This is a genomic window from Aquamicrobium sp. LC103, assembly GCF_001014615.2.
In the GTDB taxonomy this organism is placed as follows: domain Bacteria; phylum Pseudomonadota; class Alphaproteobacteria; order Rhizobiales; family Rhizobiaceae; genus LBCQ02.
In genome coordinates, this window is record NZ_LBCQ02000014.1 from 1 (window position 1) to 57,671 (window position 57,671).

Annotated in this window: 48 protein-coding genes and 1 tRNA gene (1 of these 49 running past the window's edge); 27 read left to right on the forward strand and 22 right to left on the reverse strand. The window is 65.6% G+C overall.

What is annotated here, in order from left to right:
* The first annotated feature begins 60 nt into the window (after nt 1–60).
* Both XW59_RS24160 and XW59_RS24165 read left to right on the forward strand, forming a co-directional pair.
* The gene (locus XW59_RS24160) at nt 61–732 is read left to right on the forward strand and encodes a lactate utilization protein (RefSeq protein ID WP_047148599.1); all 672 of its coding nucleotides are present in this window, start codon (nt 61–63) and stop codon (nt 730–732) included.
* Between the two features lies 1 nt (nt 733).
* Nucleotides 734–1,477: a metallophosphoesterase family protein gene (locus XW59_RS24165; protein ID WP_047148598.1), complete on the forward strand. Its 744-nt coding sequence runs from the start codon at nt 734–736 to the stop codon at nt 1,475–1,477.
* Between the two features lie 7 nt (nt 1,478–1,484).
* Here the strand turns inward: XW59_RS24165 and XW59_RS29835 are convergent, their stop codons facing one another.
* Nucleotides 1,485–1,616 (reverse strand): hypothetical protein, encoded by a 132-nt coding sequence (locus XW59_RS29835; RefSeq protein WP_281406251.1) that lies wholly within the window; start codon nt 1,614–1,616, stop codon nt 1,485–1,487.
* Between the two features lie 291 nt (nt 1,617–1,907).
* Complete coding sequence (locus tag XW59_RS24170; RefSeq protein WP_047148597.1) at nt 1,908–2,615, reverse strand: type 1 glutamine amidotransferase; 708 nt, start codon at nt 2,613–2,615, stop codon at nt 1,908–1,910.
* Between the two features lie 80 nt (nt 2,616–2,695).
* Between XW59_RS24170 and XW59_RS24175 the strand changes: the two genes are divergently transcribed.
* Entirely contained in the window at nt 2,696–3,340 is a 645-nt protein-coding gene (locus tag XW59_RS24175) for a hypothetical protein (protein WP_137327087.1), read from the forward strand.
* A gap of 7 nt (nt 3,341–3,347) precedes the next feature.
* Here the strand turns inward: XW59_RS24175 and XW59_RS24180 are convergent, their stop codons facing one another.
* A complete protein-coding gene (locus tag XW59_RS24180) occupies nt 3,348–3,914 on the reverse strand; it encodes a hypothetical protein (protein ID WP_047148596.1) in 567 nt (188 codons plus the stop codon).
* Between the two features lie 124 nt (nt 3,915–4,038).
* Here XW59_RS24180 and XW59_RS24185 point away from each other — a divergent pair, with 124 nt between their 5' ends.
* The 3 genes from XW59_RS24185 (at nt 4,039) to XW59_RS24195 (ending at nt 7,353) form a co-directional block, all read left to right on the forward strand.
* Nucleotides 4,039–4,773 carry a 16S rRNA (uracil(1498)-N(3))-methyltransferase gene (locus XW59_RS24185; protein ID WP_047148595.1) on the forward strand — a complete coding sequence of 245 codons (735 nt, stop codon included), beginning with the start codon at nt 4,039–4,041 and terminating at the stop codon, nt 4,771–4,773.
* 116 nt (nt 4,774–4,889) lie between these two features.
* Nucleotides 4,890–6,263 (forward strand): glutamate--cysteine ligase, encoded by a 1,374-nt coding sequence (locus XW59_RS24190; protein WP_047148594.1) that lies wholly within the window; start codon nt 4,890–4,892, stop codon nt 6,261–6,263.
* Nucleotides 6,264–6,450: 187 nt separating this feature from the next.
* Nucleotides 6,451–7,353 carry a DUF937 domain-containing protein gene (locus XW59_RS24195; RefSeq protein WP_047148592.1) on the forward strand — a complete coding sequence of 301 codons (903 nt, stop codon included), beginning with the start codon at nt 6,451–6,453 and terminating at the stop codon, nt 7,351–7,353.
* 125 nt (nt 7,354–7,478) lie between these two features.
* On the opposite strand, the gene XW59_RS24200 is transcribed toward XW59_RS24195, so the two are convergent.
* Complete coding sequence (locus XW59_RS24200) at nt 7,479–7,769, reverse strand: DUF1127 domain-containing protein (RefSeq protein WP_047148591.1); 291 nt, start codon at nt 7,767–7,769, stop codon at nt 7,479–7,481.
* Nucleotides 7,770–7,954: 185 nt separating this feature from the next.
* Here XW59_RS24200 and XW59_RS24205 point away from each other — a divergent pair, with 185 nt between their 5' ends.
* The 4 genes from XW59_RS24205 to XW59_RS24220 all read left to right on the forward strand — a co-directional run bounded on the left by XW59_RS24205 (nt 7,955) and on the right by XW59_RS24220 (nt 12,929).
* A complete protein-coding gene (locus XW59_RS24205; RefSeq protein WP_047148590.1) occupies nt 7,955–8,911 on the forward strand; it encodes a LysR substrate-binding domain-containing protein in 957 nt (318 codons plus the stop codon).
* 2 nt (nt 8,912–8,913) lie between these two features.
* Nucleotides 8,914–9,738, forward strand: coding sequence for a hypothetical protein (locus XW59_RS24210; RefSeq protein ID WP_047148589.1), 825 nt, complete (start codon nt 8,914–8,916; stop codon nt 9,736–9,738).
* Between the two features lie 105 nt (nt 9,739–9,843).
* On the forward strand, nt 9,844–11,403 hold the full coding sequence (xseA, locus tag XW59_RS24215) for an exodeoxyribonuclease VII large subunit (RefSeq protein ID WP_047148588.1): 1,560 nt from the start codon (nt 9,844–9,846) through the stop codon (nt 11,401–11,403).
* 305 nt (nt 11,404–11,708) lie between these two features.
* Nucleotides 11,709–12,929, forward strand: a complete 1,221-nt coding sequence (locus XW59_RS24220) for an alanine racemase (RefSeq protein ID WP_047148642.1) — start codon at nt 11,709–11,711, stop codon at nt 12,927–12,929.
* 61 nt (nt 12,930–12,990) lie between these two features.
* Here the strand turns inward: XW59_RS24220 and XW59_RS24225 are convergent, their stop codons facing one another.
* Both XW59_RS24225 and XW59_RS24230 read right to left on the reverse strand, forming a co-directional pair.
* Nucleotides 12,991–14,163 (reverse strand): lytic murein transglycosylase, encoded by a 1,173-nt coding sequence (locus tag XW59_RS24225; RefSeq protein ID WP_047148587.1) that lies wholly within the window; start codon nt 14,161–14,163, stop codon nt 12,991–12,993.
* 80 nt (nt 14,164–14,243) lie between these two features.
* A complete protein-coding gene (locus XW59_RS24230; protein ID WP_047148586.1) occupies nt 14,244–15,059 on the reverse strand; it encodes a GH25 family lysozyme in 816 nt (271 codons plus the stop codon).
* A gap of 193 nt (nt 15,060–15,252) precedes the next feature.
* On the opposite strand from XW59_RS24230, the gene XW59_RS24235 reads away from it, so the two are divergent.
* Nucleotides 15,253–16,638, forward strand: a complete 1,386-nt coding sequence (locus XW59_RS24235; protein ID WP_047148585.1) for a serine hydrolase — start codon at nt 15,253–15,255, stop codon at nt 16,636–16,638.
* Between the two features lie 259 nt (nt 16,639–16,897).
* Here XW59_RS24235 and XW59_RS24240 read toward each other — a convergent pair.
* Both XW59_RS24240 and XW59_RS24245 read right to left on the reverse strand, forming a co-directional pair.
* Nucleotides 16,898–16,974 (reverse strand) — tRNA-His (locus XW59_RS24240).
* A gap of 258 nt (nt 16,975–17,232) precedes the next feature.
* Entirely contained in the window at nt 17,233–17,688 is a 456-nt protein-coding gene (locus XW59_RS24245; protein ID WP_047148584.1) for a phasin, read from the reverse strand.
* 251 nt (nt 17,689–17,939) lie between these two features.
* Here XW59_RS24245 and XW59_RS24250 point away from each other — a divergent pair, with 251 nt between their 5' ends.
* From XW59_RS24250 to XW59_RS24260, 3 genes are all read left to right on the forward strand, one after another.
* Nucleotides 17,940–21,374: a PAS domain S-box protein gene (locus XW59_RS24250; protein ID WP_047148583.1), complete on the forward strand. Its 3,435-nt coding sequence runs from the start codon at nt 17,940–17,942 to the stop codon at nt 21,372–21,374.
* A 197-nt stretch (nt 21,375–21,571) separates the two neighbouring features.
* Nucleotides 21,572–22,630, forward strand: coding sequence for a Fe(3+) ABC transporter substrate-binding protein (locus tag XW59_RS24255; RefSeq protein ID WP_082137816.1), 1,059 nt, complete (start codon nt 21,572–21,574; stop codon nt 22,628–22,630).
* A 76-nt stretch (nt 22,631–22,706) separates the two neighbouring features.
* On the forward strand, nt 22,707–24,422 hold the full coding sequence (locus XW59_RS24260; protein WP_246666198.1) for an iron ABC transporter permease: 1,716 nt from the start codon (nt 22,707–22,709) through the stop codon (nt 24,420–24,422).
* A 221-nt stretch (nt 24,423–24,643) separates the two neighbouring features.
* Here XW59_RS24260 and XW59_RS24265 read toward each other — a convergent pair whose 3' ends face one another.
* Nucleotides 24,644–26,602: an acetoacetate--CoA ligase gene (locus XW59_RS24265; RefSeq protein WP_047148582.1), complete on the reverse strand. Its 1,959-nt coding sequence runs from the start codon at nt 26,600–26,602 to the stop codon at nt 24,644–24,646.
* Nucleotides 26,603–26,840: 238 nt separating this feature from the next.
* On the opposite strand from XW59_RS24265, the gene XW59_RS24270 reads away from it, so the two are divergent.
* Complete coding sequence (locus tag XW59_RS24270) at nt 26,841–28,679, forward strand: AsmA-like C-terminal region-containing protein (protein WP_246666199.1); 1,839 nt, start codon at nt 26,841–26,843, stop codon at nt 28,677–28,679.
* An 8-nt stretch (nt 28,680–28,687) separates the two neighbouring features.
* Here the strand turns inward: XW59_RS24270 and XW59_RS24275 are convergent, their stop codons facing one another.
* From XW59_RS24275 to XW59_RS24300, 6 genes are all read right to left on the reverse strand, one after another.
* Nucleotides 28,688–29,509 carry an ABC transporter permease subunit gene (locus XW59_RS24275; protein WP_047148580.1) on the reverse strand — a complete coding sequence of 274 codons (822 nt, stop codon included), beginning with the start codon at nt 29,507–29,509 and terminating at the stop codon, nt 28,688–28,690.
* A gap of 1 nt (nt 29,510) precedes the next feature.
* A complete protein-coding gene (locus XW59_RS24280; protein WP_047148639.1) occupies nt 29,511–30,449 on the reverse strand; it encodes an ABC transporter permease subunit in 939 nt (312 codons plus the stop codon).
* 40 nt (nt 30,450–30,489) lie between these two features.
* Entirely contained in the window at nt 30,490–31,632 is a 1,143-nt protein-coding gene (locus XW59_RS24285) for an ABC transporter ATP-binding protein (RefSeq protein WP_047148579.1), read from the reverse strand.
* Between the two features lie 81 nt (nt 31,633–31,713).
* Nucleotides 31,714–32,805: a polyamine ABC transporter substrate-binding protein gene (locus tag XW59_RS24290; protein WP_047148578.1), complete on the reverse strand. Its 1,092-nt coding sequence runs from the start codon at nt 32,803–32,805 to the stop codon at nt 31,714–31,716.
* 137 nt (nt 32,806–32,942) lie between these two features.
* On the reverse strand, nt 32,943–34,397 hold the full coding sequence (locus XW59_RS24295) for a glutamine synthetase family protein (protein WP_082137814.1): 1,455 nt from the start codon (nt 34,395–34,397) through the stop codon (nt 32,943–32,945).
* Between the two features lie 65 nt (nt 34,398–34,462).
* Nucleotides 34,463–35,422 carry a DMT family transporter gene (locus XW59_RS24300; protein WP_137327088.1) on the reverse strand — a complete coding sequence of 320 codons (960 nt, stop codon included), beginning with the start codon at nt 35,420–35,422 and terminating at the stop codon, nt 34,463–34,465.
* Between the two features lie 205 nt (nt 35,423–35,627).
* On the opposite strand from XW59_RS24300, the gene XW59_RS24305 reads away from it, so the two are divergent.
* On the forward strand, nt 35,628–36,605 hold the full coding sequence (locus XW59_RS24305) for an NADPH:quinone reductase (protein ID WP_047148576.1): 978 nt from the start codon (nt 35,628–35,630) through the stop codon (nt 36,603–36,605).
* 72 nt (nt 36,606–36,677) lie between these two features.
* On the opposite strand, the gene XW59_RS24310 is transcribed toward XW59_RS24305, so the two are convergent.
* A complete protein-coding gene (locus XW59_RS24310; protein WP_047148575.1) occupies nt 36,678–38,120 on the reverse strand; it encodes a helix-turn-helix domain-containing protein in 1,443 nt (480 codons plus the stop codon).
* A 277-nt stretch (nt 38,121–38,397) separates the two neighbouring features.
* On the opposite strand from XW59_RS24310, the gene aceA reads away from it, so the two are divergent.
* The 6 genes from aceA (at nt 38,398) to XW59_RS24340 (ending at nt 44,198) form a co-directional block, all read left to right on the forward strand.
* Nucleotides 38,398–39,687: an isocitrate lyase gene (aceA, locus tag XW59_RS24315; protein WP_047148637.1), complete on the forward strand. Its 1,290-nt coding sequence runs from the start codon at nt 38,398–38,400 to the stop codon at nt 39,685–39,687.
* A 46-nt stretch (nt 39,688–39,733) separates the two neighbouring features.
* Nucleotides 39,734–39,979, forward strand: coding sequence for a hypothetical protein (locus XW59_RS24320; protein WP_047148574.1), 246 nt, complete (start codon nt 39,734–39,736; stop codon nt 39,977–39,979).
* 193 nt (nt 39,980–40,172) lie between these two features.
* Nucleotides 40,173–40,619 (forward strand): response regulator, encoded by a 447-nt coding sequence (locus tag XW59_RS24325; RefSeq protein ID WP_246666200.1) that lies wholly within the window; start codon nt 40,173–40,175, stop codon nt 40,617–40,619.
* 96 nt (nt 40,620–40,715) lie between these two features.
* Complete coding sequence (locus tag XW59_RS24330; RefSeq protein WP_047148573.1) at nt 40,716–42,149, forward strand: glutamine synthetase family protein; 1,434 nt, start codon at nt 40,716–40,718, stop codon at nt 42,147–42,149.
* 102 nt (nt 42,150–42,251) lie between these two features.
* The gene (locus XW59_RS24335) at nt 42,252–43,538 is read left to right on the forward strand and encodes an FAD-binding oxidoreductase (RefSeq protein WP_047148572.1); all 1,287 of its coding nucleotides are present in this window, start codon (nt 42,252–42,254) and stop codon (nt 43,536–43,538) included.
* 150 nt (nt 43,539–43,688) lie between these two features.
* A complete protein-coding gene (locus tag XW59_RS24340; RefSeq protein WP_047148571.1) occupies nt 43,689–44,198 on the forward strand; it encodes a helix-turn-helix domain-containing protein in 510 nt (169 codons plus the stop codon).
* A gap of 64 nt (nt 44,199–44,262) precedes the next feature.
* On the opposite strand, the gene XW59_RS24345 is transcribed toward XW59_RS24340, so the two are convergent.
* Together XW59_RS24345 and XW59_RS24350 are read right to left on the reverse strand one after the other, a co-directional pair.
* Entirely contained in the window at nt 44,263–45,012 is a 750-nt protein-coding gene (locus XW59_RS24345) for an SDR family oxidoreductase (protein ID WP_047148570.1), read from the reverse strand.
* 465 nt (nt 45,013–45,477) lie between these two features.
* Entirely contained in the window at nt 45,478–46,953 is a 1,476-nt protein-coding gene (locus tag XW59_RS24350; RefSeq protein ID WP_047148569.1) for an aldehyde dehydrogenase family protein, read from the reverse strand.
* Nucleotides 46,954–47,144: 191 nt separating this feature from the next.
* Between XW59_RS24350 and zwf the strand changes: the two genes are divergently transcribed.
* The 3 genes from zwf to edd are packed head-to-tail and all read left to right on the forward strand — an operon-like array spanning nt 47,145 to nt 51,157.
* Entirely contained in the window at nt 47,145–48,617 is a 1,473-nt protein-coding gene (gene zwf / locus XW59_RS24355; protein ID WP_047148568.1) for a glucose-6-phosphate dehydrogenase, read from the forward strand.
* A 5-nt stretch (nt 48,618–48,622) separates the two neighbouring features.
* Nucleotides 48,623–49,321 (forward strand): 6-phosphogluconolactonase, encoded by a 699-nt coding sequence (gene pgl, locus XW59_RS24360; protein ID WP_047148567.1) that lies wholly within the window; start codon nt 48,623–48,625, stop codon nt 49,319–49,321.
* A 12-nt stretch (nt 49,322–49,333) separates the two neighbouring features.
* Entirely contained in the window at nt 49,334–51,157 is a 1,824-nt protein-coding gene (gene edd, locus XW59_RS24365) for a phosphogluconate dehydratase (protein ID WP_047148566.1), read from the forward strand.
* 10 nt (nt 51,158–51,167) lie between these two features.
* Here edd and XW59_RS24370 read toward each other — a convergent pair whose 3' ends face one another.
* Nucleotides 51,168–51,644, reverse strand: coding sequence for a MarR family winged helix-turn-helix transcriptional regulator (locus XW59_RS24370; protein WP_082137818.1), 477 nt, complete (start codon nt 51,642–51,644; stop codon nt 51,168–51,170).
* A 132-nt stretch (nt 51,645–51,776) separates the two neighbouring features.
* Between XW59_RS24370 and XW59_RS24375 the strand changes: the two genes are divergently transcribed.
* Nucleotides 51,777–52,529, forward strand: coding sequence for a glucose 1-dehydrogenase (locus XW59_RS24375; protein ID WP_082137813.1), 753 nt, complete (start codon nt 51,777–51,779; stop codon nt 52,527–52,529).
* A gap of 4 nt (nt 52,530–52,533) precedes the next feature.
* On the opposite strand, the gene XW59_RS24380 is transcribed toward XW59_RS24375, so the two are convergent.
* The 3 genes from XW59_RS24380 to XW59_RS24390 form a co-directional block, all read right to left on the reverse strand.
* On the reverse strand, nt 52,534–53,496 hold the full coding sequence (locus XW59_RS24380) for a GlxA family transcriptional regulator (RefSeq protein WP_047148564.1): 963 nt from the start codon (nt 53,494–53,496) through the stop codon (nt 52,534–52,536).
* 115 nt (nt 53,497–53,611) lie between these two features.
* Complete coding sequence (locus tag XW59_RS24385; protein WP_047148563.1) at nt 53,612–54,511, reverse strand: bifunctional methylenetetrahydrofolate dehydrogenase/methenyltetrahydrofolate cyclohydrolase; 900 nt, start codon at nt 54,509–54,511, stop codon at nt 53,612–53,614.
* Nucleotides 54,512–54,618: 107 nt separating this feature from the next.
* On the reverse strand, nt 54,619–56,703 hold the full coding sequence (locus XW59_RS24390; protein WP_082137812.1) for a GumC family protein: 2,085 nt from the start codon (nt 56,701–56,703) through the stop codon (nt 54,619–54,621).
* Nucleotides 56,704–56,875: 172 nt separating this feature from the next.
* Between XW59_RS24390 and proC the strand changes: the two genes are divergently transcribed.
* Nucleotides 56,876–57,671: the 5' portion of a pyrroline-5-carboxylate reductase gene (gene proC, locus XW59_RS24395; RefSeq protein WP_137327089.1), read on the forward strand. It continues 17 nt past the right edge of the window; the window shows 796 of its 813 coding nt (coding positions 1–796); it begins with the start codon at nt 56,876–56,878; the stop codon falls past the right edge of the window.

Genomic DNA, 57,671 nt, shown 5'->3' on the forward strand with positions numbered 1-57,671 from the left:
CCCCTTGTGGGCAGGGGTAATAGGTGGGGGTCGCCTCGCGCGGTATTCGGGAGCATCGGCATGAGCGGGCGCGAGGCGATCCTGGGAAAGGTGCGCAAATCGCTCGGTGCGGCAGGCGCAGGCGATGCGCGGCGCGCCATCGTCGAAGCGAGGCTGGCCACTACCCCCAAGGGCGTCATCCCGGCGCGCGGGCAGCTCGGCGCCGAAGAGCGCACCGCGCTGTTCTGCGAGATGGCGGAGAAGGTTTCGGCAAGCCTGGAGCGCGTGGCGAGCTACGCCGACGTGCCGGCCGCGGTGGCGGCCTATCTGCGCTCCAAGAACCTGCCCGCCTCGGTCCGCATGGGCGACGACCCGCGACTGGCCCTCGGCTGGCAAAAGCAGCGCGCGCTCGAGGTCAAGCGCGGCCCCTCCGACGGCAATGACGAGGTCGGCGTTAGCCATGCCTTCGGCGGCGTGGCCGAGACGTCGACCGTTCTGATGCTCTCGGGCGCCGACAATCCCACGACGGTGAATTTCCTGCCCGAGCACCATCTCGTCGTGGTCGATGCGAAGGACATCGCGGGAGATCTCGAAACCGTGCTCGCCAGGGTGCGCGAGACATACGGCAAGGGGCAGATGCCGCGCACGCTCAACATGATCACCGGGCCGTCGCGGTCCGGCGACATCGAGCAGAAGCTGCTTCTCGGCGCGCACGGCCCCCGCGCCCTGCATCTGATCGTCGTGGACGGCTGAGATGGCCGGCGGTGTTCACTTCCGTGACGCCGCCGCACCCGACGGCATGCGCCTTTACGCGATCGGCGACATACACGGGCGCTTCGACCTCCTTCGGCTGATGCACGAGTTGATCGAGACGGAGATCGCGAGGGACCGCCCATCCGACTGGCGCATCATATTTCTCGGCGACTACGAGGATCGCGGACCGGAAAGCAGACAGGTCATCGATTATCTGGCGAAGGCCACCGAACGCGATCCCCGCACCGTCACGCTCGCCGGAAACCACGACGTCATCTTCGCGGGCTTCCTCCTCGACATCTCCCATTGGGAGCAGTTCATGAGCTTCGGCGGGGCGGAGACCGCGCGCTCCTATGGGATCGAGCTCGCCACTTCCGGTCTTGCCGCCATGCGCGAGAGCTACCTCGCGCTTGTCGAGGCCGTCCCCGACGAGCACCTCGACTTCCTGCGGACGCTGGAGCTCTCGGCAAGCTTCGGCGACCTGTTCTTCTGCCATGCCGGCATCCGGCCGGGCGTTCCACTGGAAAAGCAGGACAGCATGGACCTGCTGTGGATACGCGGCGAGTTCCTGAACCACGCCGGACTGCATCCGAAGCTGATCGTCCACGGGCACACGCCGTCGGGCGGCCCGGAAGTGCTCGGCAACCGCGTCAATGTCGACACGCTCGCCTACGGCTCCGGGCGGCTCACCGCGCTGGTGGTCGAAGGGAAGGAAAAGCGGTTCCTGACCGCCGAAATTCGCTGAAGCGATATCAGTAGCGGGTCAGCGATATGCCGTAGCCGTCGGTGCCGACATGGTCGCCGGCCGCGTCCGCCGAATAGATGCCGACGCCCCACATGATGATGCCGGTGAGCATGAAGAAGGAGAGGAGGGCTGCTTTCACGGGCGTCATCTCGATTGGTGTCCCACCACTAATGCGATCAACAAGTTACCATCCGGTTTCAACCCACGATGGTCCCTGGCCCTTGAAACTCGCATCGCGAACAATAGTTCCGATGTGTTTCAAAACCATGTCATGCCGGTTGAAGGATTGTCGCGGCGAACGCCGCTCTCGGAAGGGGCAGATAATGCCGCCGATGGTTAAAATCCAGCGGATTCCGGACCGTTTCAACTGCTTTGTCCGGGTCGTGTCATAAATGCAACGCGGCGTCCGGCGTCCGCAGACCTATAGTCCTCAACGCGCCCGGACGGTGCCCATCCACGCGCGGGCGATGGCAAGTCCAGCAGCGTCGGCGGCAGGTCCGAAACGCTCCGCCTCCGCCGGCATCCGCTCCGGCCAGTCGGGCTCGCGATCCTTCAGCAACGCCGCGAAATCGGAGCTCCATTGCTCGACCAGCTCGCGATCGGCTTCGAAATGGAACTGGATGCCATAGGCGGCCCGGCGAACGCGGAACGCCTGGTTGTGCGTGTTGAGGTTGCCGGCGAGGCGCGTCGCCCCGCGCGGCAGGACGAAAGTGTCGTCGTGCCACTCGAAGATCGGGAAGGCTTCCGGCACGCCGGCGAAGATCGGGTCGGCCACGCCGTCCTCGGTGAGCAGTACCTCGCGCCAGGAAAACTCCCGCGCGCCGCCGATGATGTTCTCGGCACCGTAGGCGCGGGCGAGCAACTGGCTGCCGAGGCAGATGCCGAGCACCGAGCGGTCCGCATCGCCGAAGGCGCGCATCAGACGGCAGAGTTTCGGAAGATAGGGATACTCCTCGTCGGCCCGCGCGTTCTGTCCGCCGCCAAGCACGATCAGCGCGTCATGGCCGTCGGGCGAATCGGGCAGCGCCTCCCCCTTGTGGGCCCTCACAAATTCGACCTCGGCGTCCGCCTCGTCGAGCGCGGTCGACAATTGGCCGAGGCCGGTGCCGTCATAATTCTGGACCACGAGAACTTGCATGGAATTCCGTATGCGTGGTGATGTCGAAGGGTTCGCCGAGCGATAACATGCGTTCGGCGCCCAGCAAAGGGAGGCCGCTTGTGCCACTGCAGAACCGCGTCGACCCGTTCGGGGAAATCCGCGCCGATCCCGAGCACGGCATGTTCACCGGCAATCGCGGCGTCATCCACGATCCGGAAACCCGGACGTTGCTGCGCAGGCGCTGGACGAACAAGGCCTGGATCGTCTGCACGCTGGAGCTCGACGGACGGCGGCGCGACGTAATGGGGCGCAACCGGCCGGGCGGGCGCGCCGGTTGGACCGAGCTTTTCTTCCTCGACGAGGTGACCGCGCTCGCGGCCGGGCATCGCCCCTGCTTCTACTGCCGGCGAGCGTGTGCAAACGCATTTCTCGACTGCTTCAGGCGGGGTAACGGCGAGATCGCGAGGGCGCCCGAGATGGACGCGATCCTGCACGCCCAGCGTCGGGCCTCTGCCCGTCAGGCTCCCGTTCGCATCGATTCGTTCAACGGCATGCCGGACGGGACGATGGCAGCCGTCGATGGACAAGCCTATGCATTTCGCGGTGGACGCGCCCTGCCCTGGAGCTTCGGCGGATATCGTGGAAGCGTCGCCCTGCGCGACCTGCCGTCGGGCCCCGTCTCGCTCCTCACGCCGCCCGCCACGCTCGCCGCGCTCCGTGCGGGCTACGCGCCCGCCTGGCACAGCAGCGCAGCTGCCGGATAGGCAAGGACTATCCGGCGCGGTGCCGCCGGTGGACCGCCAGGAACCCTTCGAAATATCCGGCCGGAACGCGCACCGTCAGGCTTGCGCGCCGCCCGAGTATTTCTAGGACCAGCCCCTCGCGCGCATAGGCCTCCATCGCCGCTTCGTCGAAGGGGATGCCGACCCGCTCATAGGTGATGCAGCCGCCGCCGCAGACGCGTTCGGCGTCCAGGAACTGCGTCTTCAGCTTCTCGCCCTTCGAATAGGCCTGTTTGAGATAGACGCGCTTCGGGAAATCCCCTTCGATCAGAAGCTGGAAGGAATTGTGCAGGTCCGGATTGCGCGGATCGAGCCAACTCCTGAGCTTGTAGCGATGCGATCGCAATGGATCGTAGTTCGTGTCGTAGAAGACCACCCCCGGTCCGTCGACCTGTGTCCAGCCCGTATGCGGGTCCACGCGAGCGGTGGTCCGCGCCGCCACGCGCGACGCGTCCGAATAGATGCCGTCCATCAGGATGGAAACGCCGCTTTCGTGAGTCGAACAGCCGTTCAGAAATACCGCCAGCAGGATTGCGGCAAGCCACCTCCGTCCCATAGCCCCCTTCCCCCAAGAAACAAAACGGGAACAAACCTACCCTGGATTGAGGTCGCGTGCAACATTCGCCCGATCAGCCGTCATCCTACTTGACCGGCGCGGCGGGCTTGCGCATCAAACGCTCATGCGAGCGAACTACAAGATGCAGCGGCTTTACGTGACCGGCGACCTGCGCAAGGGCGTAGGGATCGAGGCCGACAAGGCGCAGAGCCATTACCTCGTGCACGTTCTGCGGCTTGCGCCCGGCGCCGAAATCCTCCTCTTCAACGGCCGCGACGGCGAATGGAGCGCACGGGTCGCCGCCGTCTCCAAGAAGGCCGCGACGCTTGAAGTCGGGACGCAAACCCGGCCACAGCCGCCGACCCCCGATCTCGTCTACGCATTCGCGCCGCTGAAGGCCGGACGCCTCGACTATCTCGTCCAGAAGGCCGTCGAGATGGGTGCGGGCATCATCCAGCCGGTGATCACCCAGCACACCCAGGCGTCGAAGGCGAGCCCGGAACGAATCGAGGCGAATGTGATCGAGGCGGCCGAACAATGCGGCGTGCTGGCGGTGCCCTCCGTGCGCGGCCCCGTCAAGCTCGACAGGCTGCTCGCCGACTGGGAGAAGGACCGGCGGCTGATCTTCTGTGACGAGGGTACGGAAACGAACAACCCTGTCCCGTTGCTTCGCGGCATAGAGGAGCGCAGGATCGGTCTGCTGGTCGGCCCCGAAGGCGGCTTCTCCGACGACGAGCGGCGGCAGCTCCGCGCGCTTCCCTTCGTCACGGCGATACCGCTCGGACCGCGCATCCTGCGGGCGGACACGGCGGCCGTCGCCGCCCTTGCGCTGGTGCAGGCGACGATCGGCGACTGGTAGCGATCATTTCCTGTCAACGTGCTGTCAGGATTTTTTGCTTGATCGCGGACGCGGCTTGAGGTCAACACTCGCGCGCCGTCGAGAACAACGGCAGGGAAACGCTTGGGGAACCGCACATGGCGCGCGATACGACCGACTTCCGCCCGATCGAGAAGATGGACGAACTCGTCGGCTATCTCTCCGCCGGCAACAGGCCGAAGGAAAAGTGGCGGATCGGCACCGAGCACGAAAAGTTCCCCTTCTATGTCGACGGCAACGCGCCGGTGCCCTATGGAGGCGATCGTGGCATTCGCGCGCTGCTCGAGGGCATGCAGCGCGTGCTCGGCTGGGAGCCGATCGTCGATGCCGGCCATATCATCGGCCTGGTGGAACCGACCGGCCAGGGCGCGATCAGCCTCGAGCCCGGCGGGCAGTTCGAGCTTTCCGGCGCGCCGCTCGAGACGATCCACCAGACCTGCCGCGAAGGAAACGCGCATCTGGCGCAGTTGCGCGAGATCGCCGAACCGCTCGGCATCCGCTTCCTCGGTCTCGGCGGCAGCCCGAAATGGACGCTTGCCGAAACACCGCGCATGCCGAAATCGCGCTACGACATCATGACCGCCTACATGCCGAAGGTCGGCACGAAGGGGCTCGACATGATGTACCGCACCTGCACGATCCAGGTGAATCTCGATTTCTCCTCCGAGGCCGACATGCGCCGCAAGATGCAGGTCTCGCTGAAACTCCAGCCGCTGGCGACCGCGCTCTTCGCCAACTCGCCCTTCACCGAGGGCCGCCCGAACGGACTGCAGAGCTGGCGCGGCGACATATGGCGCGACACCGACAACCAGCGCTCGGGCCTGCTGGAGTTCTGCTTCTCGCCCGAGTTCGGTTTCGCCGACTACGTCGAATGGGCGCTCGACGTGCCGATGTATTTCCTCATCCGCGAAGGCCGCTACTACGACGTCACCCACGTCACCTTCCGCCAATTCATGGACGGCGTGCTGCGCGACACGGTGCCGGACGGCCTGCCGACGATGGGCGACTGGGCAAACCACCTTTCGACGCTCTTCCCCGACGTGCGGCTGAAGCGTTTTCTTGAGATGCGCGGCGCGGATGGCGGCCCGTGGCGGCGCATCTGCGCCCTGCCCGCCTTCTGGGTCGGCCTGCTCTACGACGACGAGGCGCTGGATGCCGCCGAGGCCATGACCCGCGACTGGAGCTTCGCCGAGGTGAACGCCATGCGCGACACCGTTCCGATGGAGGGCCTCCACACGCCGTTCCGCAACCGCGTGCTTCGGGAAGTGGCGCGCGAGACGTTGGAAATCTCCCGGCTCGGCCTCGCCAATCGCGGCCGCAAGAATCGCGAGGGCTATGACGAAACCAGCTTCCTCGCGCCGCTCGACGAAGTGGTCGCGCGCGGCACGACGAGCGCCGAGGAGATGGTTCGGGCCTATAACACCCGCTGGGGAGGCTCGATCGAGCCGGTATTCCTGGAATACGCCTATTGAGGGATCCGGGGCAGGCCTGCAAACATCGCGATTGCGCAAGTGCAGCTTTCCGATAATCTCTGGATCGCCATGCGCCCGAACGGGCACATGGCGATCTGTTTCTTCATCTGGGCATCGGAATGGTCCGTGAAACCGGATGTCACCTTTCGGTCCGATGCCCTCAGGAGGCTCATCGGAGGATATAGCCATGCCCTCGCTTTTCGACATGCTTACCAATGCGCAGAACGGAAACGGCATGGAGGCCCTGTCGCGGCAATACGGCCTCTCACAGCAGCAGACGCAATCCGCGGTCGAGGCGCTCCTGCCGGCTCTAAGCCAGGGATTGAAGCGCAACGCGTCTGATCCCTATGGCGTCGGCGCCTTCCTGAGCGCGCTTTCCACCGGCCGGCACGCCAAATATTTCGACGACGCCAACCAGGCCTTCTCGCCCCAGGGCGTGCAGGAGGGCAACGGCATTCTCGGCCATCTCTTCGGCTCCAAGGAGTTGTCGCGCGCCGTCGCGAGCCAGGCCGCCCAGGCGACCGGTATTGGGGAAGCCACGCTGAAGCAGATGCTGCCGGCCCTGGCGACCATGATCATGGGCGGCCTGTTCAAGCAGACGACTGGCCAGCAGCAGGCTGCGGCGGGCTTCGGCGGCCAGGGCAATCCGCTCGGCGAGATTCTCGAGCAGATGATGCGGCAGGCCGGCGGCGGTGCGGCGGGCAATGCGCGGGCGCCCCAGCCACAAGCACCTCAGCCGGGAGCCAATCCCGCCGACAACCCGTTCGGCAAGATACTCCAGGACATGTTCGGCGGCGGGCAGCAGACGAGCCGCGCGCCGCAGGCGCCGCAATCCCCCTATGGCGACAATCCGCTCGGCAAGATCTTCGAGGAGATGACACGCGGCAGCCAGCAGCAGGCTTCGCCGCAGCCTCGCACAGCGCCCAGTCAGCAGCCGCAGGCCAATCCCAGCGGCCGCGAGCGCAATCCCTACGACGATCTGTTCGGGCAGATGTTCGAGACGGGTCGCCAGCAGCGCGACGACTACCAGAAAAACATGGAATCGGTGGTCGATCAGTTCCTGAAGGGAATGGACCGCTACAGGCGCTGAGGGCTCCGCCAGCCAAGACTTCCCGCCAAAAATGAAAAGGCCCGGTCCTTGGGAGGACCGGGCAGTGAGCAGGCATGCCGGGGGAACCGGCGGGAGTGTGGGAAGTGCCTGCGAAACTTTTCGCGTCAGCAGACGCGCCGCGCGCCCTCTTCGGTCGAAAGGCGCTCGCGCACGATCATGCTGAGATGCGCGGTCGGATCGGTGCTCATCGGCGAGCGCATCGCGACCAGAAGATCGGTACGACGCAGGCCGATATCGGCGAGCTCGTGGTCCGTCAGATCGCAAAGTCGATTGATCTGCCGGCGATTTTTCATGCGTCGAAGGAAAGCGCGAAGACCGGTTGCCACGCGCGTCACGACAGCAACCGCGCGCGTTCCTGCGGCGACGGAGTGCGTGGGGTGGTCGAGGGCGGTCATCTCTACTCTCCTTCGGGTTTTCGGCACACGGGCATGCCCCGACGGCCGCACGGGAGGATGCAGCAGCCGCGGGAAGCGGAATTTCGGGCCTTTCAGGTTGACGATGGCAAAGTCTCACGCGGTCATTGATTAGTCTAACGAATGTTTCTAATGTTTATGATCAATCAACCTGATGGATTGTTCCCATGGCCGCGCCGCTCGATCTGGATCAGCTCCAAACCTTCATCTCCATCGCCGACACGGGCAGCTTCACGCGTGCGGCCGAAGAAGTTCATCGCACGCAATCCGCCGTTTCCATGCAGATGCGCCGGCTGGAAGAGCGGGTCGGAAAGACTCTTTTCGAGAAGGACGGGCGCACCAACAGGCTCACCGAGGAGGGCGAGCGCCTGCTTAGCTACGCGCGGCGCATGATGCGCCTCAATCGCGAGACGCTGGCCGCCTTCGACGACGCCAGCCTCGAAGGCCATATCCGCATCGGAACGCCGGACGATTACGCCGACCGCTTCCTGCCGGAGATCATGGCTCGCTTTGCGCGCTCCAATCCCCGCGTCGAGCTTTCGGTGATCTGCGAGCCGACGATCAATCTCGTCGACCACATCAAGCGCGGCCATCTCGATATAGCGATCATCACCCACGACAGCGACAAGGGGGCGTCGGAGGTGGTGCGGCGGGAACCGTTGCTCTGGGTCACCTCGGCCAACCATTCGATCCATTCCGAGGACGTGCTGCCGCTTGCCGTCGGCCGGCCGAGCTGCATGTGGCGGCGCGCGGCCTGCGACATGCTCGACGGGATGGAGCGGGACTACCGCATCCTGTTCACGAGCTGGTCGGCAACGGTCATCATCGCCGCCGTGCTTTCGGGACTGGCCGTCTCGGTGCTGCCGGAATGCGCCCTGCGGCCCGGTATGCGCATCCTCGGCGAGGCCGACGGCTTCGGCACCCTGCCCGACTGCCGCATCGGCATCATCCGCGGCCATTCCCACCAGCCGCAGCTCGTCGACGCGCTGGCGCGCCACATCTCCGACAGCCTCGACAACATTTCGGTCCCCTCACCCGAGGAGCCGGGCCATTTCGATTTCGCCGGCATCGCCTATGGACGCGGAAAGCGGCTTCGTCCGAGCCAGATCCTTCCCGGATGGTGAGGATGAGGCAGCAGGAATTCATGGAAGGGGTCGCCACAGCGCTGGGCCGGGAAGAAAGGGTCGAGGCGCTTTTCCTCGGCGGCAGCTTCGGGCGCGGCACGGCGGATGAATTCTCCGACCTCGATTACGTCGGACTGACCGGCCATGGCGACCACGATGCGGTGGTGGCGCTCTGGCGTGAGACGATCGAAGCCATTTCTCCGGTCGTCTTCTGGAACCAGCGCGTCGGCCCGCCGACGCTTCTCAACGCGATCACGCGTGACTGGCTGCGTATCGACCTCTGGCTGATCGACAAGGCCTCCTTTCTCAGTCACGCCAGACCGCCCTTCGATCGCTACTCGCAATCGACGCTCCTTCGGGTGGTCGACCGGGGCGATGTTTTCGCGGAACTGCCGGAATCCCCGCCCGGAGCCGCCCCGGAGAAGCGGCAGGTGGAGTACGTCATCAACGAGTTCATCCGAGTCCTCGGCCTGATCGCCGTGGGCGTCGGCCGCCGGGAATATGTGCTCGGTGTCACCGGAGCGGGCCTGCTGCGCGATCTGCTGACACGCCTGATGATCGAGGAAACGCTTTCACCGGAGCGCGGCGGCGCACTGCATCTCAGCCGCACCATCACCCCGGCGCAGATGGACGAACTTCTGGCGCTGCCCTACCCGTCTCCCGTTCGGGAGGAGGTACTGGAAGCGCACTGGGCGCTCGCCCGCACCTTCTTCCCGAGGGCGCGCGCCCTTGCGGACCGCCTCGGCATCGCATGGCCCGAGGCGTTCGAGCAGGCGACGAAACGGCACCTCCAGCGCAGCTTCGGCGCGGAGATGGAGCCCTGGTAAGGGCAAGACGCTGCCTCGACAGGCATGGGGGTAAGTCCAATATCGGCGCCCGGCCAAAGGCGCCGTCCTTGACGCCGCCACATCCCCTGATGCCAAGTTAGCCGCATGAGTGACATTCTGCCCGCCGATTCGAAAACCAACGCCGCCGAGTTCACCGTCTCGGAGATTTCCGGCGCGCTGAAGCGCACCGTCGAGGACGCCTTCGGCAATGTGCGCGTGCGCGGCGAGATTTCCGGCTATCGCGGGCCGCATTCCTCCGGCCATGCCTATTTCGCGCTGAAGGACGATCGCGCCCGCCTCGAGGCCGTCATCTGGAAGGGCACGATGTCGAAGCTGCGCTTCCGGCCCGAGGAGGGCATGGAGGTCGTCGCTTCCGGCAAGCTCACCACCTATCCCGGCTCGTCGAAATACCAGATCGTCATCGACAATCTGGAACCGGCGGGCGCCGGCGCGCTGATGGCGCTCCTGGAGGAGCGCAAGCGCAAGCTCGCCGCCGAGGGCCTGTTCGATCCGGCGCGCAAGCGGCCGATCCCGCATATGCCGCGCGTCGTCGGCGTGGTGACCTCGCCGACCGGCGCCGTCATCCGCGACATCATCCACCGCATCACCGACCGATTTCCGCTGCACGTGCTGGTGTGGCCGGTGCGCGTGCAGGGCGACACGACCGGCGCGGAAGTCTCCAATGCGGTCGCCGGCTTCAACGCGCTGCCCGCCGATGGGCCGGTGCCGCGCCCGGACGTGCTGATCGTCGCGCGCGGCGGCGGCAGCCTGGAAGATCTCTGGGGCTTCAACGACGAGGCGGTGGTACGCGCCGTGGCGGCTTCCGCGATCCCCGTGATCTCGGCGGTGGGTCATGAGACGGACTGGACGCTGATCGACCTTGCGGCCGACATGCGCGCGCCGACGCCGACAGGTGCCGCCGAGCTCGCCGTACCGGTGCGCGCGGAGCTCGAAGCCAATCTCTCGCGGCTTTCCGCGCGCCTCAAAGGCTGCGTCCTGCGCCACATGGATCGCAAGCGCCAGGGGTTGCGCGCAGCCGCGCGGGCGCTTCCTTCCGCCGACCAGTTGCTCGCCATGCCGCGACGTCATTTCGACGAAGTGACGAGCCGGCTCGCGCGCGCGCTCACCGTCAGCACGGAGAGGAAGCGGGCGCGGCTCGACGCGATCCGGCTTTCTCCGGCTACGCTCGACAGGCGCATCGCCGATGTCAGACGGACGACCGACCGCGACATGGCCCGCGCCCATGCCGCGTTGCGCTCGCTGATGCGCGAGAAGCGGAGCCGGCTCGACCGGACGGCGCAGCGCGTCGGTCCGCAGCCGCTCTTGCGCCGGCAGCAGCAAGCGAGCGAAAGCCTGGCTGTCCTGGAACGGCGGCTCGACCAGGCCGCGCGGCTGCGGCTCGAACGGCTGCGCGGCCGCGCCACCCAGTGCGAGCGCCTGCTGGCGACGCTGTCGCATCAGTCGATCCTGGAGCGCGGCTTCGTCCTCGTCAGCGATGCGGACGGGATGCTGATGAAGCGGGCCGCCGACGTGGCGCCCCATGCCGCGCTTGCGCTGCGCTTCGCCGACGGGCAGGTCGGAGCGATCGCGACGGAGGCGCCGGCACGGCCGAAACCGCAGCCGAAACCGAAAAAGGATCCCGGCACGCAAGGCTCGCTTTTCTGAAGGGGCTACCGTGTCGGCACCGGACCATCCGGCCCCGGGTCGGGCATCGGTCCCGGCGGCGTGGGCGGCTGAGGATCGGGAACGGGACGCGGCGGCCTGGCCGCATTCCTGGCGGAAATTTCCTTTCCGAGATTAAGCCGAATTCGGATCGACATGCCGCTGCCCTCCTGTCGCATTCAGAACTTGCCGGCCGCCGGTTTGTTCCCATCTCCGAAGCACCCGCCCTTATGCGGAAGCACGAGCAGCTCACTTTTTCCCAAGGCCCGCGGCTGGTAGGGTCCGGCGAGTTTTTCGAGGAGGCACTTTTGCAGCGATTCGAAAATGCACGCGCGGCCGCGCTTGAGCTGCGCCCTGACGATCCGGTCTATTGCTTCCGGCCGCAGGTGCTGCAGGCCGACTGCCGGCAGTTCATGGAGATGTTTCCGGGCAAGACCGCCTATGCGGTGAAGACCAATGGCGAGCAGATGGTTCTGAAGGCGCTGTCGGAAGCCGGCGTGAAGGCCTTCGACGTCGCCTCGCCGGCGGAGTTCGCCGCAGTGCGGGCGGTCGCGCCGCAAGCGGAGATGCTCTACATGCACCCCGTCAAGGCGCAGTCGGACATCCGCCTGGCGCTGGAGAGCTACGGCATCCGCGTCATCGCGATCGATCACGAAGACGAGGTCACCAAGCTCACCCGCGTGGTGCGCGCGCTCGACATCGATCCGGGCTCGATCACGGTCTATGTGCGCATCCAGACCAAGGGGCTTGCGGCCTACGAGCTTTCCAAGAAGTTCGGCGCCGGGCCGGCAGCGGCGGTGGAGCTCATCCGGCGGCTCGACCGCACCGGCTACAAGGTCGGCATCTGCTTCCATGTCGGCAGCCAGATCGAGGATCCGGACACCTACGAGCGGGCGCTCGCCTCCGCCGACTGGGTGCGCAATCGCTGCGGCGTGCCCATCGCCGGCCTCGACGTCGGCGGCGGCTTTCCCGCCGAATACGGCCACGACCCGAACCGCAGGAAGCCGGAGATGCCTTCGCTCGGACAGCTCATGTCGCGCCTGCGCAACGACATCGCCGAATGGGGCTTCGACGGCACGCCGCTGGTGGCGGAGCCCGGCCGCGTCATCGTGGCGCGCGCCTTTTCGCTGATCGTGCGCGTGCTCCTGCGCAAGGGCCGCAGGCTCTACATCAATGACGGCATCTGGGCGTCGCTGTCGGATTCATGGACCGGCAAGATCACGCTGCCGGCGCGGTTCATCCCCGATCCGGCTATCAGGAACCGCAATGGAAACGAGGGCAACATCGTGCCCTTCAAGGTCTGCGGCGCGACCTGCGATTCCGTCGACATTCTCTCCCGCCCGTTCTGGCTGCCGGAAACGGTGGACACCGGCGACTGGATCGAGATCGGCCATATCGGGGCCTATTCGCTGTCGCTCAGGACCCGCTTCAACGGCTTCTATCCCGACACCTTCGTCGAGGTCTCGACGCCGTTCGACGAAGGCGGCATGCCGGAAGGCTTCGCGAGCCTGGAGACGATGGCGGATTAGAATGGACGCGGCGAGGAGCGGCCCGATTGCGCGGGGCCGCCGCCGCTATTTGCTCGTCAGCTCACAAATTCGACAGAAGCGTCGGTGTCGGCCAGCCGTCGACGGGAAGCCCGAGCCGCTGCTGTTCCTTGCGCACGGCCTCGCGCGTGTTCATGCCGAGGATACCGTCGATGCCGCCCACGTCATGGCCGAGCGAGGCGAGCTTCTCCTGCAACAGCTTCATCGTTTCGCCGACGAGGCCCGGTTCGGGATCACGCGGATCGAATTTCGGCGCCCCGGCAAAGCGCGTGGCGAGATTGGCGGCGGTCAGCGTGTAGACGAAGGACTGGTTCCATTCGAGATAGATGTCGAAATTGTCGAAGACGAGAAAGGCCGGTCCCCGGCGCCCCATCGGCAGGGCGATGCCGGCATTCGGCAGGCTTGTGTTCAGCGCGCTGCCGTCGCTCCCCGTCACGCCCCAGGCGGCCCATTGCGACATCGGAAGCTTGTTCGTGCGGCCGGTTTCCTGCCACGGCAGATCGTCCGGCAGGCGAACCTCCTGCATCCATGGCTCGCCGGCCCTCCAGCCCCGCGACTGAATCTTCTTGGCGGTCGTCAGGATGACGTCGGGTATGCTGCGGCGCACGTCCACTATTCCGTCGCCGTCACCGTCGACACCGTTCTTCAATATGTCCGAGGGCAGCATCTGGGTCTGGCCGATCTCGCCGGCCCATGCCCCCTGCACGTCGGCGGGCAACGTGCCCTGGTCGATCAGCGTCAGCAGCGGCACGATCTGCGAGCGGAAAAGCTCTGGCCTGCGACAGTCATGCGCCAGCGTCACCAGCGCATTCAGTGCGTTGAAATCGCCCTGGCCGGCGCCGAAATCGGTCTCGAGCGCCCAGAAGGCGGTGACGACCGCGCCGGGAACGCCGTAGTCGCGCTCCGCCCTGGCGAAAACGTCGGCATATTTCTTCAGATTGGCGGCGCCGTTCTGCAGCCGGTAGGAATTGATCATCCGGCCGGCGAATTCGGTGAAGGTCTGGTTGAAGACACCCTGCGCGCGGTCGCGTTGGAGAACGCGCTGGTCGATCTGGGCGTTGCGCAGCGCGCTCATGCCGCGCTCGCCCACGCCCGAGGCCGCGGCTTCCTGTCCGATCCCCGCCTTCCAGGAGGGGAAATCGCCGCCGCATTGCTGGGCCAGGGCCGGAGAGGCCAGCGCAAGGGTTGCGGCAAGGGCGGCAAGGGTCGTCTTCATCAATCCTGTTCTCCAAAAACACATATCCGCGCGAGGCGATTGTCGCGCAAAGAACCGCAAAAACGGGCATAAATTCGGCGTTACTGAATATGCTGCTTCAGCCAGGCGCGCCACTGCGCCTCGGTGCCGTTGAAGACGTTGATGTCGGCATCTCCCTTGATGCCGGGCACCATGCCCGTCCCGGTATATTGCCAGAACAGGAAAGGATGGTTGCCGTAGCGGTCGTCCGGATGGGCCGACACCGACCGCAGCCACCAGTCATAGCCCTTGAACTGCGAAAGGCCGTTATCGTCGAAGAAGTCGATCGAAGTGTAGATGATCGGCCGCTTGCCGTAATGCCTGGTCAGGATGTCCAGGAACACCTTCATTTCGCTGCGGACCACCGAGGCTGGCGGGCGCAACCTGCATGTCGGCGAAAGATGGTTCCACTCCATGTCGAGCACGTGAGGCAGCGTGTTCGCCTCCTTCGGCACGTTGCGGATGAACCATTCCGCCTGCTCGCGCGCCGGCCGGCAGAAATAGTAGAAATGATAGGCGCTGCGGGGAATGCCCGCGGCTTTCGTGGCCTGCCAATGCTCGTGGAAGAGGTCGTCGAGACGATCACCGCCCTCGGTCGCCTTGATGAAGGCGAAGGAGATGCCGCTGCCCCTGGCGGAGTGCCAGTCGACGCTGCCCTGGTATTTCGAGGCGTCCGTGCCGTGCACCGCGTAAGACCAGGGGTGGCGGTCCTGCCAGTCATGCGGCTTGCGGTCCTCGAAGCGCGGATAGCGCACGGTCACATGATGGGTGGCCGTGGAAGAGCGGGTGCTGGTCGGTGCGATGTCGCCGAAATCATAGTTCACGCTGGTGCATGCGGCAGTGAGAGCTGCCAGCAGCAGGGCCGCGTAACGGCGCATCGTTCTCCCCTCCCCTCAATACGGCTTTCGCAATCCGTCGAATCAGCCGATCTTCTCTTATCGAATAGTTAACGGATAGCAACGTCCGCGTCATCCGCCGTTAAGTCTTCGATTGAAACGGCAGCGATTTTTCCGGCAGGCTTCGAACCATCGAAGAATTGAGGAACCGTCGGAAATTGGGAGGGGCTTCAAGGTGGGCATCGTCGGCAGGATCTCGAAATGGATGTTGGGCGCGCTTCTGGCGCTGGCGGTGGCGCTCGCCGGATGGCTCTATTTCGCACCACCGGCCCTGATACGGCTTGGCGCAGGCTACAGCGCCAAGATCGTCTGCTCCAACGTCTTCCTCGCCGGGCGCGACGCGAACGAGGTGCTGCGGGTGGATGTCCAGGCGCCGGGCCATCCCCTCCTGAAATACATGTCCGTCAATGTCGACGAGGCGGCGGGAACGGTCACGGCCGGGCTTTTCGGCGTATTCGGGCGAAGTGCCGCGGTCGCGCGACCCGGTACCGGCTGCGCAACGGTGCCGGACGGCAATTTCGCCGCGGCGCGGACGTTCTCGACCATGCCGCCACCGACGCATCCCATTGCCGACGCGCTCTGGCCGGATGGCGAGGAGGTCGAGCCGTCGCAGGATCCCGCCATCGCGGCGGTCCTCGACGACCCGGCACTCACCGGACCGGGCATGCGCGCGGTCGTCGTCGCCCATGCCGGACGCATCATCGGCGAGCGCTATGCGCCGGGCTTCACGCCCGAGACGCCGTTGCTCGGCTGGTCGATGAGCAAGACCGTGACAGCGGCGATCGTCGGCACCTTGCTGCGGGACGACCGGCTCTCGCTCGACCAGAACGGCCTCTTCGAGGCCTGGAGCATCGACGAGCGCTCGGAAATCACCGTCGCCGACCTGATGGCGATGTCCAGCGGCCTCGAATTCAACGAGGATTACGGCGACGTGACGGACGTCACGCGCATGCTCTATCTCCAGCCCGACATGGCGGAATTCGCGCTCGACAAGCCGCTCGCCCATCCGCTCGGAGAGTTCTTCAGCTATTCGAGCGGAACGACGGTGATGCTTTCGCGGATCTGGCAGGACGCGTTCGACGACGGCAACGCCGCGCTCGCCTGGCCGCGCGAGCGGCTCTTCGGCCCGATCGGGATGAACAGCGCGGTGATGGAAGCGGACGCGCGCGGAACCTTCGTCGGCTCTTCCTATGTCTACGCCACGGCACGCGACTGGGCACGCTTCGGCGAATTCCTGCGCAATGACGGCAACTGGCAGGGCAAGCAGATACTGCCCGAGGGCTTCGTCGCCTGGATGCGCGAGCCCGCACCGGCCTCGAACGGCGAATATGGTCGCGGCCAGGTGTGGCTGCAGGGTTCCGCGGACGAGCGCAATGGCGAAGGATCCGACCAGCAGGCCGGGGTGCCGGGCGATACCTTCTGGGCACTCGGTCATGACGGCCAGTCCGTGGCCGTCATTCCCTCGCGGGAATTGGTGGTGGTCAGGCTGGGGCTGACGCCATCCGATCTCGGCTACAAGCGGCAGGCACTGACGGCGGCGCTCGTCGCGGCGCTGGACTAGGCTTTAGTGACGAGCCGGTGCCAAATCCACGGCAGTCAGCCCAACAGCCAGATCAGCAGGAACATCGCGACGACGATAAATGCCAGCAATCCCCACTCGCCCCTCGTCGGCGGCGTGCGACCGTGGTTTCGTGATTTTTGGTAGTTCATGATGGCTGCCCTTGCCCGGCGCCATTCCTATCCACTTTGCGAAAGCCCTGCAATCGTCCGCTTCGGCGGAAACCGGAACTTTTGCATGCGCAACGTGACTTGGAGATTGGTGGTACCGTTGGCTGGGGTCGAACCAGCGACCTCCGGATCCACAATCCGGCGCTCTAACCAGCTGAGCTACAACGGCACATGATTTGCGCTGGTTGGCGACGCTATTACGGGCAAACGCAACCGATTTCAAGTGCGCAGACGGCGAAGCTTGTTCCAATGTGCGAGTTTTTCACCGCGCCTCGCAAATGCTCGAGGCATGCCCAAAAAAAGGAAAAAGGCCGGGGGGAGGAGGTCCCGGCCTTTTCCTGTGTCAGACCGGCGGGAGGAGGATGCCGATCTGGACCCGCGGGTTGGAAGGGAGGAGGTTTCCTTGCCGCGGGTATTCCAAAAAAGGTCAGGCGACCTTGAGTTCCTTGGCCGCCTTTTCGAAGACGTCCTTCATCGGCTTGGAGACTTCCTCGGCCGCCTTCGTCGATACGGTCTGGAAATCCTTGGCCTGCTCGACCGCGAATTCGACCTGCTTGCGCAGGAAAGCCGTCTGCAGCTCGACCACTTCGGAAAGCGACTTCGCCGCGACGAGAGCTTCGAGATGCGCAAAACCGGATTCGGCGTTGGTGCGAAGCACGGAGATCGACTTCAGCGAGATTTCGTTGCCGGCGGACTTCGCCTGCTCGAAAGTGGCTTCAAGTGCCTTCTGGGCGGATTCGGCGCCCGACTTCCACTTGGCATAAACTTCCTTCGACTGTTCGACGCCCTTCTCGGCGAAGGCGCGGAACTGGTCGGTCGCCTTCTCGGCGTCGAATTTCGGAAATTCGAGCGCTTCGTCGGCCTTTCCTGCGGTCTTGCTCATCAGCCAAAATTCCTTACGTTCGTGGCAGAGGGAAGGTTTTCCTCCCGCGTATATTTGCTTGACTGCTTATATAGCGGGCTCTTTTGTGCATTGCAACATTTTTGTTTGCACCGCATCAAAGCCGCTCGATCGATTAACCAAGCCGGGAAAATCAGCCCAAGCCGGGCCGCCTTGCTGTGGACGTGCCGGCGGCTTGATTTTACTAATAAAGGGTTAAGTCCGCCCGCGCTTGCAAAGGTTCCGTATCAGGCATGGCTCCAGGCCCCTATTCGTTCATCGACATCGCCGTGCTCGAGGAAGTCCGCGCCCGTTTCGCGGAGGGCGACGCGCTCGCGATTCTCTCGACGGACCTGGATCACGTCGTGTGGGCGAACGGCCCCGGCGCCGCGCTGTTCGGCTATCCCGACATCGAGGCGATCATGGGCGCGTCCGCCGGGCTGGGACTGCCCGCCAGGCGGCAGATTTCGTCCGTATCCGGCTTTCCAGAACTGGGCCGCGACCGGTCCGTCACCGTCAGGCTCGCCAGCGGCCTTTCCAGCCGCGCCATATCGATCCTCGTGAGCGGCATCGGCCTTCCCGACGGCGAACCGGCGATCCTTCTGGCGGTGCCCGCGAAGATGTCGTCTGCCCGCGGCGCGGGAGAAATAGCGGCGCGCGCGGTAAGCGGCTTCACGGAGGCCGGCTATTTCGCGGCGCTCCTCGATGAGGAAGGGGCTGTCGAAGCCGCTTCGGAAGGCTTCGCCGAACTCGCCGTCAGCGAAATGACGCGGCGAAGGCTCGTGACCGAAGTACGCGGCGAGACCGACCGTCTCGTCAAGCGGCCGATCGAGGCTGGAGACGGCATGATTCCGGCGGGTATCGCGCGCCTGACCGACATGCCGGCGAAGCATCTTCTGGTTGTCATCAACGAGAAGGTTTCCGCCGTGGAGCCTCCGCCGGCCGATCTTCCGACCAGCGGGGAAACCGGGTCCGGCGCGGAACTGACGCCAACCTCTCAGCCCGGCACATCGGCGGCCACTCCGAAGCCGACCGCGCAGAACACCCATTCGGAGGACCGTTGGTATTTTCATGGCGATACGATCGGCGAACGCCAGCGCCAGCCGGCCAAGGCCGCGGCCGTCCGCCCCGTCTCCCATCCTGAAACGATCCCTGCCTCGCGGCCCGAAGCCACGCCGGAAGCTAAACCGGACCATGCGGCGGCGCCGGTGCGCTTCGTCTGGCGCACCGACGCCGAGGGTCGGTTCAGCACCATCTCGGAGGAATTCGTCGAAGCGGTGGGCGCGGGTGCTGCCGACATCATCGGCCGCAAGTTCGGCGACGTCGCCAATGTCTTCGGTCTCGACCCCGAGCGCGAGATCGCCGGACTGCTCGAGCGTCGCGACACCTGGTCGGGACGTTCGGTGCTGTGGCCGGTAACGGGAACCGCGCTGCGCGTGCCGGTCGACCTCGCCGCCCTGCCCGTCTACAACCGCGACCGCGATTTCGAGGGGTTCCGAGGCTTCGGCGTGGCCCGCATGGCCGACGCCGTGGCCGACCCGGAAGCGCTCGGCTTGTCGCTCGCCACGCCAGGTGAAACAGCCGACGAGCCACCGGCCGAAGATGCTTCCGACGAAGAACCGGCATTTCTGGAAGCGCCGGCGGAGACCGTCGACGGCGACCCCCCCCTCACGAACGAGGTTCCTGCGATCGCCATCGACGCGGAGCAGGAACATCGCCTGAGCGACAAGGTGATCCGTCTCGCCGAGCACCGATCCAACGGACCCGACAAGAGCCTGACCGCAGGCGAACGCAACGCGTTGGAGGAGATCCGCGCCCGGCTGCGCCGTGATTTCGAGACGACCGGCGAGGAGCCGGAAAGCGCCGCGCCGACCGTCTTCGGCAAGAGAAAATCTCGACCGGCAGTGGAAGACGACAGCGAACCGGCCAACGCCGTGCAATCCGCGCCGACCGACGAGCAGAGCCCCACCAAGGAAGAGCAAGAAGCCGGAACCGCATCCGAAAGCGTCGCACCGAGCGGGAGCGCCCCCGAAGAGGCGAGGGAAGCGGAGCCTGCTTCCGCGACCGATCCCGCGGAAGCCGGCGGCACGGAAGCCGTCGTCGCCATACGGCAGGCGGTCGAAGCGCCCGAAATCGCGACTGCCGGCTTCCTCCCTTCTGCGTTTTCCGCGCGGCCCGAGGCCGACCGCCAGGAGATCGACACCGGCATTCTGGCCGGCCTGCCGCTTGCCGTGCTCATCCATGCCGGCGACGCGCTCTATTACGCCAATCCGGAATTCCTAACCCTCACCGGCTATGCGAGCCTGCACCAGATCCAACGCGAAGGCGGCCTCGGCCGGCTTTTCGTGGATTGTGATCCCGACAGCGCAGCCGCGGGACCGGAGGCGCGCAAGCTGCGGATGCGCGCGCTCGGCGGCGACGAGTTTCCGGTCGAGGCGCATCTGCAGTCGATTGCGTGGAACGGCGGCAAGGCACTGCTGCTTGCCGTGCATCGCCCGCCGATCGATAAGCCGGCTCTCGCCGCCCAGCTCCCCGCTCCGGCGATGCCGGAAGCAGCCGATACGAGCGAGCTGGAGCGCCGGGTGGCCGAGATGCGCGCCATCATCGACACGGCGACCGACGGCGTCGTGCTGATCGACAAGGACGGGACGATCCGGAACATCAGCCATCCCGCCGAAGCCCTCTTCGGTTTCGACAGCGCGCAAGTGGAAGGCAAGCCCTTCACCTCGCTCTTCGCGATCGAGAGCCAGCGCTCGGCGCGCGACTATCTCAGCGGGCTGTCGGAAAACGGCGTGGCGAGCGTCCTCAATGACGGCCGCGAGGTCATCGGGCGCGAGGCCGAAGGCCGCTTCATCCCGCTCTTCATGACCATCGGGCGCCTGCCCGGCGACAGCGGCTTCTGCGCCGTCGTGCGCGACATCACGCAGTGGAAGCGCGCCGAGGAGGAACTGACGCAGGCACGCGCCCAGGCCGAGCGCTCGTCCTCGCAGAAGACCGAGTTCCTCGCCCGCGTCAGCCACGAGATCCGCACGCCGCTCAACGCGATCATCGGCTTTTCGGAACTGATGATGGACGAGAAGTTCGGGCCGATCGGCTCCGACCGGTACCGCGACTACCTGCGCGACATCAACCGCTCGGGCAATCACGTCCTCGACCTCGTCAACGATCTGCTCGACATCTCCAAGATCGAGGCCGGCGAACAGGAGATGAACTACGAAGCCGTCTCGCTCAACGACACGCTGGGCGAAACGGTGGCGATGATGCAGCCGCAGGCGAACCGCGAGCGCGTCATCATCCGCTCCAGCCTCTCCTCCCGTCTGCCGGAGGTGGTGGCCGACCTGCGCAGCGTGCGCCAGATCGCGCTGAACCTGCTTTCCAACGCGGTGCGCTACACCCAGGCCGGCGGCCAGGTCATCGTGTCGACTTCCTATGAAGCAAGCGGCGACATCGTCATGCGGGTGCGCGACACCGGCATCGGCATGACGCTTTCCGAGATCGACCAGGCGCTGAAGCCCTTCAAGCAGATCAACGCGCTGAAAAGAGGCCGCAACGACGGAACCGGGCTCGGCCTGCCGCTCACCAAGGCGATGGTGGAGGCAAACCGCGCGCGTTTCTCGATCTCCTCCACGCCCGGCGAGGGAACGCTGGTCGAGATCACTTTTCCGTCAACCAGGGTGCTGGCGGACTGACCGCGACTCATCGATTTCCTCGCATTCCCGCGGGCAAAGTTGATAAAAGTAGTTTAGAATAATTCTAAACTACTGAAATCATTTGCCTTTACCTTGACGCCTGCCGAAAATGCCCACAATAGACGGCGGTTCCCACGAGGGAACCATAGAGAAACTCGCTCCGGGGAATTTGAACCCCCGAGGTTTTGGAGGACCACATGACCACGGGAAACGCGTCTTCGACGTTCGGCCGACTTGCCGCCGCCGCGCTCGCGGCAGGCATCGCCTATGTCCCCTTCGCCGCCTCGGCGGACGAAGTCGTCAATATCTATTCCTATCGTCAGCCGGCGCTCATCAAGCCCGCGCTTGACGCCTTCACCGCCGAAACCGGCATCCGCACCGAGATTCTCTTCCTCGACAAGGGCCTGGAAGACCGCATTCTCGCCGAAGGCTCGAATTCGCCGGCCGACGTGATCCTCACCGTCGACATCGCCCGCCTCACCAACGCCAAGGAAAAGGGCGTGACGCAGGCGCTCGACGACGAGACCGTCAACGCCAACCTGCCGGCCGAGTACCGCGATCCCGAGGGCCATTGGTTCGGCATCACCAAGCGCGCGCGCGTCGTCTACGCCTCCAAGGACCGGGTCGGCGACGAGCCGATGACCTATGCCGAACTCGCCGATCCGAAGTGGAAGGGCAAGATCTGCATGCGCTCCGGCCAGCACGACTACAATCTCGCGCTGTTCTCCGCCGCGATCGCCCATTGGGGCCCGGAAAAGGCCGAGGAATGGATGACCGGTCTGAAGAACAACCTGGCGCGCAAGCCCGACGGCGGCGACCGTCCGCAGGCCAAGGCCATCATGGCCGGCGAATGCGACATCGCGCTCGGCAACACCTACTATGTCGGCCTGATGCAGACCAACGACAAGGAGCCGGAAGAGAAGGAATGGGCCAACGCCATCAAGGTGAAGTTCCCGACCTTCGAGAACGGCGGCACGCATGTCAACGTCTCGGGCGCCGCGCTCGCCAAGAACGCGCCGAACCGCGATAATGCCGTCAAGCTGATCCAGTTCCTGTCCGGCCACGAGGCACAGCAGATCCAGGCGGAGCAGGCCTTCGAATATCCGGTCGAGCCCGGCCTTGAGCCCTCGCCCGTCGTCAAGGCGTTCGGCGAGCTGAACGCCGACACGCTGCCGCTGGCCGAGATCGCGAAGAACCGCAAGGAAGCTTCCGAGATGGTCGACCGCGTCGGCATCGACGACGGTCCGGCCAGCTAAGCGCGAACCTGATCCTGAGAGATCGGAAGCCGGACCGCGCAGGTGGCCCGGCTTTCGCATTTGAAACGGTGACGATTTGGCAAGCCTGAGCGAAACGGCGGCCGGCGGGAAAGGCCATCCGCGGGAAGCACGCGCGCCCCGCGCGCGGCGCGAGAGGCATTCGCTCACGAAACTGTTCGCCCTCGTCGTCTGCGCGATCGTACTGATGCCGATCCTCACCCTTGCCGGCATAGCCCTGACCGGCACGGGCGAGATGTGGCCGCATCTCGTTTCCAACGTGCTGCCGCGCGCAACGCTGACCACGCTGCAATTGCTCGCCATGGTCTCCGTGCTGTCGGCATCGATCGGCGTGACGAGCGCCTGGCTGGTGGTGGCCTACGAGTTTCCCTTCCGCAAGACGCTCGCCTGGGCGCTGGTGCTGCCGCTCGCCGTGCCGCCATATCTTGCCGCCTACGCCTTCGCGGAATTCTTCCTTTTCACGGGGCCGGTGCAGACGCTCTACCGCGCCATGTTCGGCTTCCAGACGGCGCGCGACTACTGGTTTCCCGACCTGCGTTCGACCGGCGGCGTGGCTTTCGTCCTCGCCTTCGTCCTCTATCCTTACGTCTATCTCACATCGCGCATCGTCTTCATCATGCAGGGCCGCAACATCGCCGACGTCGCGCGCACGCTCGGCGCCAGGCCCTCGGCCGTGTTCCGGCGCATCCTGCTGCCGGTGGCGCGCCCGGCCATCGTCGCCGGTGTGGCGCTGGTGCTGATGGAGACGCTGAACGACATGGGCGCTGCCGAATATCTCGGCGTACGCACGCTCACGCTCACGGTCTTCTCGACATGGCTCAACCGGGGAAGCCTCGAGGGCGCCGCGCAGATCGCGATGCTGATGCTCGTGCTGGTGTTCGCGCTGCTTCTGGCGGAGCAGTGGGCGCGGCGGCGCCAGCGCTTCCATGCGGCACGCGCGACGCATATCGTCGCCCGCCCGCCGCGCACCCGCCTCACCGGCTGGAAGGGGCCGGCCGCGACATTGGCCGTGCTGATGCCGGTGCTGCTCGGCTTCGGCGTGCCGTTCTATATCTTCGGAAGCTATGCGTCGCGCCGCATCGACCAGCTCTTCGATCCGGCTCTGCTTCGTGCCTTCACCCACAGCGTGACGACCGCCTCGACGGCCGCGATGCTTGCCGTCTTCGTCGCCCTCCTGCTCATCAACGCCGCCCGCGTCGCGCGCTCGCGCACCGTCAGCCTGCTGACGCGGTTCGCGATGATCGGCTACGCGCTGCCGGGCACGATCATGGGCCTCGGCCTGCTCTTCGCGCTTGCCCGCTTCGACAATGCGCTCGACGCGCTGATGCGCGAGCATTTCGACTATTCGACCGGGCTGTTGCTCACCGGCTCCGCCACCGCGGTGGTGCTCGCCTGCTCGATACGCTTCCTGGCGCTCGCGGAAGGGGCGATCCATTCCGGCCTCGAGAAGCTGCCGCCAAACATCGACCATGCCGCCCGCAGCCTCGGCCAATCCTCGTTCGGCAGTGCGTGGCGGGTTCTCCTGCCGCTGCTCAAACCGGCGATCCTGACGGCGGCCGTGCTGGTCTTCGTCGATACGATCAAGGAACTTTCCGCCACCATCCTGCTGCGCCCCTTCGGGTTCAACACGCTGGCCACCTTCGTCTACGAACAGGCCTCGCGCGGCGTGGTGCAGGACGGCGCGGTCGCCGCGCTCCTCATCATCCTCACCGCGCTCGTTCCGGTCGTGCTCTTGTCGGGAGCGCTGATGCGCGACCGCGAGGCGATGCTGTGAGCCCAAAAGAAAAGGCGCCGCAAGGGCGCCTGAAGTGATTTGGCTGTCAAACGAGGGGCTTGAGCAATTCTCCGGCGGGGGCTCGGAGAGGTATCCAACCTCAAGTTACGCACGACTATCGTGGCCGGACCTTAACAAAGCCTTACCGGCGGTCCGCAAAGTTTACGAAAGCGTATCACCCGTGAAATCTCGGTAAATTTCCGGGTGACCGTTCGTTAACCTCAATCCTGCAGCGCCGGGACATCCTTGAAGAGGTCGAGCGCTTCCGGATTGGCCAGCGCTTCCTTGTTCTTGACCGCACGGCCATGGACCACGTCGCGGACGGCCAGCTCCGTGATCTTGCCCGACTTGGTGCGCGGAATGTCCGCCACGGCCACGATCTTCGCCGGAACGTGGCGCGGGCTCGCGCCGGTACGGATCTTCGCCTTGATCCGCTTTTCGAGGTCGGCGTCCAGTTCAACCCCCTCGGCAAGCCGGACGAACAGGACGACGCGGACGTCGTCGTCCCAGGTCTGGCCGATGCAGATCGCCTCGACGATCTCGTCCATCTGCTCGACCTGATTGTAGATCTCCGCCGTGCCGATGCGCACGCCGCCCGGATTCAGCGTCGCGTCCGAACGGCCGTGGATGACGATGCCGCCATGTTCCGTCCACTCGGCGAAATCGCCGTGGCACCAGACATTCTCGAACCGCTCGAAATAGGCCGAATGATACTTCTCGCCGTCCGGATCGTTCCAGAACCTGATCGGCATGGAGGGGAATGCGCGCGTGCAGACGAGTTCGCCCTTCTCTCCCCTTATCGGCCTGCCGTCGTCGTCCCATACGTCGACCGCCATGCCGAGCGCCGGGCCCTGGATTTCGCCGATCCACACCGGCTGGATCGGAACGCCGATGACGAAGCAGGCGGCGATGTCCGTGCCGCCGGAAATCGACGCCAGGTGTACGTCGTTCTTGATGCCGTCATAGACGTAGCGGAAGCCCTCCGGCGCCAGCGGCGAGCCGGTGGACGAGATGACGCGGACGGAGGACAGATCATGTGTCCTGATCGGCTCCAGGCCCGCCTTGCGCACTGCGTCGATGAACTTCGCCGAGGTGCCGAAATAGGTCATCTTCTCCGCCTGCGCGTAGTCGAAGATGACGTTGCCGTCCGGGTGGAAGGGCGACCCGTCATAGAGCAGCAGCGTCGCGCCGGAGGCGAGGCCCGTCACCAGCCAGTTCCACATCATCCAGCCGCAGGTGGTGAAGTAGAAGACGCGATCGCCCTCCCTGATGCCGGCATGGAGCTGATGTTCCTTGAGATGCTGGAGCAGCGCGCCGCCGGCGGAATGGACGATGCATTTCGGAATGCCGGTGGTGCCGGAGGAGAAGAGGATATAGAGCGGATGCGAGAAGGGCAGCCGCGTGAATTCCAGCGGCGCCTCGGGAATATCCCCGATCGCGTCCTCGAGGGACGACGCAATGCCGATCGCTCCCGCGACCTTTTGCGCCTCGCCCAGATAGTCGACGACCAGCACGGCGCGCAGGCTCGGCAGCTGGGCGACCACCGCAGCGACCTTCTCGCCGACCTCGATGCGCTTCCCGTTGTACCAATAGCCGTCCGGCGCGACGAAGACGACCGGCTCGATCTGCCCGAAACGGTCGAGCACGCCCTGTTCGCCGAAGTCGGGGGAACAGGACGACCAGATCGCGCCCAGCGAGGTCGCGGCGAGCATCGCGGCGATCGTTTCGGGCATGTTGGGCATCATGCCGGCCACCCGGTCGCCGGCCTTCACGCCGTGCGACCTCAGGAACTGCTGCAACCGCGAAACCAGTGCGCGCAGCTCGTTCCACGACATACGGCGCTCGACCTTGTCCTCGCCGCGGAAGACGAGCGCGTCGCCCGGTCCCGACTTCCTCAGGAGGTTTTCCGCAAAGTTGAGGCTTGCGTCGGGAAAGAAGGACGCACCCGGCATCTTGTCGCCATCGGTGAGGATGCGCCCGCCGCGTTCGCCGACGACGCCGCAATACTCCCAGATCAGGCTCCAGAACGCTTCCCGCTCCTCGACCGACCAGGCATGGAGCGCCCGGTAATCGGTGATCGCCCGACCGCTCGCCGCACTGGCCCGCGCCATGAAATCCGTCATCGGCGCTTGCGCAATTCTCTCGGCGGACGGGGTCCACAGCGGGGTATTCTGATTCATCTCGCTCCTCCCAGGCGGCGTTCGCGGCCAGTGCCATGCGCGCCGAAAATCTCGCATCCGGTTAAGCATATCGCAACGCAACAAGGCAAGATGGATGGGTCGGCGCGGACGCAACTGTTGGAAATTGCCTTGTCCGGGCCACAAAAACTTGAAAAGCGGTGTCCGCGAGTATTGGGTAGCGGCGCGGGGGTGTATTTGACACGCCTGATGGCGGCAGCGAGGTAGGATGAGTCAATCGATGGTCAGGACGGGCATCGCCGCTTTGGCCGCGCTCATCGTCGCCGCGATGCTGTTGATCGGCGTATTGCCCTGGCTTGCATCCACGCAGATCGTCCGCGACCGCATCGCATATGAGCTCAGCCTGTGGAGCGGCTACCGCGTGTCGCTCGGCGAGGCCCCGGTGCTGCATGTCTGGCCGACCTTCAGCGCCACCCTCACCGACGTGGCGCTTCACGAGTGGGCCAGCACCGACGCCCCGCCCGTGATCGAGGCCGACCGCGTCGATGTCGAGCTTTCCGCCCTCGCCGCGCTGCGCGGCAATGTCGTCTTTTCCAGCCTGTCGATCTCGCAACCGCTTTTGCGGCTGACACGACCGGGGTCCGTGATCGATCTGCCGGCATCGCCGGGCGGCGGGCGCATGATGCACGCGGTGGAGACGGCCCGCGCCGTGATCGCCAACAATCCCGGCTCGCCCGATCTCGGCGCCCTGCCCTCCAACGCCTTCGGCACGGTCGAGTTCAAGGAGGGCCGCATCGTCCTCGATCGAGGTCGCGGCGGAGAACAGAACCTCGTCACCGGGCTGGCCGGACGCATCTCCTGGCCGGCGCTCAATCGTCAGGCGACACTCTCCGCCAGCGGCATCTGGCGCGGCGAGAGCATCTCCGTCGAAGGGTCGAGCCAGCAGCCGCTGGTCCTGCTTGCCGGGGGAAACGCACCGGCGAGGGTCGCGCTGAAGTCCGCGCCGCTCAACGCATCCTTCGAAGGGGTCGCCAACCTCTCGGAGAATTCGTTCTTCGACGGCGCGATGAGCCTTTCCTCCCCTTCGCTGAGGCGGGCGCTGGAATGGTCGCAGACGAACATCGCCGCGGGCGCCGCGATCGGCTCCATCACCGCCACCAGCAAGATGACGGGCAACGCGAAGCTCTTGAAATTCGATACGCTGGAGATCGATCTCGGCGGCAATGTCGGCAAGGGCGTGCTCAACGCGGCGTTCGCCGACGTACCCGGCATCAACGGCACGCTCGCCTTCGACAAGCTCGATCTCGGCTCGTTCCTGGCCGCGTTCACTCCGTTGGCGACCGGGCGCGCCGACATTCACGACGAGATCGACACCGCTTTCGCGGAGCAGCTCAACCTCGATGTGAGACTGTCCGCCGCGAACGCCACCCTCGGCCGGATCACGATGAGCGAAGTGGCCGCCACCGCGCAGATCAAGGCCGGGCTGACGGTATTCGACATTTCGGATGCGACCGCCTTCGGGGGAACGCTTCAGACCGGAATGCGGATCGACCGTGTCGAGGAGGGCAAAGCCGTCGAAATGCGTCTGCTGGCCGAGGAGGTCGATGCGGCGGCGTTCGCGAAGATCTTCGGCGATACGCGCCTTTCGCCGCAGGGCAAGGCGAATGTCTCGCTGATGCTGAAGGGAACGGGCACGGACTGGAACACGGTGCTGGGCAATTCGCAGGGCTCGGTCACGGCCACGCTCGGCGCCGGCACGGTCAACGGCTTCAATCTCGCCGCCTTCACCGAGCGTTTGAAGGAAGGCGATTTCTTCTCCCTGGCCGAAGTCACCGACGGTTCGCTCGCCGTGCGCGGCTTCGACCTGAAGGCGACGGTGACCAGCGGCGTCGCCCGCGTCGAGAAGGCCAACCTGCTTCTGGAGAACAGGATCATCGCCGTCGAGGGCATCGCGCCCTATTTCGGCCGGGCGCTGGCGCTTTCGGGCGACATCGCGCCCGTGAACGCGGACGGCGCGCAGGGCGAGCCGGAGGCTTCCTTCTTCATCGGAGGCGCCTGGGACGCGCCGTTCGTGTCGCCCATGCGCCGCCTGGGCGACCTCGATCCCGCGAACGAATAGAGCGGCAGCTACTCGCCGCGCTGCGCTGCCTGCTCGTCGCGCTGGCGCTGGATGTCGCGGCGCTTGTTGACGATCGACGCGATGATGACGCCGGTCGTCACGATCGCGATCAGGATGGTGCACACGGCATTGATCTCGGGCGTCACGCCGAGCCTCACCTGGCTGTAGATTTTCATCGGCAGCGTGGTGGCACCGGGTCCCGAGGTGAAGCTGGCGATCACCAGATCGTCGAGCGAGAGAGTGAAGGCGAGCATCCAGCCTGAAACGATCGCCGGCAGGATGACCGGGAGCGTCACCTGGAAGAAGGTGCGCACCGGCGTCGCGCCGAGATCCATCGCAGCTTCCTCCAGCGAGCGGTCGAAGCTCATCAGGCGCGACTGCACCACCACCGCCACGAAGCACATCGAAAAGGTGATGTGCGCCAGCGTCACCGTCATGAAGCCGCGGTCGAAACCGATGGCGACGAACAGGAGAAGCAGCGACAGGCCGGTGATGACCTCCGGCATGACCAGCGGCGCGAAGACCATGCCTGAAAAGAGGAAGCGTCCGCGGAACCGCGTGTAGCGGGTAAGCGCGATGGCGGCCAGCGTGCCGAGCACGGTCGCGACCGAGGCCGAGATGAAGGCGACGCGCGCGGTCACCCAGGCGGCATCGAGCAGACCCTGGTTGGAGAACAGCGACACGTACCAGCGCGTCGAGAAGCCGCCCCAGACGGTAACCAGTCGCGAGGCGTTGAACGAATAGATGACCAGGAGCACGATCGGCAGGTAGAGGAAGGCGAAGCCCAATACCAGCGAGGCGACGTTGAAGCGGCTCAGCTTCGCTTCCATGTCAGCGTCCCTGTTCCTGGGCGCGCGCCTGCGCCCGCTGGAAGAACATGATCGGCACGACGAGGATGAGAAGCAGGATCACCGCCACCGCCGACGAGACCGGCCAGTCGCGATTGGCGAAGAACTCGTTCCACAAGGTCTTGCCGATCATGAGGGTCTGCGATCCGCCGAGCAGGTCGGGAATGACGAATTCACCGACGGCGGGGATGAAGACCAGCAGGCAGCCGGCCACCACGCCCGGCATCGACAGCGGCACGGTGATCTTCCAGAAGGCGCCGGACGGCGTGCAGCCGAGGTCCTGCGCGGCCTCGATCAACGAATAGTCCATCTTCTCCAGCGTCGCGTAGAGCGGCAGCACCATGAAAGGCAGGTAGGAGTAGACGATGCCGATATAGATCGCCGTGTTGGTGTTCATGATGAGCAGCGGCTGGTCGATCACGCCGAGGAAGAGCAGGAACTGGTTGAGCAGCCCTTCCGGCTTGAGAATGCCGATCCAGGCGTAGACGCGGATCAGGAAGCTCGTCCAGAAGGGCAGGATGACCAGCATCAGCAGCATCGGCCGCAGCGAGGCCGGCGCGCGCGCCATGCCGTAGGCGAGAGGATAGCCGACGAGGAGGGTCAGCAGGGTCGAGACCGCCGCGATAATCAGGCTCGACACATAGGCGTTGAAATAAAGCGGATCGTCGACGAGCCAGAGGTAGTTCTCGAAGGACAGTTCCGACAGGCCGGAAAGCAGCGCCGACATTCCATCCGTGAGGCTGAACACCGGCGTATAGGGCGGCATCGCGATCGCCGTCTGCGAAAGCGAGATCTTGAAGACGATGAGGAACGGAACGAGGAAGAAGAACAGCAGCCACAGATAGGGCGCGACGATGACCAGTCGGCTGGTCAGCGCGGAAACGACGCGGTTTGCAAGGCTGTCTCCCGCCTGTGCCGTCATTTCGCTGCCGCGTTCCACCGCCTCCGCCATTGCCCCTCTCCTATCTCGTCAGGACGACACCGGCGTCGGTGGGAAACGAAATCCAGGCGCGATCGCTCCAGGTGAGCGCATCCTCGACCACGCGCGCGGCATTGACCGCGCTGGTCTTCACGATCCGCCCGTCGTCGAGCTTTACGTGGTAGACGGTCATGTCGCCGAGATAGGCGATGTCCCAGATCTCGCCCTCGGCCGCGTTGAAGCCGTTGGCGGGCTTCCTGGAGGAGACCTTGATCTTCTCCGGCCGGATCGCGAACCAGACCGGCTGGCCGGGAGAGGCTTCCTCGCCGGCAATGTCGGTACGGATCGTCATGCCGCCATTGTCGGCGATCGTCGTGCCCTTGGCGTCGCGCTCGCGCACCACGCCCTCGAAGAGGTTCACCGAGCCGACGAAATCGGCGACGAAGCGCGAGGCCGGGGCCTCGTAGATTTCGGCGGGCGTCGCGACCTGCATGACCTCGCCCTTGTCCATGATCGCGATGCGGTCGGCCATGGTCATGGCCTCTTCCTGGTCGTGGGTGACCACCACGAAGGTGAGGCCGAGTTCCTGCTGCAGGTCCATGAGCTCGAACTGGGTTTCCTCGCGCAGCTTCTTGTCGAGCGCGCCTAGCGGCTCGTCGAGCAGCAGCACCTTCGGCCGCTTGGCGACCGAACGGGCGAGCGCGACGCGCTGGCGTTGCCCGCCTGAAAGCTGATGCGGCTTGCGCTTGGCGAACTTCTCGAGCTTGACGAGCTTCAGCATCTCGGCCACGCGCGCCTCGATCTCCGGCTTGGGCATACCGTCCTGCTTGAGGCCGAAGGCGATGTTGGCCTCCACCGTCATATGCGGAAACAGCGCATAGGACTGGAACATCATGTTCACCGGCCGGCGATAGGGCGGGATGCCGCTTATGTCCTGTCCGTCGAGCAGGATGCGGCCGGAAGTCGGCTGCTCGAAGCCCGCCAGCATGCGCAGCAAGGTGGTTTTGCCGCAGCCGGATGCGCCGAGCAGCGCGAAGAACTCGCGCTCGTAGATGTCCAGTGTCAGATTGTCGACGGCGGTGAAGTCGCCGAAGCGCTTGGTGATGCCCTCGAACGAAATATAGGGCCTGGCGGCAGGATCGTTCCACGGAGCGAAACTCCTGCGAATGCTGCCGAGCGATTTCATGTCCCTATCCGATGCTCCCCAAAACACATGCGGGACGAAAGAAAAGCCCCGGCAGGATGCGCCAGGGCTTCGTTCGCAATCTTATTGGCCGGTGACGATCTTGGTCCAGCTCCTCGTCACCTGGCGCTGGAACCGCGGCTCGTAGGGCTGGATCGTGAACAGCTTGGCGAGCGCTTCGTCGTCAGGATAGATCGAGGGGTCGTCAAGGATTTCCTTGTCGATGAACTCCTGCGAAGCCTTGTTGCCGTTGGCGAAGTAGACGTAGTTCGTCGCCTTGGCGATGACCTCGGGTTCCATGATGAAATTCAGGAACTCGTGTGCCTCCTCGACATTCTTGGCGTCGGCGGGAATGGCCATCTGGTCGAACCACATTTCCGCGCCTTCCTTCGGCACGCTGTAGGCGACTTCCACGCCCTGGTCGGCTTCCTCGGCGCGGTCGGCGGCCTGGAAGACGTCGCCCGACCAGCCGATCGCCACGCAGATGTCGCCATTGGCGAGCGCGTTGATGTATTCGGAGGAATGGAACTTGCGCACATGCGGCCTGACCTTGAGCAAGAGCTCCTCCGCCTTGGCGAGGTCGTCCGGCTCGGTGCTGGTCGGCTCGATGCCGAGATAGGCGAATACCGTCGGGATCACGTCGGTCGGCGAATCGAGGAAATAGACGCCGCAGCTCGCGAGCTTGGCGATCTGCTCCGGCTGGAAGACGACATCCCAGCTGTCGATCTCGTCGATGCCGAGCGCTTCCTTCACCTTCTCGGTATTGTAGCCGATACCGACCGTGCCCCACATATAGTTGATCGAGTAGTCGTTGTTCGGATCGTAGCCGGCGGTGCGTTCCGAAACCACGTCCCACATGTTGGAGAGGTTCGGCAGCTTGTCCTTCTGCAACTTCTGGAACACGCCCGCCTGGATCTGCCGCGCCAGGAACTGCGCCGTCGGCACGACGATGTCGTAGCCGGAACCTCCCGCGAGAAGCTTGGTCTCGAGGATCTCGTTGGAATCGAAGACGTCGTAGACGACGCGGATGCCGGTCTTCTTGGTGAACTCGTCGATGATCGAGGAATCGATGTAGTCGGACCAGTTGTAGACGTTGACGACGCGCTGTTGAGCATTCGCGGCGAAGCTCGTCGCCAGCACGCAGGCGGACGCAAGCAGGATTGCCTTACGGATCATCTTATTCTCCTCTTTGCCGGAGCAGCATGTGCCCCTACCCCTGATCCCGGCTCGTTTTCATGGAAAATCAGGCCGGGTTTATCATTGAGCCTATTGGCCTTTTTGCAGTGCGACAAGCACCAATTCGCCGCGCTGCCTCAAAGATACGTGCTGCGCTCCAGCGGCGTGATCTCGCTCCAGAACGCGATGATTTCGGCGCGCTTCAGGTCGCGATAGACCTTGGCGAGGAGCGGCCCGAGCGCGCGATCCACGAAGGTGCTTTTCGCCATCAACTGGAGGGCGTCGTCCATGTCGTCGGGCAGGAACAGGCCTTCGTCGTCATAGGCGTTGCCTTCCACCGGCGGCGGCGGGACGTAATCGTTCTCGATGCCCTCGGTCATTCCCTGGATGATCGCCGCCATCACCAGATACGGATTTGCGTCGGCGCCGGCGATGCGATGCTCGACGCGTCGGTTCTCCTCGTTGGACACCGGGATGCGCAGCGCCACGGAGCGGTTGTTCTCCGCCCAGACGGCGCGCGTCGGCGCGTACGAGCCCGGCGTGATGCGGCGGAAACCGTTCCAGGTGTTGATGAAGAGCAGCAACGATTCCGGCATGGTCCTGAGCAGGCCGGCGACCGCCGCTTCCAGCTTCTTGCGCCCGGAGGGGCCTCCGAAGATGTTGCGGCCGTCCGCGTCGAGCATGGAAGCGTGGACATGCATGCCGTTGCCCGCATATTCGAGGAACGGTTTGGCCATGAAGGTCGCCGTCAGGCCATGCGCGCGGGCGCAGCCGATGACGATGCGCCACAGCATGATCACGTCGTCGGCCGCGCGCAGCGGATCGGCGCGGTGCTTGAGGTTGACCTCGAACTGGCCGGGCGCGGCCTCCTTGATGATCGTGTCGATCGGCAGGTTTTGCGCGGCGGCGGCGTCGCGGATCATGTCGAACAGTTCCGCGTGCTCGGCGAGATCGTCGAGCCCGTACATGCGCAGCCGGTCCGGCCCGGCCGTGGCGCCCACGGGACCCGGCATGCCGTCGTCCCAGTCGAGCTGCGGGTCGAGAAGATAGAATTCGAGCTCGAACGCGACGACGGGGAAGAAGCCGCGCGCGTTGACCTCGGCCACCTTGCGCTTCAGCACCTGCCGCGGATCGGCCATGAAGGGCTCGCCCTCGGGGCTGAAGGTCTGCAGCAGCACCTGCGCCGTCTTGCGCTTGGCCCAGGGAACGATCGAGAGGGAGCCGCGCGTCGCCCGGCAATAGCCATCCTTGTCACCGGTCTCGATGTGCAGTCCGGTCTCGACGACCTCCCGGCCCCAAACGTCGAGCCCGTGCAGCGACATCGGAAAATTGACGCCTTCCTGGAAGGCCTTCTTCAAGGCGTCGCCCGGCGCCCACTTGCCGCGCATGACGCCGTTCGGATCGACCATCAGGAATTCGACGGCCTCGATGTCGGGATGTTCTTCGATGAAGGCCCGATATTCGTTTTCGTGATCGGGCGAAATGAACCGCTTGTCCGGAGGCGGAGAAAGCGCGCTTGCCGGCGCTTCAGATGCGGTTTGGTGCTTCTTGGTTGGACGCTTGTTCCCGGGCTCCAATACGCCCGTCGACATGTTTCGCAAGATGAGCCTGTCACGTTGTTGACGATGACATAGCCTCCTCTGCGGCTCGGAGCTTGTCAATGGGGAGAAGGCATTCCCGTCACGCCCGGCCTGGCGGGGCGCATCTGGCGGCGGAATTCCAGACCGATATGGGTGAGCAGCGCGGCGAAGACGATGGCACCGCCGATCATCGTGCGCTGCGACGGGATCTCGGAATGAACCAGCCAGACCCAGACGGGGCCGAGCAGAGGCTCGAAAGTGCTGATCAGGGCCGCGTAGGCGGCCGGGATCATCCGCGCGCCGGTCGCGAAGAAGGCAAGCCCAAGGCCGAGATTGAGCGCGCCGAAGGCGAACAGGAAGCCCATGTCATGGCCGGTGACGGCAAAGGAAGACAACTGCGTGGCGGCGAACGATCCCGCGATCATCGTGCCGAGGCAGGTCGCCGGCGTCATGCGCACATGCGCGTAGCGGCGGGTGATGACGGTCGCGCAGGCGAAGACGAAGGCGATGGTGAGCGCCAGGCCATCGCCTATCGGCGAGACGCTGCCGTCGAAGGATTCCGAAACCATGATCGCCACGCCTGCGATGACCGCCGCGATCGCCACCCAGGTGGGCGTCGAAATCCTTTCGCGGAAGAGGATGAAGGCAAGCAGCGCGGCGATCAGCGGCGCGCCCGCCTGCATCAGCAGAATGTTGGCGACGGTCGTGTAGCCGAGCGCGACGACGAAAGAGGTGGAGGCGGTGGCGAAGCAGCAGGCGACCGCCACGCCCGGCAGGCCCATGTTGGCGAAGAGCCGCACCGTGCCGGCAACGCCGTCGCGCCAGAACATGTAGCCGAGCAGGAAGGCGGCTGCCCAGAAGGAGCGCCAGAACACCACCACCCACGAATCGTCGACCTCGATGAAGCGCTCGATGGCCCCGCCGAAACTCCAGAAAAGCGCGGAAAGGAAGACGAGGAGAAAGCCGATGCGCTCGTCGCGCGAGCTCACCTCCGCCGGCGCGGGCGCGGCTTCACGCGGTGGCAAAGTCTCGGCCATGGCAGTTCGGCTCGGCAAGGGTTGCGGCGCTCCGCAACGTCGGCGCGCTAAGCTTCGCCTAACGCGAATTGCCAACCGCCCGCATGGTCCAGCGTCTCCATCTCATTAGCACACGGTGAAGGAAGAGGCAGGCTGCGGACTTGCGATCTCCCACCGTCATGGCGGAGTATCGGCAACGATCATCGATGGCACGAGGGAGAACCGTATGAAGGCCGCTTGGTATGAAAGGAACGGCAAGGCACGTGAAGTGCTCGTTGCCGGCGAAACGGAAACGCCGCGGCCGGGAGTCGGCGAGGTGCTGGTGCGGCTTTCCACCTCCGGCGTGAACCCTTCCGACGTGAAGAGCCGCGCCGGACGGCCGCTCGCCTTCCCGCGCATCGTGCCGCATTCCGACGGCGCGGGCGTGATCGAGGCTGTCGGCGACGGCGTCGACAAGGCTCGGATCGGAGAGCGCGTGTGGACATGGAACGGTCAGTGGAAGCGCCCGTTCGGCACTGCCGCCGAATTCATCGCGCTGCCCTCGGCTCAGGCCGTGCGGCTGCCCGACAATGTCGATTTCGACGCGGGCGCCTGCCTCGGCATTCCCGCGCTCACCGCGCTCCACGCGGTGGAGCTGCATGGCGATATCGCCGGCAGGACCCTGCTGGTCACAGGGGCGGCCGCGGCGGTCGGCGACTATGCCGTTCAGATCGCCAAGCTGCGCGGCGCGCAGGTCATCGGTACGGCTTCGGCCACGCGCGCCGATCATGCGAAAGCCGCCGGCGCCGACCATGTGATCGACTACAAGACCGAGAATGTCGCCGAGCGCGTCAGGGAGATCACCGGCGGCCGGGGCGTGGACGCGGTCATCGACATGGATCTTTCGTCCACCGCGGCCCTCCTGTCCGAGGGCGTGCTCGCGCCGCACGGCAAGATGGTGTGCTACGGCTCCAACGTGCCGGGCGATATCCCGATTTCGTTTCCGGCAATGCTGTGGGGCAGCCTCACGCTCCAGGTCTTCGTCGTCTACGAGCTGCTGCCGGAGGAGAGAAAACGGGCGGTCGGCGAGTTGAACCGCCTGCTCCAAGCCGGCGCCTTGCGCCATTCGATCGGCGCGACCTTTCCGCTTGCGGAGATCGCGGCCGCGCACGAAACCGTCGAAAACGGTCGCATCACCGGCAATGTGGTACTGAAGATCGATTGAGGATGCCCGGCTCCGTGGGCGGTCATCGGCGGTCGCCGAAACATTTCCCGCTTTTTTCGGGGTGACCAACTTTCACTGAAAATCAAAAGCCGAAAGGCCGGTCACCATCTCGTCGAGGCCGAGAGGACGCGTGACCGGCGGCTCGGCACGGGCAAGGCAGCCGGGCCGCTCGCACAGGCGACAGGCGGGTCCGACAGGCGTCGCCTTCGATCGTGCCTTTCCGCCCGCGCCCGGTTCTCCCGGCAGCGCGGCGGCATAGACGACCTCGTCGCGGAAGGCGATGTCGCAGGCAAGCAGGATCGCGGTGCGGCGCGGGCGTTCCGAGAACGCGCCCTGCGGGCCTTCCAGCGTGCGCGCAATGGTGAGGAACTCCGCGCCGTCCGGCATCTCGACCGCCTCGACGAGGATCTGCCCCGGCTGTGCGAAGGCCGCATGGACCGGCAGCTTCGGGCATCCTCCGCCGAAGCGGCTCTGCGGGAAGCCCTGGCTGCCGGCCTTGCGGAAGCGGTTGCCGGAATTGTCCACCTCGAGCATGAAGAACGGAACGCCGGAAGCACCCGCTCTTTGCAGCATGGTCAGCCGGTTCGCCGCCTGCTCGAAGGAAACGCCGAAACGCGAGCGCAGCACGTCGACGTCGTAGCGCGCCCTCACCGCCGCCGAAAGGAAGGCCTGATAAGGCATCATCAGCGCATGGGCGGCATAGCGCGCCAGCTCGAAGCGGGCGAGGCGGCGTGCCTCGTCGGAGGAAAGCTTCAGCGCCTTGATCTCCCCGGCGATCCCCACCTGCATGCGGATGAGCGAGGCCTCCATCGCCACCTCGCGCAACTGATCGAAGGGCGAGAGCCTTTCAGAGATGAAAAGGCGCTGCGAGTGCCGGTCGTAGCGGCGGCGCCAGTTCGGCATGGTGGCGACGGGAAGCACCTTGACCACGATGCCGTGCTCACGCTTCAGCCAGGCTTTCAACGCCGCCATCAGCTCGTCGCCGGGCTGCAACAGTTCGATGAAGGCCTCGGCCTCCTCCTCGAGCGCGGTGAAATGGTTCGCCCGGCGCTCGAACACCTCGCGAACCTCGTCGATCGGCAGCCGCGCGGCCGAAAGCGTCGTGGCGTGCCCCTCATGCGCCAGCAATTCGGAAAGATCGGAAAGCCTGCCGGCCTGCTCCTTGTAGGCGCGGAAGAGCTTGATGATGGCCGCCGCCGCGTTGGGAGCCGCCTCGGCGATCTCCACCAGTTCCTGGTCTCCCGGCAGCTCGCCGGCAAGCAGCGGATCGACGAACACCTCGCGCAGCGCCGCGATCGAGCCGCCGGCCTCGCCCTGAAGCTCGTCGGGGTCGATCTTGTACACCGAGGCCAGCCTCAGGATGAGCTGCACCGTCAGCGGTCGCTGGTTGCGCTCGATCAGGTTGAGATAGGAAGGCGAGATGCCTAGCCCTTCGGCCATCGCCGTCTGGGTCAGGCCCTTCTGGTTGCGGATGCGCCGGATGCGGGGGCCCGCAAAGATCTTCTGCTCAGCCATGGCACGGTTCCTGTTCCCTTTCCTCGACGGAAAGTGTCAGCCGCCACATTTCCTCGATTTTACAAACCTTCACAATCCAGACCAGCCCCTTCATCGATTTAGATATTTACAACATTCACAAATTTACAGCGCGCCATTGTAAAACTCAAGACAGCGTTACCCGAATTTTTCGAATGTTTTCGCCATTTTCCTCGTTCTTTGCTGCAGTGCGATGTAAATCTCGTCGCGTTCAGATTGCCATTCGGCACCAACAGCAATGAATTCCGCGGAGAAGGCTATGACTGATTTTTACAACCTCGTCCCCACGGCTCCTGAGGGCCGCTTCGACGGCATCGAGCGCCCTTATGCCGCCGAGGACGTGAAGCGGCTGCGCGGTTCGGTTCAGATCAGGCACAGCCTTGCCGAAATGGGCGCCAACCGGCTGTGGAAGCTCATCCACGAGGAGGATTTCGTCAACGCGCTCGGCGCGCTGTCCGGCAACCAGGCCATGCAAATGGTGCGCGCCGGCCTGAAGGCGATCTATCTTTCCGGGTGGCAGGTCGCCGCCGACGCGAACACGGCCTCAGCGATGTATCCGGACCAGTCGCTCTATCCGGCCAATGCCGCGCCGGAGCTTGCCAAGCGCATAAACAGGACGCTGCAGCGCGCCGACCAGATCGAGACGTCGGAGGGCAAGGGCCTTTCCGTCGACACCTGGTTCGCGCCGATCGTCGCCGACGCGGAAGCCGGCTTCGGCGGCCCGCTCAACGCCTTCGAGATCATGAAGGCCTTCATCGAGGCGGGCGCGGCGGGCGTCCACTATGAGGACCAGCTCGCTTCGGAGAAGAAATGCGGCCATCTGGGCGGCAAGGTGCTGATCCCGACCGCCGCCCACATCCGCAATCTCACCGCCGCGCGCCTGGCGGCCGACGTGATGGGCACGCCGACCCTGGTGATCGCCCGTACCGACGCGGAGGCCGCCAAGCTGCTCACCTCCGACATCGACGAGCGCGACCGGCCCTTCGTCGACTACGACGCCGGCCGCACCGTCGAGGGTTTCTACAATGTCAGGAACGGCATCGAGCCCTGCATCGCGCGCGCCGTCGCCTACGCGCCCTATTGCGACCTGATCTGGTGCGAGACTTCCAAGCCGGATCTCGAGCAGGCGCGCAGGTTCGCCGAGGGTGTCCACAAGGCGCATCCCGGCAAGCTGCTCGCCTATAACTGCTCGCCGTCCTTCAATTGGAAGAAGAACCTCGACGACGCGACGATCGCCAAGTTCCAGCGCGAGCTGGGCGCGATGGGCTACAAGTTCCAGTTCATCACGCTGGCCGGCTTCCACCAGCTCAACTACGGCATGTTCGAGCTGGCGCGCGGCTACAAGGACCGCCAGATGGCCGCCTATTCGGAGCTGCAGGAAGCCGAGTTCGCGGCGGAGACCAACGGCTACACCGCGACCAAGCATCAGCGCGAGGTCGGCACCGGCTATTTCGATGCCGTGTCCATGGCGATCACCGGCGGCCAGTCGTCGACGACCGCGATGAAGGAATCGACCGAGCACGACCAGTTCCGCCCGGCGGCGGAATAAGGCCGAGGGAACGCCCGAGGGCGAAGGACGCAACAGGAGAAGACCAATGGCACCGAGAACGCGAGTCAAGGAAAGAGCCGAGGAGCAGTCCTCGACCATGAATTCCGACCAGCAGGCGGCCATCCGTATGGTGGCTAACGACCTGCACCGGCTGAACCAATCCGTCATGAAAGCGGTGGAGGCGGGCGTGTCGGTGGAACTGGTCCGCTCCGCCCGCCATCATGGAGGCAACGGCAATTGGGGCGATCTGCTCATCCCGGTGATCGTCGCCAATATCCCGAGCGGCGCATAGAAGCCCGCTGAAACAAGTGCCGGGGCGGCGTCGATTACACCGGTGGCGCCCCGCTGATTTTGCGTGGAAGACGGGTTTTACCTGATACTTTCGGTCAGGAAGACGGGAACCAGCTTGACATCCAGGCGCGAATTGCGACTATCGGTTGCAATACCGCATCCCTCACGGGGGCCAGGAGGTCGGTAGCATCCCAATGTCTCAATCGAAACGGAAACAGGACGACGGCGCACCCGGTCCGACCGCGGCGGCCCGAGACATATTCAACCATGAACTCGTCCTCGTGGTCGGCTCGTCTCCCGTCAACCGGATCGTGATATCGCGCATCGCCGAGCGTGCCGGATTGAAGACGCTCTCGGTCGATATCGACGCAGCGGCGGCCGCGCTCGCCTCCCGCTCTCCCGGCGTGGTCCTTCTCGACGGCGGCCCGGACAACGGCGATTGCGACGACCTGCTGGAGGAGCTGGCGGCGCGGCGGCTTTCTTCCGGCGACAATCTTCCCTTCGTGGTCATGCTCTCCCCCGTGCTTCCGCCCGAGGGGCGGCATCCGAACAGCACGATCGACCTGGTCGTTGCCAAGCCGATCACGCCGGACCGGCTGCAGCCCATCCTGCAGAACTACCGGGACGGCATCGCCGGCTGAAAGACCGCGGATAACGGCTTTATCGCGGGCTCCCCTTTCCTTCCGACCCGCAGCACGGCTATAGTTCGTCCATCTCAAACGATCCCTTGGTGATTGATGCCCGTCCAGAAGAAGGAATCCCGACAGCCAGGTCGCGGAGGACGCGCCCGTGTGCCCACATTCGTGAAGAACCAGCGCGGTGTCAGGAACTGGAAGGAGGCGAGCGGCTGGCTCGAATGGCGCGGCATCGAGGACATCGAATGCATCACGCCGGACCAGGCGGGCGTTGCTCGCGGCAAGATGATGCCGTCGAAGAAGTTCACCTCCAACACCTCGCTCGCCCTGCCCTCGGCGGTCTTCATGACCACGATCTCCGGCGGCTACCCCGAGGACGGCAACGGCTTCGCCTATCCGGAAGACGATGGCGACCTGAAGCTGCTGCCCGACCTCTCCACGCTTTCCGTGGTGCCATGGGAGAGCGACCCCACCGCCCAGGTGATCTGCGATCTGGTGCACCAGGACGGGCGCTCCGTCGAATTCACCCCGCGCAACGTGTTGAAGCGGGTCGTGGCGGCCTACGCCAAGCACGGGCTGAGGCCGGTGGTCGCCCCAGAGATAGAATTCTACCTGGTGCGGAAGAATCCGGATCCCGACTATCCGCTCACGCCTCCGGTGGGCCGCTCCGGCCGGCCGATCGGCGGCGGCCAGGGCTATTCGATCGCCGGCGTCAACGAGTTCGACGAGCTGATCGACGACATCTATCATTTCTCCGAGGGCCAGGGCCTGGAGATCGACACGCTGATCCACGAGGAGGGAGCCGGCCAGCTCGAGATCAACCTGCGCCACGGCGACCCGGTGGAGCTGGCCGATCAGGTCTTCATGTTCAAGCGCACGATCCGCGAGGCGGCACTGAAGCACGAGACCTATGCCACGTTCATGGCGAAGCCCATCCAGGGCCAGCCGGGTTCGGCGATGCACATCCACCAGTCGATCGTCGACAAGAAGACCGGCAAGAGCATCTTCTCCGGACCGGGCGGCGAGGAAACGGAGGCGTTCTTCCACTTTATCGGCGGCATGCAGCGGCACATCCCCAACGCGCTGGTAATGCTCGCGCCCTACGTGAACTCCTATCGCCGGCTGACGCAGGCGGCCTCGGCGCCGGTCAACACCAAATGGGGCTACGACAACCGCACCACGGCGTTCCGCGTGCCGCGCTCCGACCCGGCCTCGCGGCGCGTGGAGAACCGCATTCCCTCGTCCGACGCCAACCCCTATCTGGCGCTTGCCGCCTCGCTCGCCTGCGGACTTGTCGGCATGCTCGAAAAGATCCCGTCGGAGGCTCCGGTCGGAACCTCGGTGAACGAGGACGAGATCGAGCTGCCGCGCGGCCTTCTGGAGGCGGTCGAACTGTTCGAGGCCGACGACAAGCTGCGCGACATCCTCGGCGATTCCTTCGTCTCCACCTACGCGGCGATCAAGAAGGCGGAGTTCGAGACCTTCATGGAAGTGATCAGCCCGTGGGAGCGGGAGTATCTGTTGTTGAATGTGTGAGGAAGCGAAGAGGAAATAGCGAGTAGCGAATAGAAGCTCCCGCATCCTCGACGTCGCCCTCACAACTACTCGCCATTCGCTATTCGCCATTCGCCATTCGCCATGACCCACACCTCCCCCATCTCCCCCGGCTATTCTTGGTACGAAGCTACGGTTCCGGAGCGGCCGGAATATCCGGCGCTCGACGGCGACCGGCAGGCCGACGTCGTCGTCATCGGCGGCGGCTTCACCGGACTTTCGGCGGCCGCGCATCTCGCCAAGGCCGGCACGGATGTCGTCCTCATCGAGGCGCACCGCTTCGGGGACGGCGCCTCGGGGCGCAATGGCGGGCAGTTGGGCACCGGGCAGCGGGCATGGGCGGAGGAACTGGAGGCGGAACTCGGCTTCGCGCGCGCCAAGGCGCTGTTCGATCTCGCCGAGGAGGCCAAGGCGCATCTTCTGGAATTCGCCGCCGCCAACGAGATCGACATCGACTACATGCCCGGCCAGATCTCCGTCGCCCACAAGAAGCGCTATGTCGACGCCTACAAGGCGCATGCCGACATCATGGCGGAACGCTTCGGCTATCCGCACATCACCTTCCTCGACGCGGAGGAAACCGCGAGGCGTCTCGGCTCGACGCATTATTTCGGCGGCACGCGGGATGCCGGCACCGGACACATCCATCCGCTGAAGCTGGTTGTCGGAACAGCGCGCGCGGCGGCGGCGGCCGGCGCCAGCCTCTTCGAGAACACACGCTCGACCGGCATCACATCGCAGGGCGGCAAGGTCCGTGTGACGACGGAGCGCGGCACGATCACCGCCGACAAGGCGCTGATCGCCGTCAACGCCTATGGCGGCGATCTCGAACCGGTCAGCGCCGCGCATGTCATGCCGATCGGCTCCTTCATCGGCGCGACGGTGCCGCTGGGCGACGACAGCCCGGTCATTCCCGGCGGCGAGGCGGTGGACGATTCCCGCTTCGTGGTGCGCTATTTCCGCAAGTCCAAGGACGGGCGCCTCCTTTTCGGCGGGCGCGAGATCTACGCGCCGGGCGACCCGCAGGACATCGCCATCCATATCCGCAGGCAGATCGCCGAGATCTATCCGGCGCTCAAGGACGTCGAGATCACCCATTCCTGGGGCGGCTATGTCGGCATCACCATGCCGCGCAAGCCGTTCGTTCGCGAGGTCATGCCCAACGTGATATCGGCGGGCGGCTATTCCGGCCACGGCGTCATGCTGTCGAACTTCACCGGCAAGCTCTACGCCGAGACCGTGGCCGGCAATCGTGACCGGCTGAAGCTGCTCGAGGAGTTGAAGATCCCGCCCTTCCCGGGCGGCCGCGCCCTGCGCTCTCCGCTGCTTTTCCTCGCGCTCAACTGGTATGCGCTCCGGGACCGGATCTAAGGATCGGCCAGAAATCGTCGATTGCGGTGTCGCCTCGCTCGCCGTGGGGGACGTCCGCTCATCCCGCTCCCCATGCAATTGCATTGTGCAACTGGTTGTACCATAAGGAGTGATGCGATTGTGCAACCGGTTCCATCGAGGCCAGCGGCAATGAACGAACAGAAGCGGTCGGGATGCCCGATCAACCTTTCGCTGGAAGTCTTCGGCGACAAATGGAGCCTTTTGATCCTGCGCGACATGATCTTCGGCGGCCGGCGGCATTTCCGCGAGTTCCTGCGCCTGCAGGAAGGCATCTCGACCAACATACTCGCGGACCGGCTGAAGATGCTTCTGGCGGAAGGAATGATCACCAAGGCGGACGACCCCAGCCACAAGCAGAAGGCGATCTACAGCCTCACCGAAAAGGCGATCTCGCTGGTGCCGATCATGGCGCATCTGGGCGCGTGGGGACGCAGGTGGCTGTCGGTGACGGAGGAATTGTCGATCCGCGCGCAACTGCTCGAGGAGGGCGGGCCGGCGATGTGGGAGGATTTCATGGCCGAGCTGCGCGCCGAGCAGATCGGCCCCGACGCACCGGGAGCGCGCATCGCACCGCCCGGCTCCTCGGTGCGCGACAGGCTGCAGGCGGCCTATGAGGACGTGGTGGCGCGGAACCGCTGAAGCGTCATCGTTGCGAAAACCGCACCTAGAAAGACGGGAAGCGGTCACGCGCCCTCCCGTGCGCTCAGATGCAGCGGCCGCCGTCGACCTCGAGCGCGACGCCGGTGATGAACTCCGCCTCGTCCGAGGCGAGCCAGAGCGCTGCATTGGCGATGTCGAGCGGCGTCGACAGGCGGCCCAGCGGGATAGAGGCGCGGAACTTGGCGCGCAGCTCCGGCGTGTCCTCGCCCATGAACTGCGCCAGCATGCCGGTCTCGCCCGCGACGGGGCAGAGGCAGTTGACGCGGATGTTCTTCGGCGCGAGCTCGATCGCCATCGACTTGGTGGCGCTGATCGCCCATCCCTTGGAGGCGTTGTACCAGACGAGGCCCGGACGCGGGCGCAGCCCGGCCGTCGATGCCGTCGTGATGATCGAGCCGCCGCCCTGCTTCTCCATGATCGGCACCACGGCGAGCGCGGCATGGTAGATCGCCTTCATGTTGACGGCGGTGATGAGGTCGAACATGTCCTCCGGCACGCCCAGCATGTCGCCGTTGCGGTGGGTGTAGCCGGCATTGTTGACCATGATGTCGATGCGCCCGAACGCCTTCATCGCGGTATCGACCATCTCGGCGATCTCGGACTTCTGCGACACGTCGGTCTGGACGCAGACCGCTGCCTCGCCGATTTCCCCCGCGACGCGCTCCGCGCCCTTGATATTGAGGTCGGCGACGACGACCCTGGCCCCCTCCTCGGCGAAGCGCTTCGCCATTCCCTCGCCGAAGCCCGACGCCGCTCCGGTCACGATGGCGACCTTATCCTTGAGACGGTTCATTCCTTCCTCCTTGTTCCGGACGGCAGCGATACATTGGCGCGCTTCACCGTCACCACACCCCGTTTCCGGTCTGGTCATTGTCCCTCGACACTCTCGAAACGAGATCGAAGGGAAGACGGGCGGCCGAAGGCTCGCTCATCTGATTGAGTATGCGCGACCCTTCGGCCACCCATCCGGCGATTTCTGCCCGCGCCCGTTCCGCTGTCTCCGGCATCGTCGCGGGACCGTTCCCGCCCAGATGCCAAGAGTTGTGTGCACCGCTCCGGCACGCCCGGCCCGTAGTGGTCGGGGAGGAACCTCTGGACACGGTCTCCCCGGCCGCGCAGCCACGTTAGCCGTGCGGCGGAGGCGCCGACCCCTTTCCGCACGTCCACCGTCGCGACCGGCGTTCCCACGAAAGAGGCCGGCACAGGATAGAGGAGACGCATGGGGGTGTGGATAAATTTGCCCGATACCGACCGACGATCATCCATGATTGAAGACGATCGTCTTCGTCGCCGACATGTCGTAGAGCGCCTCGAAACCCTTCTCGCGGCCATGGCCGGACTTCTTGAAGCCGCCGAAGGGAAGCTCGATGCCGCCGCCGGCGCCATATCCGTTGACGTAGACCTGGCCCGCGCGCACCCGCCTGGCGACCCGATGCTGACGCGCGCCGTCCTTCGTCCACACGCCCGCAACCAGCCCGAACTCGGTGCAATTGGCGAGGCGGACCGCCTCTTCCTCGCCGTCGAAGGGGAAGAGCGCAAGGACCGGGCCGAAGACCTCCTCCTGCGCGATCGTCGCCCGCGGATCGACCGAGCCGAAGAGCACCGGCGCCTGATAGAATCCGCCCTTGGGCGCATCGGGCGCGATGGAGCCTTCGGCGAGGATCGCGATGCCCGCCTCCCTCGCCGCCGCGATCATGCCGGCGACGCGCTCGCTCTGCCTGGCATTGATGAGCGGGCCGAGGTCGAGATCGGCATCGTGCGGGCCGGCCACCAGCCTGGAGAAGCGCTCCGCCAAGCCGGCCGCCACTTTCTCGTAGATCGGACGCTCGATCAGCACGCGGCTGCCCGCCGAGCAGGTCTGGCCGCCGTTCTGGATGATCGCGTTGACGAGGACGGGAAGCGCGGCGTCGACATCGGCATCGGCGAAGACGATCTGCGGCGACTTGCCGCCGAGCTCCATCGTGACGCCGCGATTGTTGATCGCGGCCGCCTGCTGGATCGCCGTTCCGGTGAGCGGCGAGCCGGTGAAGGTGACGTAGTCGACCAGCGGATGCGCGGACAGCGCGGCGCCCGCCTCGCGGCCGTAGCCGGTGACGACGTTGAAGACGCCTTCCGGGATGCCCGCTTCCAGCGCGAGCTGCGCGATGCGGATCGTCGTCAGCGACGCGTCCTCGGCCGGCTTCACCACCAGCGTATTGCCCATGGCGAGCGCGGCACCCGCGACGCGCGCGAGGATCTGCAGCGGATAGTTCCACGGGATGATGCCGGCGACGACGCCGTGCGGCTCGCGCAGCGTCAGCGCGGTGTAGCCGTCGAGGAAGGGAATCGTGTCGCCGTGGATCTTGTCGCCCGCGCCGCCATAGAATTCGTAGTAGCGCGTCGTGGCGGCGACGTCCGCCCTGCCCTGCCGCACCGGCTTGCCGGTGTCGCGCGATTCCAGCGCGGCGAGCTCGTCGCCGTGCTTCTCGACGAGGTGGAAGAGGCGCGTCAAGCAGCGGCCGCGCTCGGCCGCCGGCATGCGGCTCCACGGCCCTTCGTCGAAAGCCCGCCGCGCCGAGCGCACCGCGCGATCGACGTCGGACGGGTTGGAGGCGGGGATGGATGCGAAGACCTCGCCGTCGGAGGGAGAGACCACGTCGATGCGCTCGCCGGAAAGCGCGTCCACCGCCTTGCCGTCGACGATCTGCATGAAGGCGATGCCTTCGGCCACCGTGCGTGAAAGATGCGTGCCCATCGTCGTCGCCTTTCCTTCCTCATGCGTGCGGGATTGAAATATCCCCCGGGTCTGCCACTTTGCCAAGGTGTGAAGCCACCGACGACAGGCCAGTGCCGGCATAGATGAAATGCCAGATGCGCTCTGGCATAATTAAATCGATTAGATTATATGCGCCATGCGAGGCCAACCGCAGCAACCGAGAGCCGGATATGACCAGTCAGACAATTCCAGTCGATCCCTTCGATTTCATCATCTTCGGCGGTACCGGCGACCTTTCCGAGCGCAAGCTGCTGCCGGCGCTCTACCAGCGCCAGCGGGCGGGACAGTTCTGCGAGCCCACCCGCATCATCGGCGCGTCCCGCTCGGCGATGTCCGACGAGGAATTCCGCACCTTCGCCCGCGAATCGATCTCGAACCACGTCAAGAAGGAAGAGATAGACGACGCCGAGGTCGCACGCTTCGTCGAGCGGCTCTCCTATGTGCCGGTCGACGCCAAGACCGGCGACGGCTTCGACAAGCTCAAGCAGGCGATCGGCGACAGCGACCGGATCAGGGCGTTCTATCTCGCGGTCGCGCCGGCGCTCTTCGGCGACATCGCCTCGAACATCGAAAAGCACGGGCTGATCACCAAGAACTCGCGGATCGTCGTCGAGAAGCCGATCGGCCGCAGCCTCGCCTCCGCCCACGAGCTCAACGATGCGATCGGCCGCGTCTTCGAGGAGCACCAGATATTCCGCATCGACCATTATCTCGGCAAGGAGACGGTGCAGAACCTGATGGTGCTGCGCTTCGCCAACATCCTTTACGAGCGGCTGTGGAACTCGGCCAATATCGATCACGTCCAGATCACCGTGGCTGAGACGGTCGGCCTCGAAGGCCGCGCCGATTATTACGACAAGGCCGGCGCGCTGCGCGACATGGTGCAAAACCATCTGCTGCAGCTTCTCTGCCTCGTCGCGATGGAGCCGCCGGCATCGATGGACGCCGAGGTGGTGCGCGACGAGAAGCTCAAGGTGCTGCGCTCGCTGAAGCGCATCAACGGCAACGAGGCGCCGAAGCACACGGTGCGCGGCCAGTACAAGGCCGGCGCGTCGGCCGGCGGCGCGGTCAAGGGCTACCTGCAGGAGCTGAAGAACGGCGAGAGCGACACGGAAACCTTCGTCGCGATCAAGGCCGAGATCGCCAACTGGCGCTGGGCCGGCGTTCCGTTCTATCTGCGCACCGGCAAGCGGCTGGCCGAGCGCGTCTCCGAAATCGTCATCGAATTCAAGGCGGTGCCGCATTCGATCTTCGACCAGAGCGCGGGCGCGATCGTGCCCAACCAGCTCGTCATCCGGCTGCAGCCCGACGAGGGCGTGAAGCAGTTCATCATGGCCAAGGATCCCGGCCCCGGCGGCATGCGGCTTCGGCACGTCTCGCTGGACATGACCTTCGCGGACTCCTTCGAGGTGCGCAATCCGGACGCCTATGAACGGCTGATCATGGACATCGTGCGCGGCAACCAGACGCTGTTCATGCGCCGCGACGAGGTCGAGGCGGCGTGGAAATGGATCGATCCGATCATCGCGGCCTGGGAAGAGAACGGCCAGGCCGTGCAGGGCTATACGGCCGGCACATGGGGCCCTTCGGGCGCGATCGCGCTGATCGAGCGCGACGGGCGCACCTGGCACGAGAGCATGTGAAGCGGATGCGGGTTCAAGCCGACTGGAACGAGTTTTCGTCCTCCGAGGCGCTCGCGGAGGCGCTGGCCGACCGCGTCGCCTCGCTGCTCGCCGCCGCGATCGAGAAACGCGGCTCGGCCTTCCTCGCGGTCTCCGGCGGCAGCACGCCCGGCCGCTTCTTTCGCTCCCTTTCGACCCGCGGGATCGACTGGCGGAGATGCACCGTCACGCTGGTGGACGAGCGCTTCGTGCCGGAAAGCTCGCCACGGTCCAATGCGGCGCTGGTGAAATCGGCGCTGTTGCGGAACGAGGCCGCGAAGGCGCGCTTCGTCCCGCTCTACGACGTCGCCGAAACGGCGGAAGAAGCAGCGGCTGGGGCGGCCGCCCAGCTCGGGGAACTTCCCTGGCCGCTCGACGTCGCGGTGCTCGGGATGGGCGCGGACGGCCATACGGCCTCCTTCTTCCCGGACGCGGCGAACCTGCCCGACCTGCTTTCGCCACGGCAGGAAACCATGGTGCTGCCGGTGCAGGCGCCGAGCGCGGGCGAGCCCAGGCTGACGCTGCCGCTGGCGGCGATCACGAAGGCCGGCTTCGTCGCCCTTCACATCGAGGGCGAGGAGAAGCGGCAGGTTCTGGAAACGGTGCTCGAGGGCGGTGCCGACCTGCCGGTCGGCGCCGTTTTCAAGCACTCGAACACTCCCGTCCAGATCTACTGGGCGAAGTGAAGGAAGACGACGATGACGGCCAGATCGGATATCGAAAACATCACGCAGCGCATTCGCGAGCGATCGCGCCCGACGCGGGAAGCCTATCTCGCCCGTCTCGATGACGCGGCCGGACGCACCGCGCATCGCGGCGTGCTTTCCTGCGGCAACCTCGCGCACGGCTTCGCGGCCTGCAATCTTCACGACAAGGAGCTGCTGGCGGCCGACAGGGTGCCCAATCTCGGGATCATCACCTCCTACAACGACATGCTCTCGGCCCACCAGCCCTTCGAGACCTTTCCGCAGCTCATCAAGCAGGCGGCGCGCGAGGCGGGCGGCGTGGCGCAGGTGGCCGGCGGCGTGCCCGCCATGTGCGACGGCGTCACCCAGGGCCAGCCCGGCATGGAGCTGTCGCTGTTCTCGCGCGACGTCATCGCCATGTCGGCGGCGATCGGCCTGTCGCACAACATGTTCGACGCAGCCGTCTATCTCGGCGTCTGCGACAAGATCGTGCCGGGCCTGCTGATCGCCGCCCTCACCTTCGGCCATATCCCGGCGGTCTTCGTTCCGGCGGGCCCGATGACCTCGGGGCTGGCGAACGACGAGAAGGCGCGCGTGCGCCAGCTCTACGCCGAAGGCAAGGTCGGCCGCGCCGAGCTGCTCGAGGCGGAATCGAAATCCTATCACGGCCCGGGAACCTGCACCTTCTACGGCACGGCCAACTCCAACCAGATGCTGATGGAGATCATGGGGCTGCACACGCCGGGTTCGTCCTTCGTCAATCCCAACACGCCGCTGCGCGAGGCGCTGACCAGGGAAGCCGCCAGGCAGGCGCTCTCGATCACCGCGCTCGGCAACGCGTTCACGCCGGTCGGGCGGATGATCGACGAGCGCTCGATCGTCAACGGCGTGGTCGGCCTGCACGCCACGGGGGGCTCGACCAACCATACGATCCATCTGATCGCGATGGCGGCGGCGGCCGGCATCCGCCTCAACTGGCAGGATATTTCGGAGCTTTCCGACGCGGTGCCGCTGCTGGCGCGCGTCTATCCGAACGGGCTCGCCGACGTGAACCATTTCCATGCCGCCGGCGGCATGGGTTTCCTGATCCGCGAGCTGCTCGACGCGGGCCTGCTGCACGAGGACGTGCAGACGGTCTGGGGCGAGGGCCTGCGCCCCTACACGATCGAGGCGAGGCTGGCCGACGACGGCACCGTGGCGCGCGCGCCCGCGCCGCTCGAAAGCGGCGACGCGAAGGTCCTCGCGCCGGCGTCAGCCCCGTTCCAGTCGACCGGCGGGCTCAAGGTGCTGAAGGGCAATCTCGGCAGCGCTATCATCAAGACCTCGGCGGTGAAGCCGGAGCGGCATATCGTCGAGGCGCCGGCGATCGTCTTCCACGCGCAGGAGGAACTGAACGCGGCCTTCAAGGCCGGCAAGCTCGACCGCGATTTCATCGCCGTGGTCCGCTTCCAGGGGCCGAAGGCGAACGGCATGCCGGAACTGCACAAGCTCACCACCGTGCTGGGCATCCTGCAGGACCGGGGCTTCCATGTCGCGCTGGTCACCGACGGGCGCATGTCGGGCGCCTCCGGCAAGGTGCCGGCGGCGATCCACGTCACGCCCGAGGCGCTCGACGGCGGCATGATCGGCCGCATCGAGGACGGCGACGTGATCCGGCTCGACGCGCATGCGGGAACGCTGGAGGCGCTGGTCGCGGACGACGTGCTGGCGGGCCGCAAGACGACGATCCCCGACCTTTCGGCCAACGGCTTCGGCATGGGGCGAGAGCTGTTCGCGGGCTTCCGGGCGCTCGCCGCGCGCGCGGACCAGGGCGCCAGCGCGTTCGGGATGGCTTGAGGCGTCCGCCTCAGCCGGTCCCGCTCGCGTTCGGCGCGTTGTCCGCCCGCCTGACGTGCTGGAGCGCCTCGGCGTAGGCGATCAGGCCGGCGACGACGATGCGCCGCTGATCGTCGGACAGATGCCGAAAGGCGCCCGCCACCTGGCTTTTTCCGAAATTGTCGATCGCCGCGAGCGTCGCCCTTCCGCGTGTCGTCAGTGTCAGGAGTTTCGACCGGGCGTCGTCCGGATTCGGCCGTTCCTCGATCTCGCCGGCATCGACCAGCTTGCGCAGCATCCGGCTGACGCTCGATTTCTCGAGGTTGAGGATTTCCGCGAGCGTACCGGCCGCCAGGGCGTCGTTGCCGCCAATCTCGATGAGCGCGTGAACGGCCGAGGCCGGCAGGCCAGTGGACGCCAGCGTCGGCTTCATGAAGCCGAGCTCGCGCACGATCCTGCGCGAGGAATCGCGAACCTTCTCGATCTCCGACATTTCACTTGCAGTCATCGCCATGATTCCCTTGCCTGGATTTAGTTGTATGATACAACTTTCTCGAAATCAAACCGGGTGCACATATAAGCGGGGACGGACATGGCGGGAGAAGCCGGAAACTCAGAAGCACGGGCGGGACACGCCCGAATGGGCGGCCGCGTCTGCCTGATCACCGGAGGCGGAAGCGGCATCGGCAGGGCAACCGCGCTCATGATGGCCGCGGAAGGCGCGGCGGCGGTGGTCGTCGCGGGGCGCCGTTCCGGGGAAGGCGAAGCGGTCGCGGAAGCATGCCGCGCCGCCGGCGCCAGAAGCCTGTTCGTGCGCACGGACGTGACGAACGAAGAGGACGTCGAGCATCTCGTGAAAACCACGGTGGAGCGGTTTGGGCGGCTGGACGTCGCATTCAACAATGCCGGCCATCAGGAACGCCACGCGCTGATGGAAACGCAGGGCACCGACGTGTTCGACACCGTTTTCGACACCAATGTGCGCGCGGTGTTCCTCTGCCTCAAGCATCAGTTGGCGGCCATGCTGCCGCGAGGCAGCGGCAGCATCGTCGTCAACACCTCGGTGAGCGGCATACGAAATCCCAATCCCGGCCTCGCGCTCTATTCCGCATCAAAGGCAGCGGTGATCTCGCTCACACGCTCCGCGGCAATGGAGTGCGCCCCGCGCGGCGTGCGCATCAATGCGATCGCCCCTGGCCGGGTGGTCACCGACATGATGATGGCGGCCGTGGCCGGCGTCGGCCGCATCGACGCCGTGGCCAAGGGGCTGCCGCTGCGCCGCATGGGCCGTCCCGAAGAAGTGGCGGAAGCGGTGGTGTGGCTCGCGTCCGATCAGTCGGCCTATGTCGTCGGGCATGTGCTGGCCGCCGACGGCGGCTTCCTCGCCGCCTGAGATATCAGTAGGTCGTGCGCCTCTCCTCGCTCGGCGGACGGCCGAACATCAGCCGGTAGCTCTGCGCGAAATAGGAATGCGAGGTGAAGCCGGTAGCGATCGCCACGTCGAGGATCGGCATGTTGGTCTGGCGCAGCAACTCGCGCGCCCGCTCCAGCCTGAGCCGCATGTAGTAGCGTCCCGGCGTCATGCTCAGGTGGCGCAGGAAGAGCCGTTCGACCTGTCGCACCGACAGGCCGGCCGACTTGGCGAGCTGCACCGCGGAGAACGGCTCGTCGAGATTGTCCGCCATCAGCTCGACGATCTTGCGCAGCTTCTCCGACTTGCCGGTCAGGTCGCGTTCCGGCCCGACGCGCTGGCGATCGCCCGCCGAACGGATGCGCTCGTGCTGGAACTGGTTGGCCACCTCGTTGGCGAGGTTCTGGCCGAAATCGGCGCGCACGATCTCCAGCATCAGGTCGATCGAGGTCGTGCCGCCCGCGCAGGTGTAGCGCTTGCGGTCGATCTCGAAGACGTTTCCGGTGCAGTCGATTTCGGGAAAGCGTTCCTTGAAGCCGGCGCGGTTCTCCCAATGGATCGTGCAGCGATGGCCATCGAGCTGGCCGGCCTCGGCGAGCGTATGCGAACCGACGCTGAGAGCGCCGAGCGCGCCGCCGCGCCTGCCCCAACTTCGCAGCGCGCCGAGCACCTTGCTCTTGCCGGGAAACTCGGTTGTGAGCCCGGCGCAGACGAAGAGGATGTCGACGGCAGGAATGTCGGCGACCGAATAGTCGATCTTGAGCGGCAGCCCGTTGGAGGCGATCACCGCCTCGCCGTCGGCGGAGACCGTCGTCCAGCCGTAATAGTCGCGCCCGAGCAGGCGGTTGGCCGAGCGCACCGTGTCGATGGCCGCGGCAAGCGAGAACATCGAGAATTTGTCGACCAGAAGGAAGGCGAACTGCCGATCGGTTGCTGACGCGTCGATCATGATCGGCGGCTCCGCATGTTCACCTGCCCGGCGGAAAACCGATCGCGGGATTGCCGCGACCGTCGGCGAAGATCGAGGAAAGGCAGGCCGGTTTCATAGGGGAACCACCATACCGTCAGAATTGCGGAGGCGTGCGGCCGGCCGAACGGCAGGCAGAGACGAGCGTGCTCGCCATCAGCATGGCGATGGTCATCGGACCGACGCCACCGGGAACCGGCGTGATGGCGCCGGCGCTTTCGGCCGCTTCCCGGAAGGCGACGTCGCCGACCAGCCTCGTCTTGCCCTCGCCCCTCTCCGGCGCGGGAATGCGATTGACGCCGACGTCGATGACGGTGGCGCCCGGTTTGATCCAGTCGCCCTTGACCATCTCCGGACGGCCGACGGCGGCGACGAGAATGTCCGCCGTGCGGGCCAGCGCCGGCAGGTCGCGGGTGCGGCTGTGGGCGATGGTGACCGTGCAATTGGCCGCAAGCAGCAGGTTCGCCACCGGCTTGCCCACGATGTTGGAACGCCCCACCACGACGGCGTTCAGCCCGGAAAGGTCCTTGCCGCGCGCCCGCTCGATCAAGATCATGCAGCCGGCCGGCGTGCACGGCACGAAAGCCGTGCCCAGCTCGCCGGTGCCGAGCTTGCCGACATTGATGAAATGGAAGCCGTCGACGTCCTTTTCAGGCGATATCGTCTGGATGATGCGACCGGAATCGATATGGGCCGGCAACGGGAGCTGCACCAGGATGCCGTGGATCGCCGGGTCGGCATTGAGCTTCTCGACGAGCGCGACCAATTCGTCCTCGCCGGTCCCGGCGGCGAGCGTGTGCTGCACCGAATGGAAGCCGCATTCCTTCGCCATCCTCGACTTGGAGGCGACATAGACCTGGCTCGCCGGATCCTCGCCGACGATCACCACCGCAAGGCCCGGCGTCACGCCCGCCGCCTCCAGGAGTTCGGCGGCGCCGCGCTTCACCGTCGCGACGACTCCCTCGGCGATCAATTTTCCACTGATGATTTCGGCCATGCTCTCCCCCGGCAATACGGATCGCCACCGGAATAATCATCATTTCGGCCGGCGGCAATCCCGTCATTGCGCCGTCCGGTGCCGCTAAACCGAAAGTGAGGACGAAATCAGGTGCCGTAACGGCGCACCCGGTCGCGACTTTCGGCCAGGTCCTCGATCGCTTCGCGGATTTCGCGAAGGCTGGAGCGAATCTCCTCGAGGGTGTCGTCGTCCAAATCCCGCACCCATGTGTCGTCATGCAGCGCGGCGCGGAAGTCCTCGAGCCGGTCCTCGTCCAATTCGGGAATCGGCCAGCCGTCATTGTCGCCTTCGAAGACGCGCGGCTCCTCGGCAAGGAACGGAAGCGGCCACAACTCGCGCGGCCGCCGCTCGAATTCTTCCTCTTCAGCTTCCCCGGGAGCCGCGCCGAACCCGGCTTCGGGCGTCGAACCGCTCACGTGGCTCTGGCGGGCATCGGTCAGCGCCGGCGCGCGGTCTTCTCCGCTCCCCGCCGCGCGGCGGCCGAAGGCTTCGCGGATGCCCGCAATTCCCACGCCCCCGAGCAGGCCGAAAAGCATACCGAGAAGCAGCGAGGCGGAAAGGCCCGGCCCGGCGGCCGCGGCGGGCGCCGACGCCCGCGAAATGACGCTCACCCTGTCTCCCCCGGCGATCGTGCGCGATGCGCCGTCGCGCATCCTCGACAGGAAGGCGTCGTAGGCGAGCCGCTTGTCCTCGGCGTCGCGCTCGAGCTCGCGCAGCCTGATCATCTCGCCGCCGAGATCGCCCTGGCGGGCCTTCATCCGGGCAAGCCGCGCGGCAAGGTCCTGTTCCTGCTGGACCGCGCGCTTCAGCTGGACCTGCAGCGATTCGCCGATCCGGCGCCGCTCGGCGTCGAGCTCGGCGCGCGCGCCGTCGAGCTGCGCCTGCACGGCCAGCCGCTCGGGATGGCGCGGCCCCAGCTTGACCGAAAGCCTGTCGGCGGTCTGCTTCAACGCCGAATATTGCGCCCGCAGTTCCGTCATCACCGCCGAATTCAACTGTTCCGGCAGCGAGCCGCCGACGATCGCGTCGACATTCGCGTCCCGCGCCGATTCCGCCGCGGCGTTCAATTCGACGGTCTTCGCCCTCGCCGCCGACAGCTGCTCGTTCAGCCGGACGATCTCGTCATCGGAGATCAGGCGGCCCTGCGCGTCGACGATGCCGTTATCGGTCTTGAAGGTCTCAACCGCCCTTTCCGCTTGTTCGAGAGCCGCGCGCAGTTCCTCGCCGCTCGAGGGGGCGGCGGCGAAGCCCGTCCGGCCATGGCTCTCGATGAAGATGTCGGTCACCGTGTTCGCCAGAAGCGCGGATTTCTCCGCGTCGTTCGCGGCCGCACCGACAGTCACGACAAAGGTTCCGGGGCTGCGCTTGACGTCCAGGCTCTCGCCGAGCTTGCGCACCGCGGCAGCCCTGGCCGGCAGCTCCACGCCGCCAAGGATGGCTCCGAGGCCGGACGCGCGGCCATTGAATTCCGGGTCGTTTGCCAGGTTGAGCCGATCGACCGCCACATCGAGCACGCTGGTGGATCTGAGTATCCGCGCCTGGTTCTCGACGACCGCGAGCGTGCTTTCCGGCACGGCGAAGGATGCCCCCTGCTCGCCCGAAAGCACGCGCGGCTCGACCAGTATCTCCGCCGTCGCGACATATTTCGCCGGTGACGCGAAGTGGAACGCCGCCGCCGCCAGGGCGCCAATCGCGGTCGCCGCGAGCAGCAAGGACCTGTTGCGGGCAATGCCGCCGAACAGCGACCCCACCGTCGGCCCGCCCGCGATTGCCGCGGCGGCGCGACGGGTGTCGACGGTTTCGGGCTTCACGAGCGCTGCCTGCTCATCCTCCTCATACGCCCGGGCGTGGTCGCCGGTGAGCGCGGCATCCGCCGAAACCGCGTCGTCGGGCGATTGCCCGACGGGTCTTGCGCGGCGCAGGAGCCTGCCGAAAAGACCGGGGCTTGCGACGTCCTCGCGCTCCGCTTTCATCGATGTGCCTTGCTGCCCTTCGTCGGACATTTCGCCGTCGCTTTCCCACAACGCCCGCGCGCGCCGGTGGCGCGCGACGGGATCCGCGCCCGGGTCGGCTTTTCCGCGAAGTTCGAGAAGAGACCCGCGCCGGGGCTCGCCATGCTTCATATCGGAAGTTTCGCGGCCCTTTTCGTCCATGCGATCGAAATAAGACATTCTGCGCCCCTGCCTGCGTGGTCCCGAGCACGCACCCCCAAAGAAACATGGTTAATGCAGGCTAAACGCGGAGCGGTAACAAAAGGTTAATTTCGAGCCATCGGCAGCTTGCCGTTGCGCGTCGCCGCGCGACGGTTCAATAAGCGTCGGAACGAACTTACAGGAGCGTGGGATGTCCATCGAAGTTGTGCTCGTCGGCTGCGGCAACATGGGATACGCGATGCTTGCCGGCTGGCTCGCCTCGGGCAAGCTTTCGCCGGACGGGATCGCCGTCGTCGAGCCGGCGGACGCGCTGCGCGGAAGAGCCCGCGAACTGGGAGCGACCGCCGTCGCGAAAGCCGACGAGCTTGCCGCCGGCACCGCGCCCAGGCTCGTCGTCTTCGCCGTCAAGCCGCAGGTGATCAAGGACGTCGTTCCCGCCTATAGGCGCTTCGCGCCGCGGGCAACCTTCGTCAGCGTGGCGGCGGGAACCCCGATCGCCGCCTTCGCCGCCGCGCTCGGCGACGACGCCGCCATCATCCGCTGCATGCCCAACACGCCGGCGGCGATCGGCAAGGGCATGATGGTCGTCTTCTCCAACGACCATGTGAAAGCGGAGACGATTTCCTTCGTGCGCGACCTGCTCTCGGCGAGCGGCGAGGTCGCGACCATCGACCGCGAGGAACTGATGGACGCGGTGACCGCCGTTTCCGGTTCGGGACCGGCCTATGTGTTCCACTTCATCGAGTGCCTGCGCGACGCCGCCGAGAAGGCCGGCCTGCCCAAGGACGTCGCCAGGCTCCTGGCGATGCAGACGGTCTACGGCGCGGCGAGCCTTGCCGCCGAGAGCGGCGAGGAGCCGGGGGAGCTGCGCCGCCAGGTGACGAGCCCCAAAGGCACCACGGCCGCCGCGCTCGACGTGCTGATGGGCGAGGACCGGCTGAAGAAGCTGGTGACGGAAGCCGTGGAAGCCGCAAAGGCGCGCTCGG

Excerpts from the sequence above, each read along its gene's own strand:
- XW59_RS24160 (WP_047148599.1), top strand. The coding sequence starts at position 61 with ATGAGCGGGCGCGAGGCGATCCTGGGAAAGGTGCGCAAATCGCTCGGT.
- XW59_RS24165 (WP_047148598.1), top strand. The coding sequence starts at position 734 with ATGGCCGGCGGTGTTCACTTCCGTGACGCCGCCGCACCCGACGGCATG.
- XW59_RS24170 (WP_047148597.1), bottom strand. The coding sequence starts at position 2,615 with ATGCAAGTTCTCGTGGTCCAGAATTATGACGGCACCGGCCTCGGCCAA.
- XW59_RS24180 (WP_047148596.1), bottom strand. The coding sequence starts at position 3,914 with ATGGGACGGAGGTGGCTTGCCGCAATCCTGCTGGCGGTATTTCTGAAC.
- XW59_RS24185 (WP_047148595.1), top strand. The coding sequence starts at position 4,039 with ATGCGAGCGAACTACAAGATGCAGCGGCTTTACGTGACCGGCGACCTG.
- XW59_RS24190 (WP_047148594.1), top strand. The coding sequence starts at position 4,890 with ATGGCGCGCGATACGACCGACTTCCGCCCGATCGAGAAGATGGACGAA.
- XW59_RS24195 (WP_047148592.1), top strand. The coding sequence starts at position 6,451 with ATGCCCTCGCTTTTCGACATGCTTACCAATGCGCAGAACGGAAACGGC.
- XW59_RS24200 (WP_047148591.1), bottom strand. The coding sequence starts at position 7,769 with ATGACCGCCCTCGACCACCCCACGCACTCCGTCGCCGCAGGAACGCGC.
- XW59_RS24205 (WP_047148590.1), top strand. The coding sequence starts at position 7,955 with ATGGCCGCGCCGCTCGATCTGGATCAGCTCCAAACCTTCATCTCCATC.
- XW59_RS24210 (WP_047148589.1), top strand. The coding sequence starts at position 8,914 with ATGAGGCAGCAGGAATTCATGGAAGGGGTCGCCACAGCGCTGGGCCGG.
- xseA (WP_047148588.1), top strand. The coding sequence starts at position 9,844 with ATGAGTGACATTCTGCCCGCCGATTCGAAAACCAACGCCGCCGAGTTC.
- XW59_RS24225 (WP_047148587.1), bottom strand. The coding sequence starts at position 14,163 with ATGAAGACGACCCTTGCCGCCCTTGCCGCAACCCTTGCGCTGGCCTCT.
- XW59_RS24230 (WP_047148586.1), bottom strand. The coding sequence starts at position 15,059 with ATGCGCCGTTACGCGGCCCTGCTGCTGGCAGCTCTCACTGCCGCATGC.
- XW59_RS24245 (WP_047148584.1), bottom strand. The coding sequence starts at position 17,688 with ATGAGCAAGACCGCAGGAAAGGCCGACGAAGCGCTCGAATTTCCGAAA.
- XW59_RS24250 (WP_047148583.1), top strand. The coding sequence starts at position 17,940 with ATGGCTCCAGGCCCCTATTCGTTCATCGACATCGCCGTGCTCGAGGAA.
- XW59_RS24255 (WP_082137816.1), top strand. The coding sequence starts at position 21,572 with ATGACCACGGGAAACGCGTCTTCGACGTTCGGCCGACTTGCCGCCGCC.
- XW59_RS24265 (WP_047148582.1), bottom strand. The coding sequence starts at position 26,602 with ATGAATCAGAATACCCCGCTGTGGACCCCGTCCGCCGAGAGAATTGCG.
- XW59_RS24270 (WP_246666199.1), top strand. The coding sequence starts at position 26,841 with ATGGTCAGGACGGGCATCGCCGCTTTGGCCGCGCTCATCGTCGCCGCG.
- XW59_RS24275 (WP_047148580.1), bottom strand. The coding sequence starts at position 29,509 with ATGGAAGCGAAGCTGAGCCGCTTCAACGTCGCCTCGCTGGTATTGGGC.
- XW59_RS24280 (WP_047148639.1), bottom strand. The coding sequence starts at position 30,449 with ATGACGGCACAGGCGGGAGACAGCCTTGCAAACCGCGTCGTTTCCGCG.
- XW59_RS24285 (WP_047148579.1), bottom strand. The coding sequence starts at position 31,632 with ATGAAATCGCTCGGCAGCATTCGCAGGAGTTTCGCTCCGTGGAACGAT.
- XW59_RS24290 (WP_047148578.1), bottom strand. The coding sequence starts at position 32,805 with ATGATCCGTAAGGCAATCCTGCTTGCGTCCGCCTGCGTGCTGGCGACG.
- XW59_RS24295 (WP_082137814.1), bottom strand. The coding sequence starts at position 34,397 with ATGTCGACGGGCGTATTGGAGCCCGGGAACAAGCGTCCAACCAAGAAG.
- XW59_RS24300 (WP_137327088.1), bottom strand. The coding sequence starts at position 35,422 with ATGGCCGAGACTTTGCCACCGCGTGAAGCCGCGCCCGCGCCGGCGGAG.
- XW59_RS24305 (WP_047148576.1), top strand. The coding sequence starts at position 35,628 with ATGAAGGCCGCTTGGTATGAAAGGAACGGCAAGGCACGTGAAGTGCTC.
- XW59_RS24310 (WP_047148575.1), bottom strand. The coding sequence starts at position 38,120 with ATGGCTGAGCAGAAGATCTTTGCGGGCCCCCGCATCCGGCGCATCCGC.
- aceA (WP_047148637.1), top strand. The coding sequence starts at position 38,398 with ATGACTGATTTTTACAACCTCGTCCCCACGGCTCCTGAGGGCCGCTTC.
- XW59_RS24320 (WP_047148574.1), top strand. The coding sequence starts at position 39,734 with ATGGCACCGAGAACGCGAGTCAAGGAAAGAGCCGAGGAGCAGTCCTCG.
- XW59_RS24325 (WP_246666200.1), top strand. The coding sequence starts at position 40,173 with ATGTCTCAATCGAAACGGAAACAGGACGACGGCGCACCCGGTCCGACC.
- XW59_RS24330 (WP_047148573.1), top strand. The coding sequence starts at position 40,716 with ATGCCCGTCCAGAAGAAGGAATCCCGACAGCCAGGTCGCGGAGGACGC.
- XW59_RS24335 (WP_047148572.1), top strand. The coding sequence starts at position 42,252 with ATGACCCACACCTCCCCCATCTCCCCCGGCTATTCTTGGTACGAAGCT.
- XW59_RS24340 (WP_047148571.1), top strand. The coding sequence starts at position 43,689 with ATGAACGAACAGAAGCGGTCGGGATGCCCGATCAACCTTTCGCTGGAA.
- XW59_RS24345 (WP_047148570.1), bottom strand. The coding sequence starts at position 45,012 with ATGAACCGTCTCAAGGATAAGGTCGCCATCGTGACCGGAGCGGCGTCG.
- XW59_RS24350 (WP_047148569.1), bottom strand. The coding sequence starts at position 46,953 with ATGGGCACGCATCTTTCACGCACGGTGGCCGAAGGCATCGCCTTCATG.
- zwf (WP_047148568.1), top strand. The coding sequence starts at position 47,145 with ATGACCAGTCAGACAATTCCAGTCGATCCCTTCGATTTCATCATCTTC.
- pgl (WP_047148567.1), top strand. The coding sequence starts at position 48,623 with ATGCGGGTTCAAGCCGACTGGAACGAGTTTTCGTCCTCCGAGGCGCTC.
- edd (WP_047148566.1), top strand. The coding sequence starts at position 49,334 with ATGACGGCCAGATCGGATATCGAAAACATCACGCAGCGCATTCGCGAG.
- XW59_RS24370 (WP_082137818.1), bottom strand. The coding sequence starts at position 51,644 with ATGACTGCAAGTGAAATGTCGGAGATCGAGAAGGTTCGCGATTCCTCG.
- XW59_RS24375 (WP_082137813.1), top strand. The coding sequence starts at position 51,777 with ATGGGCGGCCGCGTCTGCCTGATCACCGGAGGCGGAAGCGGCATCGGC.
- XW59_RS24380 (WP_047148564.1), bottom strand. The coding sequence starts at position 53,496 with ATGATCGACGCGTCAGCAACCGATCGGCAGTTCGCCTTCCTTCTGGTC.
- XW59_RS24385 (WP_047148563.1), bottom strand. The coding sequence starts at position 54,511 with ATGGCCGAAATCATCAGTGGAAAATTGATCGCCGAGGGAGTCGTCGCG.
- XW59_RS24390 (WP_082137812.1), bottom strand. The coding sequence starts at position 56,703 with ATGTCTTATTTCGATCGCATGGACGAAAAGGGCCGCGAAACTTCCGAT.